The sequence below is a fragment of the Aurantimonas sp. genome (genome assembly GCF_964217435.1).
GTDB classification, from domain to species: Bacteria; Pseudomonadota; Alphaproteobacteria; order Rhizobiales; family Rhizobiaceae; genus Aurantimonas; species Aurantimonas coralicida.
On sequence record NZ_CAXPJM010000053.1, the window covers coordinates 1 to 55,464 of the forward strand.

Genomic DNA, 55,464 nt, shown 5'->3' on the forward strand with positions numbered 1-55,464 from the left:
CTGCAGGGCATGCAGGCCCTCGGCCGGCCGGCCATACTGGCGGGTGATGTAGCCGCCCTTGAAACGGCCGTTATGGACATGGCTGAAACGGTCCTGGCCGCCGAGGATGTCACAGGCCAGGGCCGCCAGGGCCGGCGCGCAGCTGCGGCCGTCGTTGCTGCCGAGGTTGAGGTCGGGCAGCCGGCCCTCGAAAAAGCGCGGCACTTCGGCAGCGATGCTGTGGCCGTCCAGCAGGATGGCAAAGCCGTGGCGGGCGCGGATCGCATCCAGTTCGGCAGCCAGCCGGGCATGGTAGGGACGCCAGTATTCGTCGACGCGGCGTGCCACCTCGGCCTCGTCCGGCTCCTGCCCGCTGCGGTACCGCGGCGCGGTATCAAAGCCGCGGGTCGGGCAGATCTCGGTATTGTCTGCCCCCGGATAGAGCGCACGGCCGGCCGGATCACGGTTCAGGTCGACCACATAACGCGAATGCATGGGCGGCGGACTTCGCCCAGACGACGAAGACGTCGGCGATGGGCGAATTGGAGATCCACATCTTGGCGCCCGACAGGCGGTAGCCGCCGTCGATCTTCTCGGCCCGCGTGGTCATGCCGCCGGGATCGGAGCCGGCATCGGGCTCGGTCAGGCCGAAGCAGCCGACATATTCGCCGGTGGCGAGCTTGGGCAGGTACTTGCGGCGCTGGGCCTCGTCGCCATAGGCGAAGATCGGATACATCACCAGCGAGGACTGGACGCTCATCATCGAGCGATAGCCCGAATCCACCGCCTCGACGGCGCGCGCCACGAGGCCGTAGGAAACATAGGACGCGCCGGCGCAGCCATAATCCTCGGGCAGCGTCAGGCCGAGCAGGCCGAGTTCGCCCATCTCGTTGAAGATGGAGCGGTCGGTGGTCTCGTTGCGATAGGCCTCGACGATGCGCGGCCGCAGCTTCTCCTCGGCATAGGACCGGGCGGTCTCGAAGATCAGCCGCTCGTCCTCGGAGAGCTGGTCCTCGAGCCGGAACGGATCGGCCCAGTCGAAACCGGCGGACGGAGACGCAGACGGCGAAGGCGCGGCGGCCGAAGCGTTGGACATGACGGGGTTCCTCTCGAACGGATGGCGGCCATGCCGGGCATCGGACGGCCGCTGAAAAGGGCGGCGCGCCGAATCCGGATCCCGGATGCGGCCCGCACTCGCGATCCGTTCTATCGCCCGGCGCCGCCGGGGAGCAATGGGATGGGGCGGGGCCAGCGACACTTCGCCGGCCCCGCGCACATCATGCGGCCATCGGCCTTGCGGTCACTTGCCGCCAAGGAGATCGGCGAAGCGGTCCCGCAGGATGTTCTTCTGCACCTTGCCCATGGTGTTGCGCGGCAGTTCGTCGACGAAGACGATGCGCTTGGGCTGCTTGAAGCGGGCCAGCCGTTCGGCCAGCGCACCCGTCAGCGCGGCCTCGTCCAGCGCCCGCTCGGCCACGACGACGCCGACGACGCCCTCGCCGAAATCGGGATGCGGCACGCCGATGACGGCACTTTCGACGACGCCCGGCAGTTCGTCGAGGGCCAGCTCGACTTCCTTGGGATAGATGTTGAAGCCGCCGGAGATGATCAGGTCCTTGCCGCGGCCGACGATCGTCACATAGCCCTGCGGATCGATCAGGCCGAGATCGCCGGTGATGAAGAAGCCGTCGGCGCGGAATTCGGCGGCGGTCTTCTCCGGCATCTGCCAGTAGCCGCAGAAGACATTCGGACCCTTGACCTCGATGACGCCGATCTCGCCGTCGGGCAGCGGCTTGGCGGTGTCCGCATCGACGATGCGGAGCTCGACGCCGGGAAGCGGGAAGCCGACGGTTCCGGCACGGCGCTCGCCGTCATAGGGATTGGAGGTCGACATGTTGGTCTCGGTCATGCCGTAGCGCTCGAGAATGCGCTGGCCGGTCCGCTCCTCGAAGGCGCGGTGGGTCTCGGCCAACAGCGGCGCGGAGCCCGAGGTGAACAGCCGCATATGGGAGGTGCGCTCGCGGTTCAGACGCTCGTCGGCGAGAAGACGGGTGTAGAAGGTCGGCACGCCCATCATCGCGGTCGCCTGGGGCAGGTACTTGAACACCTGCTCGACGTCGAATTTCGGCAGGAAGATCATCGTGCCGCCGGCGATCATCGCGGTGTTGGACGCGACGAACAGGCCGTGGGTGTGGAAGATCGGCAGGAGGTGCAGCAGCACGTCGTCGGCGGTGAATCGCCAGTAGTCGCGCAGCACTTCGGCGTTGGACAGGAGATTGTCCTGGGTGAGCATGGCGCCCTTGGAGCGGCCGGTCGTCCCCGAGGTGTAGAGGATCGCGGCAAGGTCGCTCGGCTGGCGCGCGACCGTGGCGAATTCGCCGGAAGCCGCATCGGCCTGCGCGTTGAGGCTTCCGGCATCCGCGGCGCGGGCGCCAAGCGTTTCGAGGCGCGCGCCTGCGCCCTCGGCCGTAGCAGCCAGCCCGTCGCGCTTGGCCGGGTCGCAGACGAAGACGCGCGGCTTGGCGTCGTTGAGGAAGTAGTCGATCTCGGTCGGCGTATAGGCGGTGTTGAGCGGCAGGAAGACGCCGCCGGCGCGCACCGTGCCCAGATAAAGCATCAGCGCTTCGATCGACTTGTCGGCCTGCACGGCCACCCGATCGCCCGGCTCGACGCCCAGCGCCACGAGGGCATTGGCAAAGCGCGCCGAGGCCGCATCGACGTCGGCATAGGTGAATTCGCGGCCGTCGGGCAGGATCGCGAAACACTTGTCCGGCGTCGTGCGTCCCGTGGCGAGGAGGCCGTCGAAGAGCGGGTTTGTCATGCTACGTCCTTCATGGAATCAACTTCGCCGCGCTTGGGGAGCAGCGACGTCACGGCCCGGCTGGCGGCGATGTCGCCATCCGCCGCATAGGCCTCGTGACGCTGCTCGACGCGCGGCAGGTCGTACAGGTAATTGACCATCAGCCCGTGGGCCTGGGCGAGGCCGCCCGGCGAGACGTCGCCCAGATGCATGATGCGGTTGAGCATCGCGCCATTGCCGAGATGGAAGCGGGCGACCGGATCGACCGGTCCGCCGCGGGGGCGCCGGGCACGCAGGAAATAGCGGGCGCCGAGCGACAGCAATCCGGGACGGGCAGCTTCGGCCTTGGCCGGATCGCCGGCCCAGCCGGGCTCGCCGACGATCTCGATCGCGCGTTTTTCCGGCGCTTCCAGCCGGTCGATCGTGGCGGGCGGCAGTGCTGCGAGCCAGCCGGCAAAGCCGGGAACCGGCGACAGCGTCACGAAGGTGCGCAGGTTCGGGACTGCGTCCTTCAGATCCTGCGCCACCTGCTTGATCAGGAAGGAGCCGAAGGACACGCCGGCCAGGCCCTTGTGGCAATTGGAGATCGAATAGAAAACCGCGGTCTGCGCGTCCTGCGGCGACAGGGCCGTGCGCTGCGGGTCGAGCACCGAGGCGATCGACGCCGGGATTTCCGCGGTCAGCGCCACCTCGACGAAGATCAGCGGATCGTCCGGGATCGAGGGGTGGAAGAAGGCGAAGCAGCGCCGGTCCGGCGGGGCGAGCCGCTGGCGCAGCTCATCCCAGTTGCCGATGGCGTGGACCGCCTCGTAGCGGATGATCTTTTCCAGGATGCTGGCCGGCGTGTTCCAGTCGATCGGCCGCAGCAGCAGGAAGCCGCGATTGAACCACGACTGGAACAGATGGCAGAGATCGGCATCAACCGGACCGTAGCGCTTGCGGTCGGCCTTGAGGAGCGGCAGCAGGCGCTCGCGCAGCGTGACCAGTTCGGCGGTGCCGCCCGGTGCAAGGTTCAGGCGGCGGAACAGCTCCTGGCGCGGGGCCTCGGCATGGTGCTGGAGCCGTGCCAGGGTCTCGGCGTCCGGCGTGTCGAGAAACGCGGCGGCCGCATCGGTGAGGGCCGCCTGGTCCGGCGTGAACTCATCCGCCAGCATCTGGAAGAAGCGCTCGGCGTCGGATTCGCTGAGGCCGCGGAAGCCGCGCAGGATTTCGGCCGCGAGGCGCACGCCGGAGGCTTCGCCGCGCGAGGAGACGAGTTCGTGGCAGAGCGCCGCCAGCTGGCCGACGCCGATCGTCCGGTTGGCGTTGTCGCCGAGAAACCAGGACCGGGCGCCGATCGAATCGAGAAGGTCGGACAGAAGGGAGACTCGGCTCATAGCTCAGGCCCCATGACGAGTTCGGGCAGGAGAAGGGCGATCTGCGGAAACAGGCACAGGGTGATGATGCCGAGGATCATGCAGACGACGTAGGGCAGGGACCCGCGCAGGATCTGGCCGAGCGTGATGTCGGGCGCGATGCCGTTGATGACATAGAGGTTCAGGCCGACCGGCGGCGTGATCAGACCGATCTCCATGTTGATCGTCAGGATCACGGCGAACCAGTAGGGGTCGAAGCCGGCACCGGTGATGATCGGCAGCAGGATCGGCGCCGTCATCAGGATGACCGCGACCGGCGGCAGGAAGAAGCCGGCGACCAGCAGGAAGAGGTTGACGACGCCCATCAGCACCCAGCGGTTCACGTCCATGTCGGCGATGAAGGCAGCGATCGACTGGGTGATGAACAGCGAGGACAGGGCAAAGGCGAAGAGCTCGGACGCGCCGATGATCAGCATGATCATCACGCTCTCCTTGAGCGTGTCGCGGAAGATCACCGTCATCTGCGAGAAGCGCCAGGTGCGCGAGATCATGCCGTAGATCACCGCGACGAGGATCAGGCAGAACAGCGCCCCGACACCGGCTGCCTCGGACGGCGTGGCGACGCCGCCATACAGGACGAAGAGCACAGCGACGATGATCGCCAGGAAGGGCAGCACCCGCGGCAGCGCGGCGAAGCGCTCGCGCATGGAGAAGCGCTGCGACAGTTCGGTGAGACCCAGACCCTGCCGCTTGCAGGCGTAGATGGTCCAGATCATGAAGAACACGGTCAGCATGATGCCGGGACCGACGCCGGCCAGGAACAGGCGGCCGATCGAGGTTTCGGTGGCGATGCCGTAGACGATCATCGTCACCGAGGGCGGGATCAGGATGCCGAGCGTGCCGCCGGCGGCGATGGAACCGGCCGCGATCTCCGGCGGATAGCCGCGCTGGCGCATTTCGGGAATGCCCATCTTGCCGATCGCCGCACAGGTGGCGGGCGAAGACCCGGACAGGGCCGCGAAGATCGAGCAGGCGCCGAGATTGGACAGGACGAGGCCGCCGGGCACCCGGTTGAGCCAGCGATCGAGCGCCTCGTAGAGGTCCTTGCCGGCGGGCGAGGAGGCGACGGCGGCGCCCATCAGGATGAACATCGGGATGGCAACGAGGCCGAAGGACGCCATGCCGCCGAAGAACTGCTCACCGAGCGTTTCGAGGAAGAACGGCCCGTAGACGACGAACAGCGCGCCCATGGAGACGAGGCCGAGGGCAAAGGCGATGGGCGTGCCGATGGCAAGCAGCACCAGCAGGACGCCCAGCATGGCGAAACCGGAGACGGTCGGGCTCATCGATCAGGCTTTCTTGACGGTATCGGAGAACAGGGTGTCCTGGTTGGCGAGGTGCGGATCGGCACCATCGAGCCACAGGCGCATCAGTTCGGCGATGTATTGAACGGCGAGCCAGACGGTGCCGACCAGCATGGGCAGGACCGGGATCCAGAGCGGGATGGCCCAGACCGATTCGGTCATCCAGCCATTCGTCCAGCTCTCGTGGAAATGGTACCAGGAGGCGTAGGCGATCAGCCCGACGAAGATGAGCGAGGCGAGACCCGACAGCGCCTGCAGGATGGCGCGGACCCGCGGCCCCGAGGCGATCTGCAGGATGTCGACATTCACATGGCCGCGCTCGATGAGCACCCAGGGCGCCCCGAGGAAGGTGGCCGCGACGATGGCGAAGATCGTGAACTCGGTCTGCCAGACGGTCGACTGCACGAGAACGTAGCGCACGAAGACCATGTGCGAGACGGCGAAGATCGCTGCGAGCAGCAACAGGGCACCGATGACGCCGAGAAGGCGCGAGACCGCCGAGACGGCGCGGATGAAGGACCGCATGTCAGATTCCGAGCTTGAGGCCTGGGAAACGGGAGCCGGCCAGGCCGGCCCCCGTTGTCGCATTGTCGGCGTTACGGGCTATTCGACGGCCAGTGCCGCGTCGATCAGCGCCTGACCGTTCGGGACCTTCTCGGCGAACTCCTTGTAGGAGGTCTCCTTGGCGATCGCGAGCCAGGCGTCGTAGTTCTCCTTCGTCATCTCGGTGACCTCGACGCCGTTCTTCTTGTAGACCTCGATCAGCTCGGCATCGAGCTTGGACGCTTCCTCTGCGAAATAGGCCTCGGCCTTCTCACCGGCGGCCATCAGCGCATCCTGCTGTTCCTTGTTCAGCTTCTCGAAGGAGCGCTTCGACATCAGGATCGGCTCGTACATGAACCACAGGGCGTTCTCGCCCGGCGCGGTCAGGCAGGTCGAGACCTCGTAGATGCGATAGGACACCAGCGAACCGGACGAGGTGTTGGCGCCCTGCAGGACGTTCTGCTGCATGCCGGTGTAGATTTCCGAGGACGGCATCGACGAGATCGACGCGCCCGCTCCGACCAGCATCTGCTCGAAGGCCGGTCCAGCGGCGCGCAGGGTCTGGCCCTTGGCGCTTTCCGGGCTGGTGATGCAGGTCTTGGACGACACGAAGCCGCCGGCGAGCCACGCATCCGACAGGACGAGGGCGCCGGCCTCGTCGATCGACTTCTTGATTTCGTCCATGAAGGGCGAATCGTTCAGCCGCTGGGCGCGGTCGTGGTTGCCGACCAGGCCGGGCATGAGCGTCGCGGAATACTCAGGATGACGGCCGGACGCGTAATCCAGCGGGAAGGCGGTGATGTCCACCTGGCCCTTGGTCACGGCGCCCCACTGGTCGCGCGGCTTGAACAGCGAACCGTTCGGGAAGACCTGGACCTTCAGCCCGACATTGGCGGCCTCGACCTCCTTGCCGATCATCTGGACCATCTCGTCGCGCACGTCGCCCTTGCCGCCCGGCCACTGGTGCGAGGCGCGCAAAGTCACGTCCTGCGCCAGGGCGGAAGCTGTCAGGGCAAGGCCACATACGGCCGTCAGCAACATCGTCTTCATGGAATTCTCCTCCCGTTGATTGTTCTGCCGCGCCTCCCGACGCGTTGGGGCAAGCCAATACTCTCTTGCATGCCTTGTCAATTGGATTGTATACGATCTGGATGAGCGTATCGGATGTTCCCGCAGCGACGATCATGCCTCCCGCCGGGGATGGCAAGTCCGCTGCCGTCTCGAAGGGCGGGCTCGCCTCGGCGCGGCCCAAGGCCAGCGAGATCCGCGACGCGCTCGAACAGGAAATCGTCACCAATGCCCGCACGGCGGGCGAGCGCCTCGACGAGCAGGCGATCGCCCGCCGCTTTGCGGTGTCGCGCACCCCGGTCCGGGAGGCGATCAACCAGCTGGCATCGGCCGGACTGATCGAACAGCTGCCCAATCGCGGCGCCTTCGTGCGGCAGGTCGGCCTCGGCGAACTGGTGGAGATGTTCGAGGTGATGGCCGAGCTTGAGGGCATGGCCGGACGCCTGGCCGCGCGCCGTGCGGCGCCGCAGGCCCTGGCGGCTTTGCAGGCGGCACTCGTCGCCTGCAGCGCAGCGGCAGCCCAGCAGGATACCGACGCCTATTATTACGAGAACGAGCGGTTCCACCACGCGATCTACGACGCCTGCGGCAATGCGTTCCTCGCGGCCGAGGCGAAACGGCTGCACATGCGGCTGAAGGCCTATCGCCGCCTGCAGCTGCGGGTGTCGCAGCGCATGAAGCAGTCGCTGCAGGAGCATGAGCGCATCGTCGCCGCGATCGCTGCCGGCGACGGCGAGACGGCCGAGCGGGAACTGCGGGCGCATATCGCCGTGCAGGGCGAACGCTTCGCCGATCTGGTGGCCAGCGTCGGCGCAGCGGCGCGATAGACGCTGCAGCGGCTCGGACGACAACCGACCGATCCGGCTCGTTGCGGCAGGCACGAAAAAGCCCGGCGCGCTGTCGCGGCCGGGCCTGATCGTCGATGAACGAGAAGCGTCGCGGGGACGGTCCTACGTGTTCATTTCCTTCAGCGTGTTGATGTAGTTCTCCGGGAACAGCATGTGGTTGGGCGCCTTGAGGCCCATATGTTCGGCGATGTCGCCGACGAAGGAACTGCAATTGTAGAGCACCGCGTGCCAGACCGGCGAAGAGTCCTGCAGACTGCGGATATAGCCGACGACGTCGCGATACTCTTCCTCGGTCAGGTCGATCCGGTAGTTCGCGGTCATGTAGGCGATCTCGGTGTCGCCGTCGCTGGGGCCGGTCTCGGACGGCACCGGCAGGAAGTGGCCGATCGTATAGGGCACGTTGCTGGTCGACGCCGGATGCAGGCCGGCAACCTCGGTCACGCCGGGAATCAGCACGCCCTTCGAGTCGGTCGGGACACGGCCGTTCTGGTCCAGCTTCCCGAAGACCACGAAGGTGTGGCCATAGCTCATTGCGTTGCGGGCGCGGAAGTCGATGAAATAGGGCTTGGAGAGCTGCTGCGCGGCGCCGGACTGTCCGGGAGGCGGAGCGAAGGCGGCCGGCGCGACGAGCGCGGCGCTGGAGTTCACAGGCGCACCGGCCGACATGGTATTGGCCGAGTTCGAGGTACAGCCCGTCACGAGGGCGCCGAGAGCCGCGGCGAACGCGATTCGCAGGAATTTCGAAGACATTGTCGGCCTTTCAAGTCGAAGACGGCCAGGGGCCATTCGACGGGGACAAGACATAGAAGCGCCCCCCGATGTCGAGCATCGCGGAACGCGTAGCGTGGACCAGTAGTTGGTCGGCGCTTGGAGGGAGCGCCGGAGCGACTCCCTCCAAGAAACCAAGGTCAGCCCTTGGTGACGTAGGTCTGCTCGACGACCATCGGCTCAGCAACCGGTGCCTTGCCCTTGCCCTTGCCGATGCCCTTGCCCATGCAGCCAGCGAAGGATGCGAGGGCGACGACCGCGACCGATGCGATGACGATTTTCTTCATTTTGAACTACCTATCAATGTGACGGTTGGTGCCGCAGCTTGAATATTCCGACGCCTTTTTGCGGCCGGTGCGACAAGAACCTGTTGCGTTTGGGTGGTACGGGCAAGTGCGGAAATGCCACACATCGCAGGCAACGTGACGGAATAGAAGCGTTTGGCTCCGACGTGTGACTGCGGATTATGAAGAACCCTTCATAAGCGCCTGAAACTCCGTGTTCGTCCCTCTGCTCTCTCAATCCGAAAACGGTCCCGTTTGCAAGGGCCGCCAAGGCTCAAGATTCGTTAAATCCTGCAACAGAGTGCTGCATTTACCGCACTGCACCGCGTTGCTCTTCAAGCCGCATGTCGCGACCCCTCAGTTTGCCGCGACATTGGTCGGCGGACCCTGGATCACCGCCCGCGATTCGCGGATTGCGGCGACGTTCTGATCGATGACGGTCGGGCGTTCGGCAGCCGTGAAGGCGAAGCCGTCGACCCCCGTCGCCGAGACGATTTCCTCCTGCAGGCGCTCCCGCGTGGTGCCGCAACTGGCATAGGCGATCTCGGCGAGGGACAGCTCGTCCTGCACCTCGATCGACGCCTTCACGGCCTCGTCGTAATTGCAGAAGGCGTCGGCCCGCAGCGCCTGGTCCAACCGCTCGTCGAGCATGCCGTATTGCTGCTGGATCGCGATTTTGCGGGCGTTGTAATTGTTCAGATAGGTCTTGCGCAGCGCCAGCCGGCACTGGGCATAGACCAGTTCGCCGGGGATGATCAGCAGGCTTCGGCAATGGGCGTCGTCCTGCGGGGCCGAGAGGTCGAGCGCGGCCATGTCCATGTCGTCTCCCACGCAGCCGGCGAGGAGTACGGCGAGAGCCGCGACAGGAGCGAGGGCGGGAATGCGCATGACCATCTTCGTCTTTCTACGGTTCCGTAGAACCCGGCTGTCTGTCGGATCGGCACCGCGACGTTGGCGCGGCACCATATGATCGCAAGGAAATTAAGGATCTGTTGCCCACGTCTGACGATCGTTTCGCAAGACTGCACGAACCCGGCTCGCACGCTGGACCGGACGGACCGTCGCAACCTGATCGAGCGCGAGACGCGCACGAACCGGGTCACGCCGCGGGCGAGAACGACAGAGGGTTCAATTCCGGCGAAGGTGTGACGCTGGTGGGGCTTTCCGGACGCAGTACGCATGAAAGCTGCCCCTCGGGAGCATAGCGTACAGCGACCGGTGATGGCGGCAGGCGTGGCCGCCTATTCCTGCGCGGTCCCGGCCTCGATTCCGCGGCGTACCTCGTCGCGCAGTTCCTCGGTCATTTCCTTCGCCGCGCAGGTCCGCGTCGGGCTGATGACCTCCTGCTGCGCAAGGTCCTCGCGTGAGATCGGGCAGACCTTGCCGGCGAGTTCCGGCGTTACCGAGATGGTCAGAGGCAGCTCGGAGACCTTGATGCCGAGATCCGTCGCCAGCGCCGTCTTCAGGTCCCAGTCGCCGAGCGAAACCTCGACGAATTCCGAACCGGGTTCGCCATCGAGCGCGGGCGCCTCGGTCTGCGCGGCGGCGGGATATTGCAGCGCGGCCGCCATCGCGCCTGCCAGAAGCAGGGCCAGGGGTGTCGACGCGATCCGGTGATACATTTCGTTGGCTCCAAGACTGCTGCAAGCGGTCGGGCCGCATGCCTGATTTCCCGCAATCATAGGGTCCGACCGTGACTTTGCCATGGCGGAGGCGTCGCGCTGGGCACGGGAGTTCGCCGCACGTGCCGCGATAGACATCGGCAATCGCCCGATTTGGGGAGGCGGTCCGACAATATTTCATGGCTGCCATGCCGTTGTGCGCTGCAGCAAAGACGCCTAGCTGTCGGGGCAGGGAGGTCCAATTCTTCTTCAGAGGGACCAAAGACATGAAGACTGCAATCGCAACCGCCGCCATCGCCCTGTTCGCATTCGGCGCCGCACAGGCCGAAGAACTGAAGCCGCTGGCTGGCAAGACCATCGATCTCGGCGGCGTCAAGGGCGCGGCCTATTACACGGTCGAGGGCGAAGATTTCCGCGTCGTGACCACGCTGCAGGCCGGCGAGACGGGCAGCCCGCTGCGTTTCGTCTCGACGCTGTCGGACGGTGAGACGCTGACCGTTCAGGTTCCGTCCCGCAATGGCGGCACCACCGAGGACCTGATGATCACCCGCACGGGCGACATACTCGATGTCTCGCCGAAGGCCGATCTGCGCGCCGCTGCCAGCCTTCGCTGACACCGCCAGACCGTACGACCGAGTTTCAGACGCAACGGCCATGCCGGGGAGATCCCGGCATGGCCGTTGCCGTTTGGGCTCACGGAATGTGGCTCCGGGTGCCGTTGCTGCGCCTGCGGACTTTCCTCGCGGCGAACGAACTGTCAGGTTCGGCTTATGGCGAATATCGATATCAAGCATGACGATGCGCTGATCATCGTCGACGTACAGAACGACTTCTGCCGGGGCGGCGCCCTGGCGGTGCTCGACGGCGACAGCGTCGTGGCGCCGATCAACGCGCTGGCACCGCATTTTCCCGTCGTCGTCCAGACCCAGGACTGGCACACGCCGGACCACGTCTCCTTTGCGTCCAGCCATCGGCGCAACGCCTTCGAGATGATCACCTTGCCCTATGGGCCGCAGGTGCTGTGGCCCGACCACTGCGTCATGGGCACGAGCGGCGCGGACTTCCATCCCGCCCTGCATGTCCCCGACGTTCAGATGATCGTCCGCAAGGGCTTCCATCCGTCCGTCGACAGCTATTCCGCCTTCGTCGAAGCCGACCACGCCACCCAAACGGGGCTAGCCGGATATCTGCGCGAGCGCGGCGTCAGCCGGGTCTTCGTGGCGGGCCTGGCAACGGATTTCTGCGTCGCCTGGACGGCGCTGGACGGGCGCCGAGCCGGCTTCGAGGTGGTCGTCGTGGAGGATGCCTGCCGGTCGATCGACCTCGACGGCTCGCTGGCGCGGGCCTGGCGGGACCTCGAAGCCGCAGGCGTCGGGCGCTGCCAGTCCGACGAGATTCGCCCGGGTTCGCCGGCGCGCGTGGGCGCCGATCGCGCTTCATCAGGCTGACTTGGCATTTGATCGCAACGCGACTTGCGGTATCGATGGCCACCGTCATCAGCAGGAAGCGTGTTCCGTGAGCCAAACCTCGACCAACGAAGTCTTTCGCAAGATCGCCACCGCGACGATCACCACGATCCTCCTGAAGAAGGGTCTGCGCAATGTCTGGCTGCGCGGCCCGATGCCGATGGAAGACGGCATGGAGCGGATCGTCGGCCGCGCCTTCACGCTGCGCTTCGTGCCGGCGCGCGAGGATCTGGCGACACCGGAATCCTGGTCGTCGCCCAATTCCACCCGCGGCGCGATCGAGGCGATGCCCGACGGCTGCATCGCCGTCGTCGACGCCATGAGCGTCGATGACGCCGGCATCTTCGGCGACATCCTGTGTGCCCGCATGGTCAAGAAGGGCGTCGCCGCCCTCGTCACCGACGGCGTCGTGCGCGATCTCGCCGGCGTGCGCGGCACCGGTCTGCCGGTCTGGTGCGCGGGCGTTGCCGCGCCGCCTTCGGTGGCCGGCCTGACCTTCGTCGGCTGGCAGGAGCCGATCGCCTGCGGCGGCGTCGCGGTGTTCCCGGACGATCTGATCGTGGCGGACGACGATGGCGCCGTGGTGATTCCCGCCGCGCTGGTCGACGAGGTGCGCGATGCCTGCGTCGAGCAGGAAGAACTGGAAGCCTGGATCATGACCGAGGTCGATCGCGGCGTTGCGCTGCCGGGCCTCTATCCGCCGAATGCGGAAACCCGCGAGCGCTACGAGAAGAGCCGCGGCCGCTAAGGCTCAGCGCGCCTCGTCAGAACGCAAAAGGGCGGCGCCGCAGCGCCGCCCTTTTTCATGTCGGATCTCCTGGTTGGCCTAGGTGTCGTCAGCCGTGCCATCGCCTTCGACCGCCTCGGCCGGGCGCCGCTCGATCTCGCCGCCCAGCCGGTCGACGCTGCCCGGGCGATCGAAGGCGTTGTCCTGCGAGGGCCGCGCCTTCGGCGCGTTCTGGCGGTAGCTGACGTCCTGGTCGCGATCCTGGGCGTCGGGATTGTTCTGCTGGTTGTCGAACCTGTCCGGTACATTGCTCATCTGACACTCCCGTGCGTTGCGGCGGCAGCGCCCCTATATGGGAGCCAGCCGATCCGTTCGGGGGGCAATCCGCTGCGGCGGGCTTCGTTCCCGACGGACCGGATCAGACACGGAAGGATACCGACATGGACGCCAAGACCTACCCCGTCACACGCACCGATGCCGAATGGCGCGCGATGCTGTCGCCGGAGCAGTATCAGGTGATGCGCGGCCACGGGACGGAGCGCCCGGGCAGCTGTGCCCTGCTGCACGAGAAGCGGCCGGGGACCTTCACCTGCGCCGGCTGCGGTCAGCCGCTGTTCATCGCCGGCCAGAAATTCGAGAGCGGCACCGGCTGGCCGTCCTTCGACACGCCGGTCGAGGGCGCCGTCGAAACCACCGAGGATCGCAGCCACGGCATGGTCCGCACCGAGTGCCATTGCAGCCAGTGCGGCAGCCATCTCGGCCATGTCTTCCCGGATGGTCCGCCGCCGACGGGGCTGCGCTACTGCATCAACGGCGTCGCCATGGATTTCGAGCCCGACGACGCCTGATCACGACCGCCACGCACCGGCGACCCCGGTGCGTGGCGTCACCTGTCGCCCGGCGGCGTGTCGTCGTCGGCGAGAATGCGCCATGCCGCGCCGTCGAGATCCTCGTACTGGCGGGTGCGGACGGTCCACAGGAATGCTCCGAGTCCGACCAGCCCGAGCAGCAGCGCGATCGGCACAAGGACCAGCAAGATATTCATGCCGTTGCCTCGGCAACTGGCTCGAACGCCTGTGACTGGCTTTCGGCGAACGGCTGCGCCGACGTTCCCGCCTTGCCGTCGAAACCGCCTCCCGACAGTCGCAGGCTGTTGGCCACCACGACGATCGAGGACGCCGACATGGCGATGGCCGCCACGAGCGGCGTGACCAGACCCGCCATGGCCAGCGGCACGGCGATGCAATTATAGGCGATCGCCAGTCCGAAATTCTGTCGCACCAGCCGCTTCGCGTGCAGCGCGATGTCATGGGCAAAGGGCACGCTGCGCAGGCTGTCGCGCGTGAAGACGAAGTCGGCGGCGAGCCGCCCGGCATCGCAGGCCGAGGCCGGCGCCATGGAGACATCGGCGGCGGCCAGGCTCGGCGCGTCGTTGAGGCCGTCACCCACCATCAGGACATGGGCACCGCCTGCCTGTAGCGCGCAGATCCGTTCGATCTTCGCCGCCGGCGACTGGCCGGCTGCCGCATGCCCGATCTCCAGTTCGCCGGCCACCCTGCGCACCGCCACCTCGCCGTCGCCCGACAGCAGCTCGGTGTTGAGCCCGGCCGATCGCAGGGCTTCGAGAGCCTCATGCGCGCCGGTCCGCAGCGATTCCCCGAGCGCGAAATTCGCCGTTGTCTGCCCCTCGATGGCGAAGCTGACACCCTCGGTCGCAGGCGCTGCCTGGCCCGCGATCTCGGCGACCCAGTCCGGGCGTCCGAGCCGCACGTGGCGGCCCTGCCAGACAGCGGCGATACCGCATCCCGGCCATTCCCGGATATCGTCGAGCTCCGCCACAGAACCGCTTCCCAGATAGTGGCGGATGGCGAGCGCGGCGGGGTGGTTCGAGCGGCCGGCGAGAGCGCGCGCCACGTCGCGGCCGGTTGCGAGCATGTTCGACGCCGTGACATGGGGCGTGCCGGTCGTCAGGGTCCCGGTCTTGTCGAACAGCACCGTGTCGATCTCGGCCAACCGCTCGAGCCCCGTGCCATCCTTCATCAGGATGCCGGCCTCGAAGAGGCGCGCGGCGCCGATGACATGGACCACCGGAACGGCAAGGCCGAGCGCGCAGGGGCAGGTGACGATCAGAACCGCAATCGCCGCATAGAGCGCCTGATACCAGTCGCCGCCCGTCGCGATCAGCCAGAGCAGGAACGTCGCCGCAGAGAGGAGATGGACCGCCGGCGCGTAGATCCGCGCCATACGGTCGGCGACGCGGACATAGCGCCCGCGACCGGTCTCGGCCGCTTCCATCATGCGGACGATCTCGGCGAGGAAGGAATCGTCCGCGCTCGTCAGCGCCTCGACCTCCAGGGCGCCAGACAGGTTGAGGGTGCCCGCCTCGACCCGGGCGCCCGGCGCCACGGCGAAGGGCGCGCTCTCGCCGGTGACGAGCGAGCGGTCGAGTTCGCTCCGGCCCGTGAGGACCATCGCATCGACCGGCATCCGCTCGCCGGCGGCGACGCGCAGGACCATGCCGGGCTGCACCTCGTCGAGGGGCACGTAGCGCGTCTCCCCATCGGCGAGCAGCGTCGCGCCGCGTGCGGCCAGTCGCGAGATGGCGACGACGGCGCTGCGGGCGCGCTCGCGCATGCGCTGGTCGAGATACCGGCCCACCAGCAGGAAGAAGATCAGCGTCACGGCCGCGTCGAAATAGGCTTCGGCGCCGCCGTTCAGGCTCTCGTAGAGACTCATGGCCAGGGCCAGGAGGACGGCCAGCGAGATCGGGACATCCATGTTCAGGCGCCCGACCCTGAGCGCCGAGACCGCCGAGCGGAAGAAGGGCTGGCCGGCGAAGGCCACGGTCGGCACCGCAATCAGGGCCGAGACGAGATGGAAGAGGTCCCGCGTCGCCGCATCGGCCCCGGACCAGACGGAGACCGACAGGAGCATGATGTTGGCCGCCCCGAAGCCGGCGATGGCCAGCGCCGTCAGCAGGCGTGTCGATTCGCGCCGGGCGCCCAGGGTTTCGAGGTCGCCGAGATCGACGGGCGTGCCGGGATAGCCGAGCGCGTCCAGTGCGCTGGTGATGACGCCCGGTGAGATTTCGGCGGAGCGTGTGACCACGGTCACCCGGCGCAGGGTGAGGTTGACCCGAACCGAGACGATGCCAGGCAGGGGCTTCAGGGCGGTTTCGATGGCCGACAGGCAGGCACCGCAGCGAATGCCGGGCACCGACAGGACATAGGTCACCGTGCCGTCCGGGGCCTGCCGCCCGGCATGGCGCAGTTCCTCGGTCCGTGCATCGACGGGACCGGCGACGTCGCTCAGGTCAGCGGGGAGCGTGAAGGCGGTGCCGCAGCAGCTCATGATCGTGCGCTCACTTGACCACGAAGCGGATGGCGCTTTGCCAGGGCTTTTCGCCGGTCGCCTCGACCCGGACCTGTGCCTCCCAGATCCCCGGCGCGAGATCGGTGGTCACGCCGTAGCCACCGGAGCGCAGCGGCGCGAGGCGCACGGTCCGGTCGTCGCGCTCGGTGGCGGGGCGTCCAATGGTGGCCGCCACCATCGCGCCCGGCAGGGGGCGGGACGCGGCATCGCGCAGATCGACCTGGAAGATACCCTCGGAATAAGCCGTCGTCGCCGTCCAGCCGCGCCCGGCCTGAGCGGTGCGCTCGGCCGTCAGCTCGTTGAAGTGCTGGCTGGCGATATAGCTGTTCTTGACGACAAGGCCGCTCCAACTCGTGCTGGCGAAGATGGCCAGGGTGAGATTGACCGAGATGATGGTGCCGAAGAACAGCGCCATGACGCCGATCATGTGCAGGCCGGTGAATTTGTCAGGACGAAACACGCGACGCAGCATGGGTCAGTTCCCCGTCTCGAAAGTTGCGGAATAGCTGTCGGTCTCGCCCACGACCGGATCGGTGACCACGAAGCGAAAGCTGGTCTCGCCCGCCTGCAGCGCGCTCGCCGGCTGGGCGACGAAGACTCGCAGGGCACGCAGCTGATCCGGCGCGACGGGAATGTCGAAGCTTCGCGCGGCCGGCGCATCGATGTCGGCGATGGTCATCGTCGCCTCCGGCAGGCCTTCGAGCGCCAGCCCGATGGTGCGCGGCTGCGGCAGCATGTTGAGCAGTTTCACGGTGTAGCCGTTGCGGATGGACCCGTCGGCGAGGGTGACGGCGACCGGGTTGCGGTCGTGCTGGACGTTGATCTCCAGACGGTCGCGGGCCAGCAGCGCGATGGTCAGCCCGACGCCGATCGCCGACCACATGGCCAGGTAGATCAAGGTGCGGGTGCGCAGGATGATGCGCCAGTCGAAATGCCTCAGCCCCGCGATGAAGCGGCCCGCATGGTCGCGCACGCGGGACGGGTCGATGGCGCCGGTCGCAGGATCCGTGGCGGCGGCCATGTTGGCGTTGTAGTCGCTGAGCGTCGCGTAGGAGATCAAGCCGCGCTCGCGGCCGAGCTTGTCCATGACGCCGTCGCAGGCGTCGATGCACAGGGCGCAGGTGATGCAGGCCATCTGCTGGCCGTCACGGATGTCGATGCCCATCGGGCAGACGGCGACACAGGCGTTGCAGTCGACGCAGTCGCCGGCCGGCACGCCCGCCGCCGCGGCCTTTTTGGCGCCGCGGGTCCGCGGCTCGCCGCGCCAGTCATTGTAGGTGACGGTGAGCGAATCCTCGTCGAGCATAGCCGCCTGGATGCGCGGCCAGGGACACATGTAGATGCAGACCTGCTCGCGCATCAGCCCGCCGAAAACGTAGGTGGTGGCGGTCAGGAGAGCGACGGTGGCATAGGCGATGAACGGCGCCTCGCCGGTGACGAAGCTCATCAGCAGGCTCGGGGCGTCGGCAAAGTAGAAGATCCAGGCGCCGCCGGTCGCCACGGCGACGACGATCCAGGTGGCGTGCTTTAGGACCCGCTTGCGCAGCTTGTCGACGCTCCAGGGCGCCTTGTCGAGCTTGATGCGGGCGTTGCGATCGCCCTCGAAAAAGCGCTCGATGACGAGGAAGAGGTCGGTCCAGACCGTCTGCGGGCAGGTGTAGCCGCACCAGGCCCGGCCGACGACGGAGGTGACTAGGAACAGGCCGACGCCGGCCATGACCAGAAGCCCGGCGACGAAGAAGAATTCCTGCGGCCAGATCTCGATGAAGAAGAAATAGAATCGCCGGTTGGCCATGTCGATCAGGACGGCCTGATCGGGCGCGTAGGGACCACGATCCCAGCGCAGCCACGGGGTCACGTAGTAGATGCCGAGGGTGATCGCCATGATCAGCCATTTCAGCTGGCGAAACTGCCCCTCGGTGCGCTTGGGGAAGATCTTCTCGCGCTTGGCGTAGAGCGGCTGGTCCTGGCGACTGGCGGCGTTGACGGCTTCGACGTCGAGGCGTTCGATGTCGGGCTGATGCAGCATGGTCTCTCTCGACGTTCGGCGGGCACCGCAGGGCGGCATCCGTGTCGATAGACCCGCCCCGGCGGACCGGCCTTGATCTGCATCAACGCCCGGCGGTGCGCGGGTGCGTCGCAGGAGCGCACCATTGTGAACGGGCCTTGCCGGCAAGACGAAGCCCCCGGCTGGCGGGCCGGGGGCTGTGGTCGCGACCTCCCTCGCGACCGGGCGACGGGATCCTATTCGCCGCCGCCGAGACTGTGGACATAGACCGCGAGTTCCTTGATCGCGGTGTCGCCGAGGCGCTCGCCCCAGGCCGGCATGACGCCATGGCGCGGGCGGCTGATCTGCGTCGCGATGGCGGTCGCGTCACGTCCGTAGAGCCAGATCGCGTCGTTGAGCGCGGGCGCGCCGACCTCCTTCATGCCTTCGCCCGACTCGCCATGGCAGAAGACGCAGTTCTGCGCGTAGATGTCGGCACCGCGCGTTGCGGCGTCGGGCCGGTCGTCGCGGCCGGTCAGCGACAGGACATATTGCGAGACGTCGGCGATCTGGTCGCGGTCGAGAATGCCGTCGCGACCGAAGGCCGGCATGTCGGCGACCCGGGTGTCGGGGTCCGGCGCATAGCGGATGCCGTGCTGCAGCGTGACGGCAATCTCCTCCAGCGAACCGCCCCAGATCCAGGCGTCGTCGTTGAGGTTCGGATAGCCCGGGCTGCCAGCGGCGCCGGAGCCATGGCACTGGACGCAATTGACCTTGTAGGACGCTTCGCCGGCGGCGATCGCGAAGGGACGCAGTTCCGGATCGGCGGCGATGGTCGCGACGTCCGACGTGCGGATGGCCGCGATCCGGTCGGCATTCGCCAACTCCAGCGCCGACATCTCGGTGCGCAGATCCGCTCGGCTCGACCAGCCGAGCAGGCCCGTCGTCGCCGAGTTGACCAGGGGCCAGGCCGGATAGAGCACCGTGTAGACCGCCGCGAAGGCGATGGAGGCGTAGAAGGTCCACAGCCACCAGCGCGGCAGCGGGTTGTTGAGCTCCTTGATGCCGTCCCAGGAATGGCCGGTCGTCTCGATGCCGCTGACGTCGTCGATGTCCTTGTGATCGCTCATCGGTCAGTCCTCCTTGAAGGGGATGCTGGCGGCATCGTCGGCGGCGCGCTTGGCGCCCGGCCGCAGGACCCAGGCGAGAACGCCGAGGAAGAACAGCGTCAGGGCGAGAAGCGCCCAGCTGTCTGCGAAGGCACGCATGCTGTGGTAGTCGAAATCCATCCGGAGGCTCCTAGCGGTCGTTGCGTTCCGGCTCGTAGACGGAGAAGTCCACGAGGGTGCCGAGCATCTGCAGGTAGGCGACCAGCGCATCCATCTCGGTGAGACGCTGGTTGTTGCCGTCGAAGGTTCCGACGATCGCCTTGGGGTAGCGGGCGAGAAGACCGGTCGTGTCGCCATTGGCGGTCGCCTGGACCATCAGGTCGGCCTTCGCGTTCTCGATCATCTCGTCGCTGTAGGGCACGCCGACCGCGCGATTGGCTCGCAGGTGCCCGGCCGGATCGCGCATGTCGAGATCGGTGGTCGCCAGGAAGCCGTAGGACGGCATCACCGATTCCGGCACGACCGAGCGCGGCTCGATCATGTGCTGGACGTGCCATTCGTCGCTGTAGCGACCGCCGACACGGGCGAGATCGGGGCCCGTGCGCTTCGACCCCCACTGGAACGGATGGTCGAACATGGATTCGGCCGCGAGGCTGTAATGGCCGTAGCGCTCGACCTCGTCCCGGAACGGCCGGATCATCTGGCTGTGGCAGGTGTAGCAGCCCTCGCGGATGTAGATGTTGCGCCCGGCGAGCTCGAGCGGCGAGTAGGGCCGCATGCCCTCCACCTTCTCGATGGTGTTCTCCAGGTAGAACAGCGGCGCGATCTCGACGATGCCGCCGACACTGACCACCAGCAGGGACAGGACGAGAAGCAGCGTGGCGTTGCGCTCGACCCGGCCATGCTTGGCGAGAATGCCCCGGGCGACCGGGTCGGCCTTCACTTCCGGCAGGGCGCCGTCGAGGGTGGGACGTTCGGTTTCCTTGCTCATGTCTGGCCCCTTACCCTGCCATCTGGATTGCGGGCGTCTGGCCGCCCATCGGTACTTCCGACCGGATCTCGCCGCGGATGGTCTTGTAGACGTTGAAGGCCATGATCAGCGCGCCGGCGAGGTACATCAGGCCGCCGAGCATGCGCAGCACGTAGTAGGGATGCATGGCCGCGACGGTTTCGGCGAAGGAGTAGACGAGGTAGCCGTCGGCTCCGTATTCGCGCCACATCAGGCCCTGCATGATGCCCGAGACCCACATCACCGCCGCGTAGACGACGATGCCGAGCGTCGCGAGCCAGAAGTGCCAGTTGACCAGGCGCAGGCTGTAGAGCCGCTCGCGGTGCCAGAGCTTGGGCACCAGATGGTAGACCGCGCCGAAGGAGATCATGCCGACCCAGCCGAGCGCGCCGGAATGGACGTGGCCGATGGTCCAGTCGGTATAGTGGCTCAGCGAGTTCACCGCCTTGATCGACATCACCGGACCCTCGAAGGTCGACATGCCGTAGAAGGCGACGGAGATGACCATCATGCGCAGGATCGGATCGGTGCGCAGCTTGTCCCAGGCACCCTGCAGCGTCATCAGGCCGTTGATCATGCCGCCCCAGGAGGGCATCCACAGCATGATCGAGAACACCATGCCGAGCGTCTGCGCCCAGTCGGGCAGGGCGGTGTAGTGGAGGTGGTGCGGACCGGCCCAGATGTAGAGGAAAATCAGCGACCAGAAGTGGATGATCGACAGGCGGTAGGAATAGACCGGCCGGTTGGCCTGCTTCGGGATGAAGTAGTACATCATGCCGAGGAAGCCGGCGGTGAGGAAGAAGCCGACGGCGTTGTGGCCGTACCACCACTGGGTCAGCGCATCCTGCACGCCGGAGAAGGCCGAATAGCTCTTGGCGCCCATGAAGGAGACGGGCATCGAGAGATTGTTGACCACATGCAGCATCGCGATGGTCACGATGAAGGCCAGGTAGAACCAGTTGGCGACGTAGATGTGGGGTTCCTTGCGGCGGATCAGCGTGCCGAGGAACACCGCCAGATAGGCGAGCCACACCACCGTCAGCCACAGATCGACATACCATTCCGGCTCGGCATATTCGCGGCTCTGGGTGATGCCGAGAAGGTAGCCGGTCGCCGCCAGGACGATGAAGAGCTGGTAGCCCCAGAACACGAACCAGGCGAGATTGCCGCCCCACAAGGTCGCCCGGCAGGTGCGCTGGACGACGTAGAAGGAGGTGGCGATCAGCGCGTTGCCGCCGAAGGCGAAGACTACCGCCGAGGTGTGCAGCGGACGCACGCGGCCGAAATTGAACCAGGGTTCGATGTTGAGATCGGGCCAGGCGAGCTGCGCGGCGGCGAGCACGCCGACGAGAAAGCCGACAATGCCCCAGGCGACCGTCGCTATGACGCCGTAGCGCACCACCTCGTCGGCATATTCGGTGCCGTTGGTCTTCAGCGGGATCTGCGCGGCATCGGCGAATTCGATGCGCCGCAGCAGCACCACCGTCGCGCCCGCCAGGATGAAGAACAGGACATAGGCATGCGCGGCGAACTGCGCATCCCTGGCAAAGCCGGCCCCGAGCAGCGCGACCAGCGCCGCGCCGCCGATGAACATCGCCTCGGTTTGGTATTTCACGTCAGGAACCCCCTCGGTCACATGCCCGCCGGACGCCGATTCGATCAGACGATCGCAATTGCGGGATGGGGGTGGTGTGGCAGCGGCGAGTGTCCGGCGCTTTGATGTCGATCAAGCGGGGTGGCGCGAGGCGGCGTTCTGCGCTGGCGGCGGGTGTTGCGGGCGCATGAGCCGCGTCGGTTGGGATGCGGCAGTTGCGCGGCCGGTTACCAAGCGAGAGGCGCAGCGTTTGCCGCGACGTGGCGGAGCCCATGCCCGCGAGGCGGTAGGCGGCTGCGAGGATTTGGCATGGGTCCTCGGGTCAAGCCCGAGGATGACGACCTTGTTCGGGAGCTTGGCGCGTAAGCGCACTGGACGGCGCGTGCTGGCCGATGCAGAGCGGCGACGATGACGACCACGACGATGGCGGTCGCGGCGGCGATAGCGAAGGCGGAAGCTGGAAGCTGGAAGCCAACGCTGAACAGAACGTGGTCAAAACGCAGAAACAGAAGCGACCGCAGAGGCGAACGATGGCTGGCCGCCAAATCCGCCGCGCGTCATCCTCGGGCTTGACCCGAGGACCCATGCCTCGACGGTGGCGGTATCAGAGGCGCTGCAGAACGGCCGTCACCGACGCGCCGTCGCCCGTCACGCCCCGCGCAGCGCCACGCCTCACTCGAACGCCTTGCCGTTCCACTTCACCGAGACCGACTGGCCGCCATGCCCGTACATGGAGATGGGCGGGCGGCGGCCCTGGCCGATCGTGACGCCGCCGCCGAGCACCTCGCCGACCTTCTTCAGGAGCCCGCCACGGCGCACATAGAAGATCACCGAGCAGACCTGCGCGCCGCAGAATATGCTGCGACCGAACCGGCCGTCGCTGCAGAAGATCGCATCGTGGGACAGGATGAGGTCCGACTTGCCGTCGCCGTCGAGGTCGCGCTCGATCACACCGACCGGATCGATCGTGCCCCGCCCGCCATCGCAGGCCTCGGCGATCTGTTCCTTGACCACCCAGGCGGCCGCCTCGGTCCGTGCCTCGACCGGCGACCACGCCAGGGCAATGGTCATGAACGTCAACAAAGTCCTCTTCATTTCGACACCTCCCATTGCGTCACCCGACCAAGCTGCCGGGAGAGCCGGCGCAAGGCAAGCGCGAGCGGGTGCCTCCGGGACGGGAGAGCGAACGTCCGTCGCAGGTCATGACGCCGCAGAGGGCCGTTCTGGCTCGTCGCGCCGTGCAGGGTTGCTGCCAATCAGTTTGCGGCGGCAGGCCGGCCCCGTAAGTGTCCCGTCGCGCGAAACGGGGGCGAGATCCGATGACGCTTCAGGTCAAAGTCTTTCCACCAAACGAAAAAGCCCCGGAAGCAGGGCTTCCGGGGCTCTTGACGGTCTTTGGGTCGGATCAGCTGCAGCCGCTGGTCGAGCCGCAGGTGTCGCATTTCAGGCAGGTGCCATTGCGGACCATCGAGTAGTTGCCGCATTCGGTGCAGCTGTCGCCGGTGTAGCCCTTCATCATGGCGATGGAGCGCCGTTCGGCGGTCGACGGTGCCGCCGCCACATTGGCGGTGTCCTTCGCGCTCGCCTCATAGGCCAGCGGCTGATCGAACAGGCCCTGGGCCGGCGTCGTGTCCGACGTCGGGGCCGGATCGGCAAGCGGCGCCTGCTCGTAATCGCGCTTGAAGGCGGCCGCCGGCGTGCCGAGCGCCGTCGGCGACAAAGCCGTGGCCGTGGCGGCCGCCGTTGCCGGACGGCCGGTGACGCGGGCAGGGGATCCGCCGGCGGTGTTGGCCGCCGTCCGCGCGGCCGTGGTCACCGGCTTGGTGCCGGCCGGGGCGTTGGCCGCGTTGCCCTGGGGCTCGGCCGAGGAGATCAGCCGGAACTTCGACGTCTGCCCGCGGACCATGCCGTGGGAGACCGGCAGCGGCTGCGGCTTGTCGCCCTCGACACCGCGACCGAGGGTCGAGGCGCCGAAATCTTCCGGCTGGACATGGGCGAGATCGTGCCGGTCCAGATAGGAGACCGCCAGCTCGCGGAAGACGTAGTCGAGGATCGACGTGGCGTTCTTGATCGCCTCGTTGCCCTGGACCATGCCCGCCGGCTCGAAGCGGGTGAAGGTGAAGGCCTCGACATATTCGTCCAGCGGCACGCCGAACTGCAGGCCCAGCGAGATGGCGATGGCGAAATTGTTCATCATCGCCCGGAAGGCCGCGCCTTCCTTGTGCATGTCGATGAAGATCTCGCCGATGCGGCCGTCATCGAACTCGCCGGTGCGCAGATACACCTTGTGGCCGCCCACAATGGCCTTCTGGGTGTAGCCCTTGCGCCGGTTCGGCAGCTTCTCGCGGTCGCGCACCACCTTCTCGACGATCCGCTCGACGATGCGCTCGGCGACTTCCGCGGCCTGGGCCGGCTTGGTCGCGGAGGCGAGCGCCGCGGTCGCCATCTCGACGGCGTCCTCGTCCTCGTCGTCCTCGTCGGCGATCAGCGAGGCGTTGAGCGGCTGCGACAGCTTGGAGCCGTCGCGGTAGAGGGCGTTCGCCTTCAGGGCCAGCTTCCACGAGAGCATGTAGGCCGCGTTGCAGTCCTCGACCGTCGCCTCGTTCGGCATGTTGATGGTCTTGGAGATGGCGCCCGAGATGAAGGGCTGCGCCGCCGCCATCATGCGGATGTGGGATTCCACCGACAGGTAGCGCTTGCCGATGCGCCCACAGGGGGTCGCGCAGTCGAACACCGCCAGGTGCTCGGGCTTGAGGTGCGGTGCGCCCTCAAGCGTCATGGCGCCGCAGACATGGACGTTGGCCGCGTCGATGTCCTTCTTCGAGAAGCCGAGGAAGGGCAGGAGCTCGAAGGCGAAGTCGGCCAGCTGCTCGTCGGAGACACCCAGCGTCTCCTTCATGAACGCCTCGCCGAGGGTCCACTTGTTGAAGACGAACTTGATGTCGAAGGCCGAGCCGAGCGCGGCGTTGAGCGCGGCGATGTGCTCGTCGGTGAAGCCCTTGGCCTTGAGCGAGCCCGGATTGATCGCCGGCGCCTGGTTCAGATTGCCGTGGCCGACCGCATAGGCCTCCATCTCGGCGATCTGGGCTTCGGTGTAGCCGAGCGAGCGCAGGGCCTCCGGCGCGGCGCGGTTGATGATCTTGAAGTAACCGCCGCCGGCGAGCTTCTTGAACTTCACCAGCGCGAAGTCGGGCTCGATGCCGGTGGTGTCGCAATCCATGACGAGGCCGATCGTGCCGGTGGGCGCGATCACCGAGACCTGGGCGTTACGGTAGCCGTTCTTCTTGCCGAGTTCGACGGCATCGGTCCAGGCGGTCTTGGCCCGGGCGGAGAGGCGCTTGTCGGGCAGCGAGGCATGGTCGAGCGGGACCGGGTCGACCGACAGGCCCTCATAGCCATTGGCGATGCCATGGGCGGCCCGGCCATGATTGCGCATGACGCGCAGCATGTGCTCGGAATTGCGCTCGTAGTCCGGGAAGGCGCCCAGATGCCCGGCCATCTCGGCCGAGGTCTTGTAGGCGACGCCGGTCATCAGCGCCGCGATGGCGCCGCAGATCGCCCGACCCTCGTCGGAATCATAGGGGATGCCGGCGGTCATCAGCAGGCCGCCGATATTGGCGAAGCCGAGGCCCAGCGTGCGGTAGTCGTAGGACAGCCGCGCGATCTCCTTGGACGGGAACTGCGCCATCATCACCGAGATCTCGAGGACGACGGTCCACAGGCGGGTGGCATGCTCGAAGGCGTCGGTGTCGAAGCGCTTGATGCCCTCCGGGCCGTCGAGGCCTTCCTCGCGGAACTGGATGAGGTTCAGCGACGCCAGGTTACAGGCCGTGTCGTCGAGGAACATGTATTCCGAGCACGGATTGGAGGCGCGGATCGGGCCGGCCGCCGGGCAGGTGTGCCAGTCGTTCATGGTGGTGTTGTAGTGCAGGCCGGGATCCGCCGAGGCCCAGGCGGCGTAGCCGATCTGGTCCCAGAGCTCGCGCGCCTTCAGGGTCTTGGCGACCTTGCCGTCGGTGCGACGGATCAGGTCCCAGGTGCCGTCCTCCTCGACCGCGCGCAGGAAGTCGTCCTTCAGCGAGACCGAATTGTTGGAGTTCTGGCCGGACACGGTGAGATAGGCTTCGGAATCCCAGTCGGTGTCGTAGACCGGGAATTCGATGTCGGTGTAGCCCTGCCGCGCGAACTGGATGACGCGCTTGACGTAGTTCTCCGGAACCTGGGCGCGCTTGGCGTCCTTGACCGCGCGCTTGAGCGCCGGGTTCTTCATCGGCTCGAAGCAGTCGCCGTCCGGGCCCTCGCAGTTCACGCAGGCCGACAGGATCGCCTTGAGGTGCTTCGACACGGTCTTGGAGCCGGTGACGAGCGCGGCGACCTTCTCTTCCTCGCGGACCTTCCACGAGATGTAGTTCTCGATATCGGGATGATCGATGTCGACGACGACCATCTTGGCGGCGCGGCGGGTGGTGCCGCCCGACTTGATGGCGCCCGCCGCGCGGTCGCCGATCTTCAGGAAGCTCATCAGGCCCGACGACTTGCCGCCGCCGGCAAGGGTTTCGCCTTCGCCGCGCAGATAGGAGAAGTTGGAGCCGGTGCCGGAGCCGTATTTGAACAGGCGCGCCTCGCGGACCCACAGATCCATGATGCCGCCGTCATTGACCAGATCGTCGGCGACGGACTGGATGAAGCAGGCATGCGGCTGCGGATGCTCGTAGGACGAGGTCGAGCGGGTCAGTTCGCCGGTGCGGTAGTCGACGTAATAATGGCCTTGGCCGGGGCCGTCGATGCCGTAGGCCCAGTGCAGGCCGGTGTTGAACCACTGCGGCGAGTTCGGCGCGACCTTCTGGGTGGCGAGCATGTAGGCGAGCTCGTCCTTGAAGGCGGCGGCGTCCTCTTCCGAGGCGAAATAGCCGCCCTTCCAGCCCCAGTAGGTCCAGGTGCCGGCGAGCCGGTCGAAGACCTGGCGTGCGTCCATCTCCGAGCCGGTGCGCTCGGCCTCGGGCAGCTTGGCCAGCGCCTCCTCGTCGGCGACCGAGCGCCAGAGGAAGGAGGGAACGTCGTTCTCCTCGACCTTCTTCAGCGCCTTCGGCACGCCCGCCTTGCGGAAATATTTCTGCGCCAGGATGTCGCTGGCGACCTGGCTGAACTGGGCCGGCACGTCGATGCCGGCGAGGCGGAAGACCACCGAACCGTCGGGGTTCTTGATCTCGCTCGTCGCCTTGCGGAACTCGACCGAATGGTAGGCGCTCTCGCCAGCCTTCGTGTACCGGCGTTCGATCTTCATGCCCATGACGGTCCTCGTCTATTCCGTGTTTGCCGCAACGAATCGCGCCAGCGGGCGAGGGAAACCCCTTCGCGCGGCGCGTTGTCCTCGAAAAATCACCGCCGGGCGCATGTGGTATGGGTCCCGGCTGGCGACACTAGATATAGTATATTCGGGGTGGTTAAGCGACTCTGAATCGGGCGTTCGGGACCGGAGGCAGCAGCTTATCCACCTATTCCCGATGGGCCTGTGGACAGCGGTTAACGCCTTGGCGCCACGCGGCCGGTTCCGCCCTGCCGGGCCGACGTTCCAGCCGGCGCCGGATCGCTCTCGGGCGGGCCTGCAGCTTGCGGCCAACCTCGCAGGGGGAGGCTGGCGAGCGCAAGTGTGGACAGCGGTTGAAAGCGGGGACAAGTCCGCGAAGGCGCCGGAGCACGGCTGTTTCGTCGGACGCTTGATGTCGCACCGGTGCGGTCGGGCAACGGTGCGAAGGCGGGCAGAGAACGCCCGGACCGGATCGGCCGGTCCCGGTAACCGAATCGGTGTCTGGCTACGAAGATCGACGCCCGAACGCGTCTCGTCCTTCAGCCGGACAGCGAACCGGGCCGGCGAGGGGGCTTATTGCCGAGTGGGTGTCAGCCGAGGGTGCTCTTGCTGATCGGCGCCTGGAAGGTCAGGCCGAGATCCCAGGGGAAGAAGATCCAGGTGTCCTGCGACACCTCGGTGATGAAGGTGTCGACCAGCGGCCGGCCCTTCGGCTTGGCGTAGACGGTGGCGAAATGCGCCTTGGGGAGCATGGTGCGCACCAGGCCGGCGGTCTTGCCGGTGTCGGTCAGGTCGTCGACGATCAGGATGCCGTCGCCCTCATCCTTCAGGAGTTCCGGCGAGATCTCCTTGAGAACCCTGAGCTCTCCCTGCTCGCTGTACTCGTGGTAGGACGCGATGCAGACCGTCTCGATCAGGCGCGTGCCGATCTCGCGGGCGATGATGGCCGCCGGCACGAGGCCGCCACGGGTGATGCAGACGATGGCGCGCCAGTCGTCGCGCTGGCTCGCCAGCCGCCAGGCCAGTGCCCGTGCATCGCGGTGAAACTGGTCCCAGGAGACGGGGAAGGATTTCTCGACCGTGGACATGACGCGCTTCCGGGCTGCTGGAGGGAGCGGTTGCGATAGATCGAATCATCCCGCCGATGCAAGCCGCGTGGCCCGCGGACGCGGGTTTCCACGCATAAAACAGCCGAGCGCCGCAGCACTGCGGCAAAACGGACACGTTGCCGGCGTCGGATCGGAAGGAGATCGCCGGTCCGCCGGGCTCGGTCCTACCCCTTGGTACGCGCCCGTCCAAGATCCTCGAGCATCGCCGTGACGGCGGCTGCGGCGCTCTTCAGGGCCGCATCGTCGCGCGAGCGCACGACGATCTCGGTGGAATAACGGTCCCCGTCGAACTTCGGATAGGAGCCTATCGTCACGGCCGGATGGGCCTTGGACAGGCTGCGCAGCGGATCGCCGATGTCGCCTTCGCCATACGGGCAGGGGATGGCGAGGCTGGCGATGGCCTGGCCGGCCGGCAGCGTCGACAGGACATTGCCCAGCATGGCCTGGAAGATCTGCGGGACACCGGCCATGACGAAGACATTGTCGATGCGAAAGCCCGGGGCCTTCGACACCGGATTGTCGATGAGCGTCGCGCCCTCCGGGGTGCGAGTCATGCGGCGGCGGGCGTCGGTGAACTCGAGGCCGCGGCCGGCATAATAGTCCGCCAGGAGTTCGACCGCCTCGGGATGCTCGCCGATGGGCAGTCCGAAGGCGGCGGCGACCGCATCGGCGGTCAGGTCGTCATGGGTGGGGCCGATCCCGCCCGAGGTGAAGACGTAGTCGTAGCTGCGCCTGAGGGTATTGAGCGTGTCCGCGATGAAATGCGGCTCGTCGCCGATGATGCGGACCTCCTTGAGATCGATGCCGGCGAGCGTCAGGAATTCGGCCAGATGGCCGATATTCTTGTCCTTGGTGCGCCCGGACAGGAGTTCGTCGCCGATGGCGAGCATCGCGGCGGTCGCGGCGGGTTGGGCACTCATGGCGAAGCTCCGGCACTGCGCTGGGACCACGGCACGGACTGCGTCCGCGACCCTCCACAGCTCGATCGATTCTCAGCGGCACCACCCGGTCCGGACGGCGCTGCAGCACCGCTAATGAGGGCGTTCGGCGGCGCAAGGCAAGGCCTAGCGCAAAATGGCAAGACGCCCGCTTCGCTTCGGCGGGGTGACGGTGCGTTGCAACATCACCCCCCTCTCGGATGCCGGCAAGCCGACTAGGTAAGGCCCCGAGCCCATGCGGCGTCCAGACTTCACGACATTTTCTGAAAGGAAGCGAACCGATGGCGAAAGTCCTCGTACTCTACTACTCCAGCTACGGACATATCGAGGCGATGGCGGAAGCCGTGGCCGAGGGCGCGACCAGCGCCGGCGCCACGGTAGACATCAAGCGCGTCCCCGAGACAGCCCCGCAGGAAGTTGTGGCGGCGGCACATTTCAAGACGGATTACGCCCATCCGGAATGCGACCCGATGGATCTGCCCAACTACGACGCCATCATCGTCGGCGTGCCGACCCGCTTCGGCAACATGGCCTCGCAGATGCAGGCGTTCTGGGATCGCACCGGCCCGCTTTGGGCGAAGGGCGCGCTCGTCGGCAAGGTCGGCGGTGCCTTCACCTCGTCCGCGTCCCAGCATGGCGGCAACGAGACGACGCTGATCTCGGTGATCAAGACGCTGCTGCATCACGGGCTGATGGCCGTCGGTCTGCCCTATGCCTTCGCCGGACAGATGGACATGGACGAGATCGTCGGCGGCACGCCCTATGGCGCTTCCACCATGGCCAGGGGTGACGGTTCGCGCATGCCGAGCCAGATCGAGCTCGACGGCGCCCGTTTCCAGGGTCGGCACATCGCCGAGATTGCCGCGAAGGTCGCGGCCTGAACCAGGCCGGATTTTTGGGGAAGGCGAGGGACACGAGATGCCCCTCGAGGGTGGTCGTCCGATATGGCTCGGGCGACCGCTACGCCGATAGACGGCGCAAAGACATGATTCCGATCGCCTGCGTCACGCATCGGGCGTGAGGGCCTGCAGGATCGGGGGCGCCGAAATGCGCTCGTCTCAGTTGTTCGGCGTCTCCTGAAGCGAGCCGTTGCCTTCGAAATTGAGCGCATCGAGCAGGCGCGTCAGGGCCGCGTTCTGCTTCTTCAACCGGACGAGGAAACCCTGCGCTTCGCGAGCATCGGTACTGGCGCTGTCGACACTCTCCACGCGGGCAATGCGCGCGGATCGGGTGGTGTCTCCGAAACGGCTGGAGTGCTCCGTCATGCGTCGGTCTCCCATGCTCGTGTGGTCCGGCTTCTGGCCCGCCGGTTACGCAACGTTACTCATTTTCGCCGCATTTCGCGATGGCTTTTTGTTTCAGTGTGACATTCGGTCCACGAATCTTGACACGGATACCCCGTTTGGTTGAGGTCGCGGCGGCGCGGGCGTGGCGGAATGGTAGACGCAAGGGACTTAAAATCCCTCGGGCTTCGTCCCGTGCGGGTTCGAGTCCCGCCGCCCGCACCAGCAGACAGAACGACTTAGTGCCGGTTCTTGCTGCAATTCGCGAACGATGGCTCCATCAGCGAGCCATCAGTGGCACTGATCACCACAATGTGTGACCGCCGATCACGGACTGGCAGCGGCGGCCGGGCTCTCTCCACGGGGACATTCCATGACCGATCTACCCCCCAGCGTGCCCCCGTTCGAGGCCGTGGCGCCGCAACTCGTCGATGTGGCGATGGGGCGGACTCCGGCTGATCTGGTCGTGCGCAACGCGCGCTGGGTCAATGTCCATTCCGGCGAGATCATTGCGCAGACCGACGTGGCGGTCGCTGCCGGGCGCTTTGCCTATTGCGGGCCCGACGCCGGCTACATGATCGGGCCGGATACCGAGGTGGTGGACGCTGCCGGGCGCTTCATCATGCCGGGGCTTTGCGACGCGCACATGCATGTCGAGAGCGGCATGGTGACCGTTACCGAGTTCTGCCGCGCGGTGATTCCGCACGGCACGACCTCGATGTTCATCGACCCGCACGAGATCGCCAATGTGCTGGGCCTGCCGGGCGTCCGGCTGATGCATGACGAGGCACTGGCCCAGCCGGTGAATGTCTGGGTGCAGATGCCGTCCTGCGTGCCGTCGGCGCCGGGCCTGGAGGAAGGCGGTGCGATCCTCGGCCCGCGGGATGTCGCCGAGGCGATGGGCTGGCCGGCGATCATCGGCCTCGGCGAGGTCATGAACTTTCCCGGCGTGGCGGCCAACGACCCGACGATGGTCGGCGAGATCGCGGCAACCCGGAAGGCCGGGCGGACGGTCGGCGGCCACTATGCCTCGCCCGATCTCGGTCGCGCCTTCCACGCCTATGTCGCCGGTGGTCCCGAGGACGACCACGAGGGCACCCGCATGGAGGATGCCGCCGCGCGGGTTCGCCAGGGCATGAAGGCGATGCTGCGGCTGGGCTCGGCCTGGTACGACGTCGCCGAACAGGTGCGGGCGATCACCGAGATGGGGCTCGATTCGCGGCACTTCATCCTGTGCACCGACGACTGCCATTCCGGCACGCTGGTCCGCGAGGGCCACATGGACCGCGTCGTGCGGCATGCCATCTCGCGCGGCCTAAAGCCAATGACCGCGATCCAGATGGCGACGATCAACACCGCCGAGCATTTCAAGCTGGAGCGCGAGATCGGCTCGGTCACGCCGGGGCGCCGCGCGGATTTCCTGATCGTCTCCGATCTGAGCGATCTGACCATCGACGCCGTCTATGGCCGCGGCGTGCGGTTGGCATCCGGCGGCAAGCTGGAAGCCGACATGCCGGCCCATGCCTATCCGGACAGCGCCATCGATACGGTGAAGCTCGGCCGGGCGCTGACGGCGGACGACTTCCGCGTCGCCGCGCCGAAGGGCGCGGGCGCGACGGTCGAGGCGCGGGTCATCGGGGTGGTCGAGAACCAGGCGCCGACCCGGGCGCTCACCGCGCGGGTGCCGGTGCAGGGCGGCATCGCCATGCCCGACCCGGACAACGACGTCTGCCGCATCGCGCTGGTCGAGCGCCACCGGGCGAGCGGCGACGTGGTCAACGGCTTCGTCTCGGGCTTCGGCTACACGGGACGCTGCGCCATGGCCTCCACCGTCGCCCATGACAGCCACCACATGATCGTCGTCGGCACGTCCGAGGACGACATGGCGCTGGCCGCCAACCGGCTGGGCGAGGTCGGCGGCGGCGTGGTCTTCTTCGCCGATGGCAAGGAGCAAGCGCTGGTCGAGATGCCGATCGCCGGCCTGATGTCGAGCGAGCGGGCCGAGATCGTCGCGGAAAAGGCCGACCGGCTGATCGCGGCGATGCAGGCGGCCGGCTGCACGCTCAACAACGCCTATATGCAGCATTCGCTGCTGGCGCTGGTGGTCATTCCCAGCCTGCGCATCTCCGACAAGGGCATCGTCGACGTGGAGCGCTTCGAACTGGTCGACCTCTTCGTCTGACGCATCGGACCGCCAAACGGCCCGGTCGCGCCTTTCCGATCAGGCGGCGACCGGGCTCCGGGCATCCGACATGATCTTCAGCCCGATCGCGACGAAGCAGGCGCCGGACGCGGCCGTCGCAAAGACGCTGGCGAACAGCACGATCGCCTTGGGATTGGTCAGGGTGACGACGAAGCCGAACAGGAGCGCACTGCGCTCGCGCGGCGCCTCGCCGGCGATCTCCACGCGATCGGGCCGCTTGATGATCAGCCGCAGGCCGAGGAAAACGAGATAGGCGCCGCCGAGGATGCGGACGAGCCAGATCAGCCATTGATACTGGGTCAGGATCGCCGAGAGGCCAATCAGGCTCAGGCCGGCATAGAAGCCGAGACCCAGCGAGACGCCCAGCGCCGTCGCCAGGCCGGCCCGCGAGCCCCGCGTCATGGCAGAGCGCACGACCGCAACGAAATCGGGCCCCGGCAGCATCAGCGCCGGGACGAATACCGCGAACACGCTGCCGACTGTCATGACGAGATCCATCGGGCATTCTCCCGCGCAGGCTTGAGAGGGGCGATTATCGCCGCAGCCTTCGGACCACGCAACGACAGCGACGCCGAGACGCGGATCGGCCGCGCGGCTTTACAAATTCGCGCGGATGGCCGATGGCTGGCGCAACGGCAATCGAGCAGAGAAAGGGGCGCGCGATGGCATGGAACATCACGATCGGCGGAGCCACGTCCCTGATTATCGGCGCCGGCCTGTCTGGCGCCCCTGCTGCACAGCAGCCTTCCGGTGCTCTGACATGTCCGGCACGCGGCGGCGTCGCCTAGACAGCTTCCGCCTATCCGGCCGCCGCATGTGACGGCCGTGCATTCCTCCGGAGCCGGAGCCGGTTCCACAAGAGCTAAGTCTGTGATTCATGTCCGATAACGAGTTTTCCCGCCGCGTCGCTGTCGCGGAAGAGGCCCTGCGTGCCCTGTTTCCGGCGACGCCCCTGCAGCTCAACGAGCATCTTTCCGCCAGATACGATGCGCGCATCTTCCTGAAGCGCGAAGATCTGACGCCGGTGCGCTCCTACAAGATCCGCGGCGCCTTCAATTTCATGCGCAAGCGGATCGCCAACGGTTCGGCGACCGGGCGGTTCTGCTGCGCCTCGGCCGGCAACCACGCCCAGGGCTTTGCCTTCGCCTGCCGGCATTTCGGTCTTGAGGGCCGGGTCTACATGCCGGTGACGACGCCGCAGCAGAAGATCGACAAGACCCGTGTCTTCGGTGGCGATGCCGTCGAGATCGAGCTGATCGGCGACTTCTTCGATGATTGCTACGCGGCGGCCAAGGCCTATTCCGCCGAGACCGGCGCGGCGATGGTGCCGCCCTTCGACCATGAAGACATCGTCGAAGGCCAGGCGACGGTTGGCCAGGAAATCGCCGCGCAGCTCGACGGCGAGCGCCCCGACATGCTGGTGCTGCCGGTCGGCGGCGGCGGACTGGCCTCGGGCCTTGCGCGCTACTACGCCGGCGAAGCCAGCCCCGACTTCCGCTTCGTCGAACCGCTCGGGGCGCCCAGCCTGCGCACCAGCCTGGAAAAGGGCGAGCGTACGCGTCTGCCGCAGCTCGACGGATTCGTCGACGGTGCAGCCGTCGCCGAGATCGGCGCGCTGCCCTACGAGACGCTGTCGCGCTTTTCGCCGGACAACGTGCTGCTGTCGCCGGAAGGACGGCTCTGCCAGACCATGCTGGAGATGCTCAACCTGGAGGGCATCGTCCTCGAACCGGCCGGCGCGCTGGCCATCGACGCGCTGCGCGACCTGAAGGACGAGATCCGCGGCAAGACCGTCGTGCTGGTGGTCTCAGGCGGCAATTTCGATTTCGAGCGCCTGCCGGACGTGAAGGAGCGGGCGCTGCGCTTCGAAGGCTTGAAGAAATACTTCATCCTGCGGCTGGCCCAGCGTCCCGGTGCGTTGAAGGACTTCCTCGACTATCTCGGCCCGGACGACGACATCGCCCGCTTCGAGTATCTGAAGAAATCAGCCCGCGACTTCGCCTCGATCCTGATCGGCATCGAGACCAAGGACCCGGCGAATTTCGAGGGGTTGCTGGCCCGCTTCGCCGAGAACGGCGTCAGCTACCAGGACATCACCGACAACAACATCCTCGCCGACCTCCTGATCTGATCCGCCGGCGATCCGCGTGATCACGACCGCCGCTGCTCCGGCCAGCGGCGGTCGCTTGCTCAGCCCTGCGGGACCGGCGCGTCGGCGCGCAGCAGGCCTTCGGACTTCAGGTCCGACCACAGGCCGGCCGGGATCGTCTGTCCGATCAGTTGCAGATTGCGCTGCAGATGGTTGCGGGCGGACATGCCGGGGATGACCGCGGCGACGCTCGGATGGGTGAGGGGAAAGCGCAGGGCGGCGGCGGCCAGCGGCACGTCATGGGCCTTGCAGACGCTCTCGATCCGCCGCACCCGATCCAGGATCGCGGCCGGCGCCGGCTCGTAATCGTAGGTGGCACCCGCCACGGGCCCCGTCGCCAGAATGCCGGAGTTGAACGGCCCGCCGATGACGATCGAGGCGTTCTCGCGCTGGCAACGCGGCAGGAAGCTGTCGAGTGCGGTCTGTTCGAGAAGCGTGTAGCGGCCGGCCAGAAGGAACACGTCCCAGCGTCCGTGGTCCATCGCCTCCTCGCAGACCTGCCACTCGTTGACGCCGAGCCCGATCGCCTTGACGTCGCCATTGCGGCGCAATTCGTCGAGCGCCCGGTAGCCCCCTTCCATGGCCTGCCGGAACAGCGCCGGATGCGCGGCGGCGCCGTGGGTCACCGGGCCGATGTCATGCAGGAAGAGGATGTCGACCCGGTCGACGCCCAGCCGCTGCAGGCTGTCCTCGTGGGAGCGCATGACGCCGTCATAGGAATAGTCGTAGTCGGAGCGGAATGGCGCCGCGTCGATGAATTTGTCCCGGTCCGGATTGGGCCCGCGATCCGGCCGGATCAGCCGTCCCACCTTTGTCGAGACGACCGCCTCCTGCCAGGGCAACCCGCGCAGGGCATCGCCGAAACGGCGCTCCGACAGGCCGAAACCGTAATAGGGGGCCGTGTCGAAATAGCGAAAGCCCGCCTCCCAGGCGTCGGTCAGGAGGCCGCGTGCCTCGTCCTCGGCGATCGGAGCGTAGAGATTGCCCAGCGGCGCACCGCCGAAGCCGTATTCGGTGACCTGGACGCCGGTGCGCCCGATCTCGCGTTTGCCGAACTGCATGGGTAATCCTCCCTGTTCGTTCAGGCGGAGCCTCGCTGCGGCCGCCAATCTAGTTTGTCGTCACCGGGCGCGAGCGCATCCTGGCGACGGTCTCGCGCTCGGCCCGCTTGGACAGAATCGGCGGCAGGCCGCGGTCCATCAGATCCATATCGTCCAGCACCATGTCGCCCATCCGCTTGAACGCGATATCGAGCGCGCCGGCGCGATGGGCCGAGCAGAGGAAGCCGTCGAGGGTGCGCACCGGATGATCCGGCGCCAGCGGCTCCTCGGGGAAGACGTCGCTGGCGGCCTGGATATGCTTGGCACGCACCGCCGACATCAGGGCGTCGAAATCGACGACGTCGGCACGGCTGAGGAGAATGAAGGACGCGCCCGCGCGCATGGCCGCAAACTGGGCGGCGCCAATGAAACCCTGGTTCTCGGAGGTGACCGCGGCGACGGTGAAGACCGTGTCGCTCTCGGCCATGACCTCCTCCAGCGTGGCGGGGACAACGCCGTGGCCGCGCAGGATCGCATCGGGAAGCCAAGGGTCGAAGACCCGGATGGTGACGCCGAGCCCCGTCAGCAGCCGGTGCAGCGCCCGGCCGAGATCGCCAAAGCCGATCAGGCCAATATCCGATCCGCCGATCAGGCGGGCGCCCTGATTGCCGTTGCCGCCCCAGGCTTCGCGCCCCTCGCGGAAGGCGCGCGCCGCGGTGCTGACGCCGCGGGCGAGATCGAGTGCCATGGCGAGGCCCAGTTCGGCGACCGGCTGGGCAAAGACGGCGCCGGTCGTCACCACGTGAATGCCGCGCTCGAACAGCGTCGTATAGGGCATGTTGTCGATGAGGTTGCTCTCGACATTGAAGACGCAGCGCAGCGATTGCAGCCGCTCCAGCGTGGCCGCGTCGATCGGGGGCTGGCCGATGATGTAGCGGGCCGCCGCCAGGACCGGATCGGGCAGGGCGGCCAGACCGTCCGGTTCGCATTCCACGACCTGATAGGTGTCGAAGAGCTGCCTGCGCCGCGCATCGGTCAGGATCAGCGCCAGCGAGCGCGGATGCGGCACGCTGATCACCAGCGGGCGGTCGTCGACAATTTCGGATGGGGCAGCCGGCAGGCTCACGCGACGTTCTCCATGTTCGTTTGCGAGCGCGGCGGCCTCGCCGATCCGCGGATCACCAGACGCGACGCCAGCCGCCTGTCCGACGGACGCTGGCTTGGATCGGCCAGCAGCTCCTGCATCATGTCGGCGGCCGCGTCGATCATCGCGGCGACCGGCTGATGGACCGTCGTCAGGTCGTAGGCCGCATGGGCGGCGACGCCGATGTCGTCGAAGCCGACGACCGCCAGATCGCCGGGAATCTGCAGGCCTAATTCGCTGCGCGCCACGTCGATCACCGCCAGCGCCATGACGTCGTTGGCGGCGAAGATCGCGTCGGGCCGCTCGGCTCCCGACAGCAGCCGCCGGCTGGCGGCAAGACCGTCTGCATAATTGAAATTCCCTGTCTCCTCGGCAAGCAGCGCGACGCCGCGGGCCGCGAGCCGGTCCCTGAAGCCGCGCCGCCGTTCGCCGCTCGTCGCTGCACAGGGCAACCCGGCAAGAAAGGCGGGGCGCCGGCAACCGGCATTCAGGAACAGGTCGGCGACGGCCGCCGAGATCTCCACATTGTCGACTGTAACCGCGCCCACCGGCACTTCGTCGGCGTGGTCGGAGATGCCCTCGATATCGGAGTTGAACACGACCACCAGCGGGATATCGAATTCGGTGTAGCGGGCGGCGGACTGGGGCGAGATGTCGTTGGACAGGAAGAAACAGCCGTCGACCCGGTATTCCAGCATGGACGGCATGGCGATCTGGAGGTCGCTTTCCGCGTCGCCGGAGAAGATCAGCGTCTTCAGGCCATCGTCCTGCAGACGCCGCGCCAGCCGCTCCAGCGCGACGGCGATGAAGGGATTGTCGAGCCGGCCGGTGACGATGCCGATGATGCCGGAGCGCCGGCTTACCATCCCGCGGACCAGGGCGTTGCGGTGATAGCCGAGTTCCTTGGCGGCTGCGAGTACCTTGCGGCGCGTCTCGTCCGAGACGCTGGCGCCCTCGGTGAGGGTGCGCGACACAGCCGAACGCGACACGCCGGCCAGTTCCGCGACGTCGAGCGCGGTCACGCGGCGTCGGGACGGGCGCGAGGGTCGCTTGGCTGACGTCATGCCGTTTCGAGCGCCCCCGTGATCAGGCCGGTCGCCTCTTCGGGAGAGCTGGCGGAGATGGGCTTGTCGGCGACCTTGCGGCCGCGGCGCAGCACCACCAGTCGCTCGGCGACCGCGAAGACGTCGGGCATGCGGTGGCTGATGAGGACGACGGTAACGCCGCTGTCGCGCAGCCGCTTGATGAGGTCCAGCACCTGCGCGACCTGACGCACGCTGATGGCCGCAGTCGGCTCGTCCATCAGGACGATCTTCGATTCCGCCAGGCGTGTCCGGGCGATTGCGACGGCCTGGCGCTGGCCGCCGGACATCATCCGCACCTTGTCGCCGGGGCGGGTCTCGGACTGGAGCTCGGCGAAGAGCTCGGCCGCGCGGCGCGACATGGCACGGTAGTCGAGCACCTGGAAAGGACCGATGCGGCGCTTGAGTTCGCGGCCGAGGAAGACGTTGTCCGCCGCTGTCAGGTTGTCGCAGAGCGCCAGGTCCTGATGCACGACCTCGATGCCGTGATTGCGCGCATCGGCACTGTCGGCGAAGCGCACCGGCCGTCCCTCCAGCGCGATCTCGCCCTCGGAGGGCTGGAAATTGCCGGCGATGATGCGCACCAGCGTCGACTTGCCGGCGCCGTTGTCGCCCATCAAGCCGACGACCTCGCCATGGCCGAGCGTCAGGTCGATGTCGTCGATCGCATGGATCGCGCCGAAGCGCTTGGAAACGTTGCGCAGTTCGAAGAGCGGTCCGGTCATTCGGCAAGCCTCCGCGTGGCGGCGAACTGGTCGAGGGCGACGGCGGCCACGAGAATCACGCCGATCAGGATCTGCTGGATGAAGGAGGAGACGTTAAGCAGCACCAGACCATTGGTGAGGACGCCGATCAGCAGTGCGCCGACGACGGTGCCGAAAATGCTGCCGACGCCGCCGAAGAGGCTGGTGCCGCCGATGACGACGGAGGCGATGACGGTGAGTTCTAGGCTCAGGCCGGCGACCGCCTCGGCCGAGTTCAGGCGGGCCGAGAGAAGGAAGGCGGCGAGGCCGCAGAAGAAGCCGCTGATGACATAGACCAGCATCACGATCCGGCGGATCGGCACGCCATTCAGCGCGGCAGCCCGGGCGTTGCCGCCGGTGGCGTAGACGTGCTTGCCGAAGGCGGTGTAGCGCAGCACCAGATGTGCAACGAGCGCCGCAAGGACGAAGATGATGACCGGGACGGGCACCATCGAGATGCGGCCTTGGCCCCACCAGGCGTAGTCGGCGGTGAAGCCGGAGATCGGCCCGCCACCGGAAAACAGCAGCGCCGCGCCGCGAAAGGCGGTGAGCCCGCCCAGCGTGACCACGAAGGGCGGCACCTTGAGGCGGGTGATCGCCAGCCCCTGGAGCGCGCCGCCGGCCATGCCGACGGCGAGCGCGGCGAGGACGGCGAAGATCACCGGGTTGCCCGCAGCGTCGCCGGCGGCGATGGCGAAGCGGTCGTCCAGGCCGCCCTTGGCGACATAGGCGCCGACGAGCCCGGCGAGCGCCAGGAGCGAGCCGACCGACAGGTCGATGCCGGCGGTCAGGATGACGAAGGTCATGCCGATGGCGATCAGCCCGGCGATGGAGACCTGCCGCAGGACGTTGAAGATGTTGAGCGGGTGCAGGAAACGCGGCTCGAGAATGGCGAAGATCGCGACGAGCAGCAGCAGGAACAGCGGGGCGGCATAGCGGGCCAGGAACTGGATCGCATCGAAGGGATGCGCTCGCGAGTGCGGCACCGCAGGCGGGGGCGCAGGGGTCATGGTCTCATCCGAAGACAGGGGCGGGAAAGAGCCGGCGGCGACGCCGGCTCTTCTGGCAGCGCGGTGACGCCCGGCGCTACTGGATCTCGCCGAGGCGCTCGGCCTTGTCGAGATTGTCCTTGGTGATCGCGATCGGGTTCAAGAGAACCAGCGGCTCGGGTGCCTTGCCGTCGCGCAGATGCGCGATCATCGCCTCCAGCGCCGTGGCGCTCTGGCCGCCGGGAAACTGCTCGATGGTCGCGGCGAGGCCGCCGTCGCGCACCGAGGCCAGGGCCTCGGGCAGGGCGTCGAAGCCGATGATCGGGATGTCGAGGCCGCGCTCCTGCGCCACCTGCAAGGCGCCGAGCGCCATGTCGTCATTGGCGGCGACGATGACATCCGGCGGGGTGGCGAGGCCGCCGAGGATCGCCTCGGTGACCGACGCGCCTTCCTCGCGGGCGAAATTCGCCGTCTGCTCGGCGACGAACTCGTATTTGTCTTTGCCGTCGAGGACGTTGTGCAGGCCCTTGTTGCGATCGATCGCCGGGCTCGCACCGGGCTGCCCCTGCAGATTGACGACGCGGGCGCCGTCCGGGAACAGTTCCATGATGAGGTTGCCCTGGGCCTCGCCGCCGACGACATTGTCGGCGCCGACATGGGACAGGATACCCTCGACACCGTCGACGCGGCGGTCGATCGTGATCACCGGGATCTCGGCATCGACGGCCTGCTTGAGCGCCGGGGCCATCGCGACCGCGTCGATCGGGCTGATGATGATGCCGTCGACGCCCTGGATGATCGCCGCTTCGACGTCACCGGTCTGCTTGGTCGTCTGGTTCTGGCCGTCGGTGGCGATCAGGCTGATGCCGCCGACCTCCTCGGCCTTCTTGGTCAGCGCGTCCTGCATGTGGACGAAGAACGGGAACTCCAGCGCCGGCATGGAGGTCGCCAGTGTGACGTCCTGGGCATGCCCCGGCACCATGGCGCCCAGCAGCGACGCGGCGACGACGCCCGGCGCCAGCAATTTCGAAAACGGCTTCATTCCATCCTCCCGAGATCCGGCGCGTTCGCGGCCTCCCAGCGTCGAACGCCCGTATTTATCGTTGCGGAATCAATTAGAAGCGCCAACCGCCCCAAGTAAAACCGCCCTTTGCACACGTGTGCAACGATGCTACGCTAGCTTCGGTGCTGCGATCGGTCAATGGGCGGGCTGCCGCCGGCGGATTTCAACTTTGCGCTGAATGTATAGCCATGTTGCGATGCGAAATCCGACAGTAAAGGGTTGATCTGCGTCGCCTTCGGGTGACACTCAAGGCGAGGGGCGACGGCATTCCTGCTGCAAACGCCCAGGACGAACTGCCGGCGGGAGGGCCGAATATGGGGGAAACAGGATCGGCTGTGGCCGTGGAGGATCCGCGCTTTGCGGCATTCTTCCCGCCAGACGCGAAGCTGGAGCGCATTGCGGAGGGGTTCATCTGGGCCGAGGGGCCGGTCTGGTTCGACGAGATCGGCGAATTGCGCTTCTCCGACATTCCCAACAACCGCATGATGGCGTGGACGCAGGAGGGCGGCCTGCGCGTCTTCCGCCAGCCGGCACAAAGCACCAACGGCCATACCCGCGACCGCGACGGGGCGATGATCTCCTGCGAGCATACCGGGCGCTGCGTCAGCCGGACCCGGATGGACGGCACCTACGAGGTGCTGGCGACCCACTGGCAGGGCAAGCGGCTGAACTCGCCCAACGACGTGGTGGTCAAATCCGACGGCTCGATCTGGTTCACCGATCCGCCCTACGGAATCATCTCGGACCATGAGGGCATCCGCGCCGAGAGCGAGATCGGGTCGAACAATGTCTACCGGATCGATCCCGACACCGGTGCGGTCGAGCTCGTCGCCGACGATTTCGACCGGCCCAACGGCCTGGCCTTCTCGGTCGACGAATCCGTTCTCTACGTGGCCGATTCCGGTCGTGCCCGCGGCCATGGGTTCGGCACCGACGACAGCCGGCCGCATCACGTGCGCGCGCTGACCGTGGTGGATGGCCGGCGGCTGGGGGCGAGCCGGGTCGTCTGCGAGGTCGACCGCGTGCCCGACGGCCTGCGGGTCGACACGGAGGACCTGCTCTGGATCTCGGCGGCCGACGGCGTCCATTGCTTCACGCCGGCCGGCGAACGGCTCGGCCGCGTGCGGGTGCCGGAGGTCGTGGCCAATCTCACCTTCGGCGGGCCGGACCGCTCGCGGCTCTTCATCTGCGGAACGAGCTCGATCTACGCCATCGACACCACGCGCTGCGGGGCGCAGCGGCCGTGATCGTCACCGTCCGCAGCCTCCTCACGAACACACGGCTCCGGAACGGGGCCGACCACCAGAAGGACCATCGCCCATGCTGAAGGGGATCGACCCGCTCCTGAACGCCGAATTGCTGGGCGTCCTCGCCGCCATGGGGCATGGCGACGAGATCGTCATCACCGACGCGAACTTCCCGTCCGAATCCGTGGCGCGCGACACGGTGCACGGCACCGCGCTGCGCATGGACTGCTCGGCCCCGCGCGCGGTCGCGGCGATCCTGTCGCTGCTGCCGGTCGACGATTTCGAGCCGGACGCCGTGCGCTTCATGAATGTCGTCGGTGATCCCAAGGCCCGGCCGGAGGTGATCCAGGAAGGCGAGGCGTTGTTTCGGGCCGAAGGCGCGGATCTCACCGGCGTCGACCGGTTCGATTTCTACGATCAGGCGCGCGAGGCCTATGCGATCGTCCAGACGACAGAGCGGCGGTTCTACGGCAATTTCATCATCCGCAAGGGCGTGATCCCGCCGGGTTCCAGCAGCTGAGGCGAGCGATGTCGGAGCGGATCGACGCCCATTGCCATTTCTGGCAGCTGTCGCGAGGCGACTATCACTGGCTGCAGGACAATGATGATCCGGCGCTGGCCCCGATCCGGCGCGATTTCGGCCCCGCCGATCTGCGCCCGCACTCGGCTGCGGCCGGGATCGGGCAGGTGGTGCTGGTGCAGGCGGCCGAAAGCGACGCCGAGACCGATTTCATGCTGGCGCTTGCCCGGCAGAACGCGGACATCGCCGGCGTCGTCGGCTGGGTCGATCTGGCCTCGGCCGGGGCCGCGGACCGGATCGCAGCGCTTGCGGCGGAGCCGGCGCTGAAATCGCTGCGGCCGATGCTGCAGGACATTGCCGATCCCGACTGGCTGCTGACGGCGCCGACACCCGCGGCACTCGCCGCTCTGGACCGCTCGGGCCTGCGCTTCGATGCGCTGGTGCTGCCGGTGCATCTGTCGCGGCTCGCGAGCTTCTGTGCAGCCCATCCCGATCTGCCGGTCATCATCGACCACGCCGCCAAGCCGGCGCTCGGCGCGCCGGCGGACGATCCGAGCCATGCCCTGTGGGCCGAGGGGATGGCCCGGCTGGCCAGCGAGACGGCCTGCGCCTGCAAGCTGTCCGGCCTCCTGACCGAGATGCGTCCCGACCAGCGCGACACGTCGGCGGCGGCGCTGGCCGTCCTGCAGCCGGTGTTCGAGCAGCTGCTGGGCTGGTTCGGGCCCGAGCGCCTCGTCTGGGGCTCGGACTGGCCGGTGCTGACCCTGGCGGCATCTCACGCCCGCTGGGTCGAGATCACCGACGCCTTGCTTGCCCCTCTGTCGGCAAGCGAGCGCGCGGCGATCCTCGGCGGCAATGCCCGCAGGTTCTACGGGCTGGCGGAGGCGAATAACGGATTGGGCTCAGCCAAGCTGACCGGCACCTGAACGCGCTTTCTCGCTTCCTTGCGCGAGTAATATGTCCCGGTACAACGTGGACGCGCTCCCCTTCCGTTGCGAAACGTGCCAGCTTGGTCAAAGTGCAATGCAGCATCGGGGCTTGATCATGATCTCGCATGGTGTTCCTTCGCATTTCGGAACCGCGGATATCTGTGTGGCGGGAGCGGGCCCGGTTGGTCTCGCAGTTGCACTGCAATGCGCCCAGGCCGGCCTCAAGGTGATCCTCCTGGAGTCCGGTACGCAGCGCGCAAGCAAGACGCACCAGCTGCTGTCGAATTTCACCAGCGACGACGACATCATTCATGCTCCGGCGCATCTGACCGTGCGCAGGGTTCTGGGTGGCACATCAACCATGTGGGGCGGGCGCTGCGTCGAGTACGACGATATCGACTTTGTCCGGCGCGACCATGTGGGAGGGTCGGGCTGGCCTATCGCCCATCATACGCTGAGACCGTACTACGACGCCGCGCGCCGTTTCCTCAGCAGCGATTTCGGCGCAATTGACCCGGTGCCGGAGCAGAGTGTCTTCCAGACCACGTCGCTGGAAAGCTGGACCCGCGACAGAAACACGGCGCATTACCACCGCGAGGTCCTGAAATCGTCGAAAAGCATACTCGTCTGCACCGACAGCACATTGGTCGACGTGCGGATGCGCAATGGGGGCGGCGCCGTCGAAGCGTTCGTCATCCGGTCTCGCGGGCAGGAGGTTGTCGTCCGGGGCTGCGCCTTCGTTCTCGCCTGTGGGGGGCGCGAGAACGCCCGTTTGCTCCTCAACCTGCAGAGGCGGTTCTCCGCAATGTTCGGCGGGGAAGGGGGCCCACTGGGGCGCCGTTACATGGGCCATCTGGCCGGCGAAATCGCCTGTATCGAATTCGCGGACCCGAGCCTGGCCGAAGCGTTCTTCTTTCGGCGGGCCGGGCAGCGGACCTTCATACGGCACCGGTTTCGACCGACCGACGAGACCCAGCGTCGCCACGAGCTTCTTAATATCGCCTTCTGGCCAAAGAGTCCGCCGCCGGAGGATGCGTCCCATCGCGACGGCGTTGCTTCGGCGCTGCACATAATGAGCCGGCTGCGTGTACGAGCGCGACATCGACCGGGGCGCCCAGCCGACCCGACAGTCGCCAGCGCGCACATCCTCAATATTCTCCGCAAACCGGGTGCTGCGATGATCGGGGCAGCCAGCTATGCCTATCGGCAAGCGACGCCGCGCAGCCGATATCCGCATTATTTTCTTCGGACACCCGATAATATCTATCTACTCCACTATCACTCCGAACACGCGCCGAACGACGCTAGCCGGATCGCGCTTTCGTCCAACAAGGACGATTTCGGGCTTCACCGACTATCGGTGAGCTTCCGCTATGGCCACCAGGATTTCCAGTCCGTCGTACGCGCCCATGAACTGCTGGATGAGTGGCTGAGGTCTCAAGGATATGGCCGATTGCGATATCTCTACGATAGCGGGGATCGCCTTGAGGGCATCCGCCGCCATGCCCGGGACGGCTACCACCAAATCGGCCTGACCCGCATGTCGGATAGGCAGGGAGATGGGGTCGTCGACACAAACTGCACCGTACACGGGGTCGCCAACCTCTCCATCGCCGGAAGCTCGGTTTTCCCGACCTCCGGACAAGCCAACCCGACCCTCGCCGCAGTCGCGCTTGCGCAGAGACTTGGCGATCACCTCACCCGAAGGCTCTCGACGCGCGGCTCGCCCAGCCCGGCTCCGCACGACCCGCCAGCACGTTCGTCCTCCACCAGACTGAGGGGCGTTTCCTCCGAGGACGAACGGACGGGGCAGAAGCGTGAACCGATACTCGGTCATTGACGCGAACCGCACTGCACCCCGGGACGATAGGAATTCGCGATACCAAGTGATCGATAGCTGGGTTGGCGGATGGGGTGGGATTCGAACCCACGGTACGGTCTCCCGCACGCCGGTTTTCAAGACCGGTGCCTTCAACCGCTCGGCCACCCATCCGACAGCGTCCGATTAAAGCCGACGGCGGTCCGGCGCAAGCGGGCGTGGTGTCTTTGCCGGGATCGTGGGCGTGGCCTTCCTGTCGATGCCGGCCGCGTGGTTCGCGCAGTCGGTGACCCGCGGCAGGGTCGGGAGAGGCCGTTGTAATAATTCGTGAACGGGCGTGATCCGCATGCCGGCCGATGTAGCAACCGTGGCGGCAATGTGGCGCCCGGCGTTGGTCCGCGGGGCCGCGCAGCTTTCGGCATGCCGGCGCATCGTGCTGTGTTCGCGTGGGAGAGCCTGTTCGGACTCAACGCGTTATCGCCGGGCGCGGCAGGGGCCGCGCCGCGTTTGGGGGGCGTGGCAACGCGGAGCCGGGCGGTTGTGAAGAGCGTGTCGGCTGCGCGCGGCCGGCGGCCAAGTCAAGCGCCGAAAGGGCCGGCGGATCGGGCGCGTTGCGGCCAAAGGTTTGCCCGGCGGGTTCAGTCTTTGGTAAGCTCCAGCCTGCATGGGGGCGCAGGTGCCGGAAGTGCCGTTCGCGGATCTTCCGGCTGTGTATTGAGTGATGGAAGGGGCGCAGCATGGGCATTGCCGCTGCGAGACGGAAGCGACACGGGCTGATGACCGGCCTGATCGTTTCGTCCGGAATGTTTCTGGCCGGCTGCACGGGGGCGCAGTCCCCGGTCGAGGAACTGGCCGACATCAGCACTACCGTGAAATTCGACTCCCGGACCTTCGGCGTTCCGGCCAGTCCGCGCATCACCACTGCCAAGCGCGTGCCCAAGGGCGGCGGCCGTTCGCAGGTCGGCAAGCCCTACAAGGTGCGCGGCAAGTGGTACTATCCCAAGGACGATCCGGGCTATTCCAAGTCCGGCACGGCCTCGTGGTACGGCCCGAACTTCCACGGCCGCCTGACCGCGAATGGCGAAGTCTACGACATGCATGGCTTGTCGGCGGCCCATAAGACGTTTCCGCTGCCCTCCTATGCGATGGTCACCAATCTCGAGAATGGCAGCCGCGTCATGGTGCGGGTCAACGACCGCGGGCCCTTCGCCCATGGCCGCGAGATCGACCTCTCGGCCGTGGCGGCGAAGCTGCTCGACTTCCAGCATGCCGGCACTGCCGAGGTGCAGGTCGACTATATCGGCCGGGCGCCGCTGGAAGGCGACGACACGCAGATGCTGATGGCGAGCTACGTGCCGGCCCAGGGCGCCGATCCGTATGGCGACGCCGTCATGGTGGCCTCGGCCGACGATCGGCCGATCCCGCAGCGCGGCGTCCAGCCGAGCGCCATCGCTTATGGCGAGACCCGCGAATTGCCGGGTGTGCGTCCGGACGCCGTCCGGGCGGGTGAGGGCAGGGGCGCCGGATCGGGTGAAGGCTTCGATCTGCGCCGCTTGCTGCCGCTGGACGGGATCGCCGCTTTTGCCAGCTCCTACGCGCCGGAACACAGCACTGGCGGTGCAGGCGATGCACTGTCGGCGGCGGTCGCCGCGGAGCCGGAACGGATTGCCATCGGCACGATCGCCGGCGATCTGGCAGAGCGGGTGCGCAGCGTCGCATTCGGTCATGGCGAACTGGTCGAGGACGCAGTTCCCCGCGAGAATGGCCTCGTCGCGACGCTGGTGGTCGCCCCCGGTGCCGACACCGATGCCGTGCTGCGCCGGCTCTGGCAGGTCGGCGCCGAAGACGCCTTCGTCATTCGCGACTGATCGGTTGCGCGACAGGCCCGGCACGGCGGCTGCCGAGCCGGCCCACGGGCTTGTTCAGCCTCTCAGCGCATCCTCTCCCGAGAGAGCGGAAACCAGTCCGACGGAAAGTGACGACGGGCATGTTGCAGCGGCGTCCGGCAGCGGCCTAAAGTCCGCTCATCTTCCAGTGCCGCGGCTTCCAGCCGCCGGCACGTGCACGCGGATACCGATGACAAACGCATTTCCGTTCAAGGCCTTCCTCGTCACCGCCTCTCTCCTGCTGCCGCTGGCAGGGCCCGCCGGCCCCGTCCTGGCCCAGGAGGAGGACGTGCCGCGGATCGAGACGACGGCCCGCGAAGCGTTGCTCGTCGATGGCGAAACCGGAACGGTCCTGTTTGCCAAGAATGCCGACGCACCGTTTCCACCGGCGTCGCTCGCCAAGATGATGACGATGGAAATCGTCTTCGCGGCGATCAAGGAGGGGACGCTCACCCTCGACACGGAATTTCCCGTCAGCGAGCATGCCTGGCGCACCGGCGGCGCCCCGTCGCGGACGTCGACGATGTTCGCCGAGCTGAAGTCGCAGGTGCCGGTCTCGGCGCTGATCCGTGGGGCGATCATCCAGTCGGCCAACGACGCGGCGATCGTCATCGCCGAGGGCATGGAAGGCTCCGAGGCGGCCTTCGCCGAGCGCATGAACGCCCGGGCCCGCGAACTCGGCATGATCAATTCGCGCTTCGCCAATCCGACCGGCCTGCCGGCGGACGACCAGTATGTCACCGCCCGCGACCTGATCACGCTGGCGCGTCACCTGCGGTCCACCTATCCCGAGCTCTACGCGATCTATGCCGAGCCAGCCTTCGAGTGGAACAGGATCTTCCAGCGCAATCGAAATCCGCTGCTGTCGATGGAGATCGGCGCGGACGGGATCGAGACCGGCTATACCGAGGCCTCGGGGTTCAGCCTGGTCGGCGCCACCTCGCATGGTGGCCGCGATACGCTTCTGGCGGTGAGCGGGCTCGAAACCCCCCGCGACCGTGCCAGCGAAGCCCGCAAGCTGCTCCTGTGGGCGCGGGAATCGTTCGAATTGGAGACGCTGTTTCCGGCCGGCCAGATCGTCGGGTCGGCCAATGTCTTCGGCGGCGAATCCGGCAGTGTCGGGTTGGCCGCGACGGAGCCCGTCGAGGCACTCGTCCCCGCCGATGCGCCGGAGCTCGTCAGCCTGCAGATCCGCTATCTGGAACCCCTGATCGCGCCGATCGCCGAAGGCCAGACCGTTGCCTCGCTGGATATTCTGGTAGAAGGAGAGCCGGTGCTTTCGCGCGACCTCCACGCTGCCAGCGCGGTGGCTGCCGGAAGCTTCACCGATCGCGCGCTCGGCGCGGTCAGGGAGCTCGCCGTCGGCTGGCTCCGGACGCTCTGATCATCCACGCGGACGCGAATTGACCCGATTTTTCATGACATTCGAGGGCGGCGAGGGGAGTGGCAAGACGACCCAGATCGCCCGCCTCGCCGACCATCTGCGCAGCGAAGGCCACGACGTCGTCACCACCCGCGAGCCGGGCGGCTCGCCCGGCGCCGACGCGCTGCGGCACGTCATCCTGTCCGGCGCTGCCGAGGGGCTGGGCGTCGAGGTCGAGGCGATGCTCTTCGCTGCCGCCCGCGCCGACCATGTGGACACGCTGATCCGGCCGGCACTGGATGCCGGCAAGATCGTCCTGTGCGACCGGTTCCACGATTCCACCCGGGTCTATCAATTCCTCGATTCCGATCTCGACCAGGATTATCGCGACGCGATGGAGCGGGCCGCGCTCGGCGATCTCCTGCCGAACCTGACCATCATCCTCGACGTGCCGGCGAGCGTCGGGGTCGAGCGGGCGCGGCAGCGCCGGGCCGACCATTCGCCCGACCGTTTCGAGAAGGAGGACGAAGCGCTGCACGAACGCCGGCGGCAGGCCTTCCGCAAGCTCGCCGAGGACGAACCGGAGCGCTGCGTGATCGTCGACGGCACGCAGGCCGAGGACAAGGTCGCGGCGGAGATCCGGGACATCGTCGACGACCGCCTCGGGGCGGCCCGGTTCGAGGCGATCGGCCAGTCGCTGGGGGCAGGGCAGGCCGCCCGATGAGCGACGCGGCGCTGGACATCCCGGCGAGCCACGACGATCTCGACGGCGTGCCGCCGCCCGCGGCAACGCCCACGCTCTTCGGGCACCGGAGCGAATTCGCCGAGCTGGCGTCGGCCGAAGCGGCCGGGCGGCTGCACCATGCCTGGCTGTTTCAGGGCCCGCGCGGGGTCGGCAAGGCGACGACCGCCTTCGCTTTCGCGCGGCACCTGCTCTCGCCCGGCCATGCCAGGGGCACCGAGCCGCCGGTGTTCGATCCGGCCGACCCGGCCATGCGCCAGATCGCGCTCGGCACCTATCCCGGCCTCGTCCATGTAACCCGGCCGCCGGTCGAGAAGGGCACGGGCTTTCGCACCCAGATCACCGTCGAGGGCGTGCGCAAGCTGAACCGCTTCTTCCAGGCCACCGGTTCGCGCACGAGCTGGCGGATCGCGATCATCGATCCGGCCGACGACATGAACCGCAGCGCCGCCAACGCGCTTCTGAAGATCCTCGAAGAGCCGCCGGCGCGCTCGGTCTTCCTGATCATGAACCACACGCCGGGCCGGCTGTTGCCGACCATCCGGTCGCGCTGCCGCACGCTGCGCTTCGAGCCGCTGGGCGACGATGACCTCGCAGCGGCGACCGCCGCCGCGCTGCCGAGCGCCGGCCAGGACGAGATTGCCGCCGCCGTGCCGCTTAGCGAAGGCAGCGCACGGCAGGCGATCTCACTGATCGCTTATGGCGGGATCGAGATCCGGCAGTCGCTGCAGACGCTCATTGCAGCAGACCGGCCCGACTGGAACAGCATCCATTCCATGGCCGACGCCCTGACCCAGAAGGGGCGCGAGCAGGCCTACGAGTTTCTGATCACCGCGCTTCTGTCGGCAACAGCCGAGGCGAGCGAAGCGTGCCTGTCGCGCGGCGACAGTGCCGGGGCCGCGTCGCTCGCGGCGCTCTGGCAGGACGAGACCGCGAGGCTGCGCGAGGCCGCAGCCTATAATCTCGATCGCAAGCAGGCGCTGCTGACGCTTTTCGACCGGTTCTACCGCTGCCGCGGGGCCGCAGGCGCCGCCTGAACGCCATTGCGGCAGGTTTCGGACGCCGATCGATTGAGCCGCCTGCGCCAATGCACTATGTCGCAGGGATCACGTCGCTATCGTACCGGAGTTTGACGACAGCCCCATGGCCGAACGCTTCTACCTGACCACCGCGATCTCCTATCCGAACGGTCGTCCGCATATCGGCCACGCCTACGAGTTCATCGCGACCGACGCGCTGGCGCGCTTCAAGCGGCTGGACGGCTACGACGTGTTCTTCCTGACGGGCACCGACGAGCACGGCATCAAGATGCTGCAGAGCGCGCGCGAGCAGGGCATCAGCCCGGCCGAGCTCGCCCGGCGGAACTCGGCCGAGTTCGAGGCGATGGCGGCCCTTCTGGGCGGCACCAACGACGATTTCATCCGCACCAGCGAAGACCGGCACGTGGCCGCCAGCCAGGCGATCTGGACCAAGATGGCCGCCGCCGGAGACGTCTACAAGGACGCCTATTCGGGCTGGTACTCGGTCCGCGACGAAGCCTATTACGGCGAGGACGAGACCGAGCTGCGCGAGGACGGCAAGCGCTACGGCCCGCAGGGCTCGCCCGTCGAATGGGTGGCCGAGGAAAGCTATTTCTTCAAACTGTCGGAGTTCCAGGACCGGCTCCTGGCGCTCTACGAGGACAATCCGGACTTCATCGGCCCGGCCGAGCGGCGCAACGAGGTGATGTCCTTCGTGCGCTCGGGCCTGCGCGACCTGTCGATCTCGCGGACCACCTTCGACTGGGGCATTCCCGTGCCCGGCGACGAGAAGCACGTCATGTATGTGTGGGTCGACGCGCTCACCAACTACCTGACCGCCACCGGCTTTCCGGAGGAGGGCGAGCGCTCGGCCTACTGGCCCGCCGACCTGCATGTCATCGGCAAGGACATCGTGCGCTTCCATACGGTCTACTGGCCGGCCTTCCTGATGTCCGCCGGCCTGCCGCTGCCGCGCCGCGTCTATGCTCACGGCTTCCTGTTCAACCGCGGGGAGAAGATGTCGAAGTCGGTCGGCAACGTCATCGACCCGGCTGCCCTGGTCGAGGTCTATGGCCTTGATCGGCTGCGCTATTTCCTGCTTCGCGAGGTGCCGTTCGGCCAGGATGGCAATTATTCCCACGAGGCGATCGTCAACCGGACCAATTCCGAGCTCGCCAACGATCTCGGCAATCTGGCGCAGCGGTCGCTGTCGATGGTCGGCAAGCATTGCGGCGCCAAGGTGCCGACGCCTGGCGCCTTCACCGAGGCCGACACGGCGATCCTGACGGCGGCGAACGACCTGTTGCCCAAGGTCCGCACGATGATCGACCGGCAGGAACTGCACGGCGTTCTCGCCGCGATCATCGCCGTGGTCAGCGAGGCCAATCGTTATTTCGCTGGCCAGGAGCCATGGGCGCTGCGCAAGAGCGATCCGGCGCGCATGGAGACGGTGCTGTTCGTTACCGCCGAAATCCTGCGCCGGGTGGCGATCCTGCTGCAGCCCTTCGTGCCGGAGAGCGCCGGCAAGCTGCTCGACATTCTCGGGGTCGGCCCGGACGCCCGGACGTTCAATGAACTGACACCCGATGTCCGCCTGGTGCCGGGGGCCGACCTGCCGGCGCCGCAGCCGATCTTCCCGCGCTTCGTCGAGGCGGAAGACGCCGCATCATGATGCCGTTCCTCGTCGACAGCCATTGCCATCTGGACTTCCCGGACTTCGCCGAGGATCGCGCGGACCTGATCGTCCGCGCCAAGGCCGAAGGCGTTGGCCTGTTCGTGACGATCTCCACCTTCGTCTCGAAGATCGAGAACTTGAAGGCGATCACGCGGGACCACCCGGAGGTCTATGCCTCGGTCGGCACCCATCCGCACAACGCCGCCGCCGAGCCCGATGTCAGCACCGAAGATCTCGTCCGTCTGTCGCAGGACCAGAGGATCGTCGCCATCGGCGAAGCCGGGCTCGACTATTTCTACGACAAGGCGCCGCGCGACATCCAGGAGACGGTGTTTCGCCGGCATATCGCGGCGGCGCGCGAGACCGGGCTGCCGCTGGTGATCCATTCCCGCGACGCCGACGACGACATGATCCGGATCCTCGAGGACGAAAGCGGGAAGGGGACCTTCCCCTTCATCCTGCACTGCTTCTCCGCCGGACCGCGGCTCGCCGAGGTCGGCGTGGCGCTTGGCGGCCATGTGTCGTTCTCCGGCATCCTGGCCTTCAAGAAGTCCGAGGAGATCCGCGCCATCGCCGCCGACGTGCCGATGGAGCGCCTGCTGGTGGAGACCGACGCGCCGTATCTTGCGCCACCGCCATATCGCGGCAAGCGCAATGAGCCGGCTTACGTTCGCCATACCGCCGAGGTGCTTGCAGAAACGAAGGGAGTCGATCTGGCGACCATCGCGCGCCAGACCTCGGACAATTTCTTCGCGCTGTTCTCGAAAGTTCCCGATCCGAGAACGGCTTAGGCGGAGACGCTGAGGGTGAGCGACACGCTACGGCTGACCATTCTGGGCTGCGCTTCGTCGCCGGGCGTTCCGCGCATCAACGGCGACTGGGGCGCCTGCGACCCCACGAACCCGAAGAACCGGCGTCTGCGGTCTTCGGCGCTGGTCGAGCGGATCGGACCGAACGGCCGGACGGTCGTCGCCATCGATTGCGGCCCGGATTTTCGCGAGCAGATGCTGATGGCCCGGGTCGCACATCTCGACGCCGTGGTGCTGACCCATCCGCATGCCGACCACATTCACGGCATGGACGATCTGCGCGGCTACATGCTGACCCAGAAGTCCCGCATTCCGGTGCATTCGGACCATTCGACCCATGCCCGGGTGCTGGAAGCCTTCCGCTATTGCTTCGAGACCCCGGCGGGCAGTGCCTATCCGCCGGTGGCGCGGCATGTCGAGATCAGCGCCGGCGAGACATTCTCGGTAGACGGCGCCGGCGGCAAGCTGAGCTTCGCGCCGTTTCGCCAGGAGCACGGCTCGATCCATTCGCTGGGCTACCGGATCGGGCCGCTGTCCTATTGCAGCGATGTCAGCGACTTTCCAGACGCCGCCATCGCGGCCATCGCCGGCGCACAGCATATCGTCATCGACGCGCTCCAGTACCGGACGCATCCCAGCCATCTGTCGGTCGAACAGGCGCTCGACTGGATCGCGCGTCTCGGCGTGCCCGAAGCGACGCTGACCCACATGCATATACCGCTGGACTACGACACGCTGTGCCGCGAACTGCCGGGCCATGTGCGTCCGGGCTTCGATGGCCTGACGCTGGAATGGCCGCTCGACGCCTGAGCCGAAGCCGAGGCCGGGGGCGACCGGATCGCAGGGCCGACCGAAGGTGGACAGCGGCTAGGACACCGCCGCCCACCAGCCCCTGTGCGCTTGGTTCCATAATCTATCTTATGCAACTTAGCTGTGTGGGTTGATGGATACGGGCTCGGCTGTGGGCCGTGCGAGATGCCGCGATACGTGTCGGCAATTGGCTGGCCCTTCCCCTTGGGTCCGCTCGTCGCTATGCGGGATCGATCCGCAGGACTGTTCCGGAGTTTCGCCATGACGCCATCCAAGGACGTTGCACGCCTCGTCGAGATCATGGCGGCGCTGCGCGATCCGGTGTCCGGCTGTCCCTGGGATGTCGAGCAGGATTTCGCGACGATCGCGCCCTACACGATCGAGGAAGCCTACGAGGTCGCCGATGCCATCGAACGCAACGACGCGGTCGACCTGCGCGAGGAACTGGGCGACCTCCTGCTGCAGGTCGTCTATCACGCGCAGCTGGCAACCGAGGCCGGCCTGTTCGATTTCGGCGACGTGGTGGATGGCATCACCCGCAAGATGATCCGCCGGCATCCGCATGTCTTCGGCGATGCAGACGCGCGTTCGGCGGGCTCGGCCAAGGGCCAGTGGGAGCGTATCAAGGCCGAGGAAAAGGCCGAGCGCGCGGCTCTGCGCGAAACCGTCGCCACAGTCGCGCTGACGGCCGAGACGCGCGTCCCGGAGGCAGCAGACCAGGCCGGGTCCGGGTTTCTCGATGGGGTTCCGTCAGGCTTTCCGGCGCTGACGCTGGCGCTGAAAATACAGCAGAAAGCCGCGAAAGTCGGCTTCGACTGGGTCCGGCCGGAGCCGATCGTCGGCAAGATCGTCGAGGAGATCGACGAAGTGGCCGAGGCCGCGGAGAGCGGCGATCGCGACGCGCTGGAGGGCGAGATCGGCGATCTTCTATTCAGCGCGGTCAATCTCGCGCGCTATCACGAGATCGATCCCGAAGCCGCATTGCGGCGTTGCGTGCGCAAGTTCCGCGGCCGGTTTCGCCATATCGAACAGGAGCTTGCTGCGACGGGCCGCGCGCTGGAAACGGCCAGCCTCGATGAAATGGAAGCGCTCTGGGTCGCGGCCAAGACACGCAAGCAGCCGGCGGCCTCCTGACGGAGCCGAGCGGATCCTGAGGGTCTGTTCGGATACCGCAGTTCAAGGCTACCGCGCTCAGGCGTCCGGGCCTCGGGTGCCGGATCTCAACCGTTTCGGCTCGCCTTTTGGCTTTGCGGCGCCCTTTGTCCGGGCCGCGCGCCGGGAGGCTCCATCGGCTAGCGCGATCCAGCGCTTCGCTTCGTCCGGGTCGTCGAAGGCGGCATCCGGCATCCGGTAATAGGGCATCCGCACGGGGCTTCGGCGGGTGCGGGCGTAATGCCAGTTTCGCAGACCTTCGGCCTCGTAGATGGCATCGGTCTTGGCATCGCTCTTGAGATAGAGTTCGCCATCGACGACCAGAGCGAGGATGCGATCTCCCCTGCCCGCCGAACATCCGGCGAATGCGAAATCCGGAAACCGAAGCGAAGAGCTCGCGGAGAAAGTCCTCGTCCATCGGACCGCTCAGGCGCGATGGCAGGCGGTCATCCCGGCTGGCCGGCGAGCGCCGCCAGATCGGCCTGCTTCAGCTCGACGGATTCGCCGCAGCCGCAGGCCGAGGTCTGGTTGGGATTGCGGAAGGTGA

General features: G+C 67.0%; 52 protein-coding genes, 2 tRNA genes and 2 pseudogenes (1 of these 56 only partly in view). 21 read left to right on the forward strand and 35 right to left on the reverse strand.

Annotated features, from left to right (window positions below; all coding sequences use genetic code 11):
• The 7 genes and pseudogenes from ACEQX1_RS17425 to dctP all read right to left on the reverse strand — a co-directional run.
• A partial coding sequence (locus ACEQX1_RS17425; RefSeq protein ID WP_372521751.1) for an N-formylglutamate amidohydrolase occupies window positions 1-474 on the reverse strand: 474 nt, incomplete at its 3' end.
• Window positions 473-1,075: pseudogene (locus tag ACEQX1_RS17430) on the reverse strand (acyl-CoA dehydrogenase family protein); the annotation flags it as partial. The pseudogene ACEQX1_RS17430 and the gene ACEQX1_RS17425, both read right to left, overlap by 2 nt.
• 204 nt (window positions 1,076-1,279) lie before the next feature.
• A complete protein-coding gene (locus ACEQX1_RS17435; RefSeq protein ID WP_370195848.1) occupies window positions 1,280-2,800 on the reverse strand; it encodes a malonyl-CoA synthase in 1,521 nt (506 codons plus the stop codon).
• The gene (locus ACEQX1_RS17440; RefSeq protein WP_370195849.1) at window positions 2,797-4,155 is read right to left on the reverse strand and encodes a malonyl-CoA decarboxylase; all 1,359 of its coding nucleotides are present in this window, start codon (window positions 4,153-4,155) and stop codon (window positions 2,797-2,799) included. The genes ACEQX1_RS17435 and ACEQX1_RS17440 overlap by 4 nt, the downstream gene beginning before the upstream one ends.
• Window positions 4,152-5,480, reverse strand: coding sequence for a TRAP transporter large permease (locus ACEQX1_RS17445; protein ID WP_009209583.1), 1,329 nt, complete (start codon window positions 5,478-5,480; stop codon window positions 4,152-4,154). The genes ACEQX1_RS17440 and ACEQX1_RS17445 overlap by 4 nt, the downstream gene beginning before the upstream one ends.
• Window positions 5,481-5,483: 3 nt before the next feature.
• Window positions 5,484-6,023 carry a TRAP transporter small permease subunit gene (locus tag ACEQX1_RS17450; protein ID WP_370195851.1) on the reverse strand — a complete coding sequence of 180 codons (540 nt, stop codon included), beginning with the start codon at window positions 6,021-6,023 and terminating at the stop codon, window positions 5,484-5,486.
• Window positions 6,024-6,101: 78 nt separating this feature from the next.
• Window positions 6,102-7,091, reverse strand: coding sequence for a TRAP transporter substrate-binding protein DctP (dctP, locus tag ACEQX1_RS17455; protein WP_024352289.1), 990 nt, complete (start codon window positions 7,089-7,091; stop codon window positions 6,102-6,104).
• A gap of 101 nt (window positions 7,092-7,192) precedes the next feature.
• On the opposite strand from dctP, the gene ACEQX1_RS17460 reads away from it, so the two are divergent.
• Entirely contained in the window at window positions 7,193-7,936 is a 744-nt protein-coding gene (locus tag ACEQX1_RS17460) for a GntR family transcriptional regulator (RefSeq protein ID WP_024352290.1), read from the forward strand.
• A gap of 123 nt (window positions 7,937-8,059) precedes the next feature.
• Here ACEQX1_RS17460 and ACEQX1_RS17465 read toward each other — a convergent pair whose 3' ends face one another.
• The 4 genes from ACEQX1_RS17465 to ACEQX1_RS17480 form a co-directional block, all read right to left on the reverse strand.
• Entirely contained in the window at window positions 8,060-8,707 is a 648-nt protein-coding gene (locus ACEQX1_RS17465) for a hypothetical protein (RefSeq protein ID WP_228240967.1), read from the reverse strand.
• 158 nt (window positions 8,708-8,865) lie between these two features.
• Window positions 8,866-9,012: an ABC transporter gene (locus ACEQX1_RS17470; protein ID WP_085931392.1), complete on the reverse strand. Its 147-nt coding sequence runs from the start codon at window positions 9,010-9,012 to the stop codon at window positions 8,866-8,868.
• A 354-nt stretch (window positions 9,013-9,366) separates the two neighbouring features.
• Window positions 9,367-9,897: a hypothetical protein gene (locus tag ACEQX1_RS17475; RefSeq protein WP_230785264.1), complete on the reverse strand. Its 531-nt coding sequence runs from the start codon at window positions 9,895-9,897 to the stop codon at window positions 9,367-9,369.
• Window positions 9,898-10,250: 353 nt separating this feature from the next.
• On the reverse strand, window positions 10,251-10,631 hold the full coding sequence (locus ACEQX1_RS17480) for a hypothetical protein (RefSeq protein WP_370195853.1): 381 nt from the start codon (window positions 10,629-10,631) through the stop codon (window positions 10,251-10,253).
• Between the two features lie 266 nt (window positions 10,632-10,897).
• Between ACEQX1_RS17480 and ACEQX1_RS17485 the strand changes: the two genes are divergently transcribed.
• The 3 genes from ACEQX1_RS17485 (at window position 10,898) to ACEQX1_RS17495 (ending at window position 12,845) form a co-directional block, all read left to right on the forward strand.
• Complete coding sequence (locus ACEQX1_RS17485; protein ID WP_370195854.1) at window positions 10,898-11,245, forward strand: hypothetical protein; 348 nt, start codon at window positions 10,898-10,900, stop codon at window positions 11,243-11,245.
• Between the two features lie 156 nt (window positions 11,246-11,401).
• On the forward strand, window positions 11,402-12,079 hold the full coding sequence (gene pncA / locus ACEQX1_RS17490; protein ID WP_370195855.1) for a bifunctional nicotinamidase/pyrazinamidase: 678 nt from the start codon (window positions 11,402-11,404) through the stop codon (window positions 12,077-12,079).
• 67 nt (window positions 12,080-12,146) lie between these two features.
• Complete coding sequence (locus tag ACEQX1_RS17495; RefSeq protein ID WP_009209591.1) at window positions 12,147-12,845, forward strand: ribonuclease activity regulator RraA; 699 nt, start codon at window positions 12,147-12,149, stop codon at window positions 12,843-12,845.
• Window positions 12,846-12,923: 78 nt separating this feature from the next.
• Here the strand turns inward: ACEQX1_RS17495 and ACEQX1_RS17500 are convergent, their stop codons facing one another.
• Window positions 12,924-13,139, reverse strand: coding sequence for a hypothetical protein (locus ACEQX1_RS17500; protein ID WP_370195671.1), 216 nt, complete (start codon window positions 13,137-13,139; stop codon window positions 12,924-12,926).
• A gap of 125 nt (window positions 13,140-13,264) precedes the next feature.
• Here ACEQX1_RS17500 and msrB point away from each other — a divergent pair, with 125 nt between their 5' ends.
• Window positions 13,265-13,672 carry a peptide-methionine (R)-S-oxide reductase MsrB gene (msrB, locus tag ACEQX1_RS17505; protein WP_024352298.1) on the forward strand — a complete coding sequence of 136 codons (408 nt, stop codon included), beginning with the start codon at window positions 13,265-13,267 and terminating at the stop codon, window positions 13,670-13,672.
• A 38-nt stretch (window positions 13,673-13,710) separates the two neighbouring features.
• Here the strand turns inward: msrB and ccoS are convergent, their stop codons facing one another.
• From ccoS to ACEQX1_RS17565, 12 genes are all read right to left on the reverse strand, one after another.
• Window positions 13,711-13,869 carry a cbb3-type cytochrome oxidase assembly protein CcoS gene (gene ccoS, locus ACEQX1_RS17510; RefSeq protein WP_277026932.1) on the reverse strand — a complete coding sequence of 53 codons (159 nt, stop codon included), beginning with the start codon at window positions 13,867-13,869 and terminating at the stop codon, window positions 13,711-13,713.
• Window positions 13,866-16,175 (reverse strand): heavy metal translocating P-type ATPase, encoded by a 2,310-nt coding sequence (locus ACEQX1_RS17515; RefSeq protein WP_370197239.1) that lies wholly within the window; start codon window positions 16,173-16,175, stop codon window positions 13,866-13,868. The genes ccoS and ACEQX1_RS17515 overlap by 4 nt, the downstream gene beginning before the upstream one ends.
• Before the next feature lie 10 nt (window positions 16,176-16,185).
• A complete protein-coding gene (locus ACEQX1_RS17520; RefSeq protein WP_187389674.1) occupies window positions 16,186-16,668 on the reverse strand; it encodes a FixH family protein in 483 nt (160 codons plus the stop codon).
• Between the two features lie 3 nt (window positions 16,669-16,671).
• Window positions 16,672-18,225, reverse strand: coding sequence for a cytochrome c oxidase accessory protein CcoG (gene ccoG / locus ACEQX1_RS17525; protein WP_187389673.1), 1,554 nt, complete (start codon window positions 18,223-18,225; stop codon window positions 16,672-16,674).
• A 215-nt stretch (window positions 18,226-18,440) separates the two neighbouring features.
• Window positions 18,441-19,313 (reverse strand): cytochrome-c oxidase, cbb3-type subunit III, encoded by an 873-nt coding sequence (gene ccoP / locus ACEQX1_RS17530; RefSeq protein ID WP_370195673.1) that lies wholly within the window; start codon window positions 19,311-19,313, stop codon window positions 18,441-18,443.
• 3 nt (window positions 19,314-19,316) lie between these two features.
• Window positions 19,317-19,472: a CcoQ/FixQ family Cbb3-type cytochrome c oxidase assembly chaperone gene (locus ACEQX1_RS17535; protein ID WP_024352303.1), complete on the reverse strand. Its 156-nt coding sequence runs from the start codon at window positions 19,470-19,472 to the stop codon at window positions 19,317-19,319.
• Between the two features lie 10 nt (window positions 19,473-19,482).
• Window positions 19,483-20,283 carry a cytochrome-c oxidase, cbb3-type subunit II gene (gene ccoO / locus ACEQX1_RS17540; protein ID WP_370195674.1) on the reverse strand — a complete coding sequence of 267 codons (801 nt, stop codon included), beginning with the start codon at window positions 20,281-20,283 and terminating at the stop codon, window positions 19,483-19,485.
• A gap of 10 nt (window positions 20,284-20,293) precedes the next feature.
• Window positions 20,294-21,895: a cytochrome-c oxidase, cbb3-type subunit I gene (gene ccoN, locus ACEQX1_RS17545; RefSeq protein WP_210310355.1), complete on the reverse strand. Its 1,602-nt coding sequence runs from the start codon at window positions 21,893-21,895 to the stop codon at window positions 20,294-20,296.
• A gap of 672 nt (window positions 21,896-22,567) precedes the next feature.
• On the reverse strand, window positions 22,568-22,966 hold the full coding sequence (locus ACEQX1_RS17550; RefSeq protein WP_370195864.1) for a hypothetical protein: 399 nt from the start codon (window positions 22,964-22,966) through the stop codon (window positions 22,568-22,570).
• A gap of 334 nt (window positions 22,967-23,300) precedes the next feature.
• On the reverse strand, window positions 23,301-27,179 hold the full coding sequence (locus tag ACEQX1_RS17555; RefSeq protein ID WP_188077929.1) for a vitamin B12-dependent ribonucleotide reductase: 3,879 nt from the start codon (window positions 27,177-27,179) through the stop codon (window positions 23,301-23,303).
• Between the two features lie 614 nt (window positions 27,180-27,793).
• The gene (gpt, locus tag ACEQX1_RS17560; RefSeq protein WP_009209626.1) at window positions 27,794-28,291 is read right to left on the reverse strand and encodes a xanthine phosphoribosyltransferase; all 498 of its coding nucleotides are present in this window, start codon (window positions 28,289-28,291) and stop codon (window positions 27,794-27,796) included.
• A gap of 185 nt (window positions 28,292-28,476) precedes the next feature.
• A complete protein-coding gene (locus ACEQX1_RS17565; protein WP_370192725.1) occupies window positions 28,477-29,232 on the reverse strand; it encodes a competence/damage-inducible protein A in 756 nt (251 codons plus the stop codon).
• 299 nt (window positions 29,233-29,531) lie between these two features.
• Here ACEQX1_RS17565 and wrbA point away from each other — a divergent pair, with 299 nt between their 5' ends.
• Window positions 29,532-30,131: an NAD(P)H:quinone oxidoreductase gene (gene wrbA / locus ACEQX1_RS17570; RefSeq protein ID WP_228240981.1), complete on the forward strand. Its 600-nt coding sequence runs from the start codon at window positions 29,532-29,534 to the stop codon at window positions 30,129-30,131.
• Between the two features lie 177 nt (window positions 30,132-30,308).
• On the opposite strand, the gene ACEQX1_RS17575 is transcribed toward wrbA, so the two are convergent.
• The gene (locus ACEQX1_RS17575; RefSeq protein WP_228240982.1) at window positions 30,309-30,515 is read right to left on the reverse strand and encodes a hypothetical protein; all 207 of its coding nucleotides are present in this window, start codon (window positions 30,513-30,515) and stop codon (window positions 30,309-30,311) included.
• Window positions 30,516-30,672: 157 nt separating this feature from the next.
• Between ACEQX1_RS17575 and ACEQX1_RS17580 the strand changes: the two genes are divergently transcribed.
• Both ACEQX1_RS17580 and ade read left to right on the forward strand, forming a co-directional pair.
• A tRNA-Leu gene (locus tag ACEQX1_RS17580) sits at window positions 30,673-30,758 on the forward strand.
• Window positions 30,759-30,906: 148 nt separating this feature from the next.
• Window positions 30,907-32,715 (forward strand): adenine deaminase, encoded by a 1,809-nt coding sequence (gene ade / locus ACEQX1_RS17585; RefSeq protein ID WP_370192722.1) that lies wholly within the window; start codon window positions 30,907-30,909, stop codon window positions 32,713-32,715.
• Window positions 32,716-32,754: 39 nt separating this feature from the next.
• On the opposite strand, the gene ACEQX1_RS17590 is transcribed toward ade, so the two are convergent.
• The gene (locus tag ACEQX1_RS17590; protein ID WP_370197241.1) at window positions 32,755-33,222 is read right to left on the reverse strand and encodes a LysE family translocator; all 468 of its coding nucleotides are present in this window, start codon (window positions 33,220-33,222) and stop codon (window positions 32,755-32,757) included.
• A gap of 391 nt (window positions 33,223-33,613) precedes the next feature.
• On the opposite strand from ACEQX1_RS17590, the gene ilvA reads away from it, so the two are divergent.
• Window positions 33,614-34,867 (forward strand): threonine ammonia-lyase IlvA, encoded by a 1,254-nt coding sequence (gene ilvA / locus ACEQX1_RS17595; RefSeq protein WP_188077935.1) that lies wholly within the window; start codon window positions 33,614-33,616, stop codon window positions 34,865-34,867.
• A 59-nt stretch (window positions 34,868-34,926) separates the two neighbouring features.
• Here the strand turns inward: ilvA and ACEQX1_RS17600 are convergent, their stop codons facing one another.
• From ACEQX1_RS17600 to ACEQX1_RS17625, 6 genes are all read right to left on the reverse strand, one after another.
• Window positions 34,927-35,946: an aldo/keto reductase gene (locus tag ACEQX1_RS17600; RefSeq protein WP_370192717.1), complete on the reverse strand. Its 1,020-nt coding sequence runs from the start codon at window positions 35,944-35,946 to the stop codon at window positions 34,927-34,929.
• 49 nt (window positions 35,947-35,995) lie between these two features.
• A complete protein-coding gene (locus ACEQX1_RS17605) occupies window positions 35,996-37,051 on the reverse strand; it encodes a hydroxyacid dehydrogenase (protein WP_370197244.1) in 1,056 nt (351 codons plus the stop codon).
• A complete protein-coding gene (locus ACEQX1_RS17610) occupies window positions 37,048-38,091 on the reverse strand; it encodes a LacI family DNA-binding transcriptional regulator (protein WP_370192713.1) in 1,044 nt (347 codons plus the stop codon). Before ACEQX1_RS17610 ends, ACEQX1_RS17605 begins: the two co-directional genes overlap by 4 nt.
• Window positions 38,092-38,129: 38 nt before the next feature.
• Window positions 38,130-38,876 carry an ATP-binding cassette domain-containing protein gene (locus tag ACEQX1_RS17615; protein WP_370192712.1) on the reverse strand — a complete coding sequence of 249 codons (747 nt, stop codon included), beginning with the start codon at window positions 38,874-38,876 and terminating at the stop codon, window positions 38,130-38,132.
• On the reverse strand, window positions 38,873-39,904 hold the full coding sequence (locus ACEQX1_RS17620; RefSeq protein ID WP_370197247.1) for an ABC transporter permease: 1,032 nt from the start codon (window positions 39,902-39,904) through the stop codon (window positions 38,873-38,875). Before ACEQX1_RS17620 ends, ACEQX1_RS17615 begins: the two co-directional genes overlap by 4 nt.
• A 76-nt stretch (window positions 39,905-39,980) precedes the next feature.
• The gene (locus ACEQX1_RS17625) at window positions 39,981-40,925 is read right to left on the reverse strand and encodes a substrate-binding domain-containing protein (RefSeq protein ID WP_370197250.1); all 945 of its coding nucleotides are present in this window, start codon (window positions 40,923-40,925) and stop codon (window positions 39,981-39,983) included.
• A 335-nt stretch (window positions 40,926-41,260) separates the two neighbouring features.
• On the opposite strand from ACEQX1_RS17625, the gene ACEQX1_RS17630 reads away from it, so the two are divergent.
• From ACEQX1_RS17630 to ACEQX1_RS17645, 4 genes are all read left to right on the forward strand, one after another.
• Window positions 41,261-42,193 (forward strand): SMP-30/gluconolactonase/LRE family protein, encoded by a 933-nt coding sequence (locus ACEQX1_RS17630; protein ID WP_370192709.1) that lies wholly within the window; start codon window positions 41,261-41,263, stop codon window positions 42,191-42,193.
• Between the two features lie 73 nt (window positions 42,194-42,266).
• Window positions 42,267-42,713 carry an RbsD/FucU family protein gene (locus ACEQX1_RS17635; protein WP_370192708.1) on the forward strand — a complete coding sequence of 149 codons (447 nt, stop codon included), beginning with the start codon at window positions 42,267-42,269 and terminating at the stop codon, window positions 42,711-42,713.
• A gap of 8 nt (window positions 42,714-42,721) precedes the next feature.
• The gene (locus ACEQX1_RS17640) at window positions 42,722-43,639 is read left to right on the forward strand and encodes an amidohydrolase (RefSeq protein ID WP_370197252.1); all 918 of its coding nucleotides are present in this window, start codon (window positions 42,722-42,724) and stop codon (window positions 43,637-43,639) included.
• 118 nt (window positions 43,640-43,757) lie between these two features.
• Window positions 43,758-45,482, forward strand: a complete 1,725-nt coding sequence (locus ACEQX1_RS17645) for a GMC oxidoreductase (protein ID WP_370195442.1) — start codon at window positions 43,758-43,760, stop codon at window positions 45,480-45,482.
• Window positions 45,483-45,545: 63 nt separating this feature from the next.
• On the opposite strand, the gene ACEQX1_RS17650 is transcribed toward ACEQX1_RS17645, so the two are convergent.
• Window positions 45,546-45,635: transfer RNA gene (locus ACEQX1_RS17650), tRNA-Ser, on the reverse strand.
• A 602-nt stretch (window positions 45,636-46,237) separates the two neighbouring features.
• On the opposite strand from ACEQX1_RS17650, the gene ACEQX1_RS17655 reads away from it, so the two are divergent.
• From ACEQX1_RS17655 to mazG, 8 genes are all read left to right on the forward strand, one after another.
• Entirely contained in the window at window positions 46,238-47,329 is a 1,092-nt protein-coding gene (locus ACEQX1_RS17655; RefSeq protein WP_370195440.1) for a septal ring lytic transglycosylase RlpA family protein, read from the forward strand.
• 208 nt (window positions 47,330-47,537) lie between these two features.
• A complete protein-coding gene (locus tag ACEQX1_RS17660) occupies window positions 47,538-48,731 on the forward strand; it encodes a D-alanyl-D-alanine carboxypeptidase family protein (RefSeq protein ID WP_370195439.1) in 1,194 nt (397 codons plus the stop codon).
• Between the two features lie 34 nt (window positions 48,732-48,765).
• The gene (gene tmk / locus ACEQX1_RS17665) at window positions 48,766-49,434 is read left to right on the forward strand and encodes a dTMP kinase (RefSeq protein WP_187389787.1); all 669 of its coding nucleotides are present in this window, start codon (window positions 48,766-48,768) and stop codon (window positions 49,432-49,434) included.
• Window positions 49,431-50,489 carry a DNA polymerase III subunit delta' gene (locus ACEQX1_RS17670; RefSeq protein ID WP_370195438.1) on the forward strand — a complete coding sequence of 353 codons (1,059 nt, stop codon included), beginning with the start codon at window positions 49,431-49,433 and terminating at the stop codon, window positions 50,487-50,489. Before tmk ends, ACEQX1_RS17670 begins: the two co-directional genes overlap by 4 nt.
• A 106-nt stretch (window positions 50,490-50,595) precedes the next feature.
• Complete coding sequence (gene metG, locus ACEQX1_RS17675; RefSeq protein ID WP_370197254.1) at window positions 50,596-52,143, forward strand: methionine--tRNA ligase; 1,548 nt, start codon at window positions 50,596-50,598, stop codon at window positions 52,141-52,143.
• Complete coding sequence (locus ACEQX1_RS17680) at window positions 52,143-52,937, forward strand: TatD family hydrolase (protein WP_370195441.1); 795 nt, start codon at window positions 52,143-52,145, stop codon at window positions 52,935-52,937. The genes metG and ACEQX1_RS17680 overlap by 1 nt, the downstream gene beginning before the upstream one ends.
• Before the next feature lie 15 nt (window positions 52,938-52,952).
• Window positions 52,953-53,765, forward strand: a complete 813-nt coding sequence (locus ACEQX1_RS17685; protein ID WP_370195436.1) for an MBL fold metallo-hydrolase — start codon at window positions 52,953-52,955, stop codon at window positions 53,763-53,765.
• A gap of 261 nt (window positions 53,766-54,026) precedes the next feature.
• A complete protein-coding gene (gene mazG, locus ACEQX1_RS17690) occupies window positions 54,027-54,899 on the forward strand; it encodes a nucleoside triphosphate pyrophosphohydrolase (protein ID WP_370197256.1) in 873 nt (290 codons plus the stop codon).
• Between the two features lie 57 nt (window positions 54,900-54,956).
• On the opposite strand, the pseudogene ACEQX1_RS17695 reads toward mazG, so the two are convergent.
• Together ACEQX1_RS17695 and sufA are read right to left on the reverse strand one after the other, a co-directional pair.
• Window positions 54,957-55,271 (reverse strand): annotated as a pseudogene (locus tag ACEQX1_RS17695) (TfoX/Sxy family protein); the annotation flags it as partial.
• A gap of 92 nt (window positions 55,272-55,363) precedes the next feature.
• Window positions 55,364-55,464, reverse strand: partial view of a Fe-S cluster assembly scaffold SufA gene (gene sufA / locus ACEQX1_RS17700; protein WP_370194925.1) — the end only. It continues 277 nt past the right edge of the window; 101 of the gene's 378 nt are visible here — the last part of the coding sequence; its start codon lies beyond the right edge, outside the window — the gene reads right to left on this strand; its stop codon occupies window positions 55,364-55,366.

Coding starts and splice junctions, on each gene's coding strand:
- ACEQX1_RS17435 (WP_370195848.1), bottom strand. CDS start 2,800: ATGACAAACCCGCTCTTCGACGGCCTCCTCGCCACGGGACGCACGACG.
- ACEQX1_RS17440 (WP_370195849.1), bottom strand. CDS start 4,155: ATGAGCCGAGTCTCCCTTCTGTCCGACCTTCTCGATTCGATCGGCGCC.
- ACEQX1_RS17445 (WP_009209583.1), bottom strand. CDS start 5,480: ATGAGCCCGACCGTCTCCGGTTTCGCCATGCTGGGCGTCCTGCTGGTG.
- ACEQX1_RS17450 (WP_370195851.1), bottom strand. CDS start 6,023: ATGCGGTCCTTCATCCGCGCCGTCTCGGCGGTCTCGCGCCTTCTCGGC.
- dctP (WP_024352289.1), bottom strand. CDS start 7,091: ATGAAGACGATGTTGCTGACGGCCGTATGTGGCCTTGCCCTGACAGCT.
- ACEQX1_RS17460 (WP_024352290.1), top strand. CDS start 7,193: ATGAGCGTATCGGATGTTCCCGCAGCGACGATCATGCCTCCCGCCGGG.
- ACEQX1_RS17465 (WP_228240967.1), bottom strand. CDS start 8,707: ATGTCTTCGAAATTCCTGCGAATCGCGTTCGCCGCGGCTCTCGGCGCC.
- ACEQX1_RS17470 (WP_085931392.1), bottom strand. CDS start 9,012: ATGAAGAAAATCGTCATCGCATCGGTCGCGGTCGTCGCCCTCGCATCC.
- ACEQX1_RS17475 (WP_230785264.1), bottom strand. CDS start 9,897: ATGCGCATTCCCGCCCTCGCTCCTGTCGCGGCTCTCGCCGTACTCCTC.
- ACEQX1_RS17480 (WP_370195853.1), bottom strand. CDS start 10,631: ATGTATCACCGGATCGCGTCGACACCCCTGGCCCTGCTTCTGGCAGGC.
- ACEQX1_RS17485 (WP_370195854.1), top strand. CDS start 10,898: ATGAAGACTGCAATCGCAACCGCCGCCATCGCCCTGTTCGCATTCGGC.
- pncA (WP_370195855.1), top strand. CDS start 11,402: ATGGCGAATATCGATATCAAGCATGACGATGCGCTGATCATCGTCGAC.
- ACEQX1_RS17500 (WP_370195671.1), bottom strand. CDS start 13,139: ATGAGCAATGTACCGGACAGGTTCGACAACCAGCAGAACAATCCCGAC.
- msrB (WP_024352298.1), top strand. CDS start 13,265: ATGGACGCCAAGACCTACCCCGTCACACGCACCGATGCCGAATGGCGC.
- ccoS (WP_277026932.1), bottom strand. CDS start 13,869: ATGAATATCTTGCTGGTCCTTGTGCCGATCGCGCTGCTGCTCGGGCTG.
- ACEQX1_RS17515 (WP_370197239.1), bottom strand. CDS start 16,175: ATGAGCTGCTGCGGCACCGCCTTCACGCTCCCCGCTGACCTGAGCGAC.
- ACEQX1_RS17520 (WP_187389674.1), bottom strand. CDS start 16,668: ATGCTGCGTCGCGTGTTTCGTCCTGACAAATTCACCGGCCTGCACATG.
- ccoG (WP_187389673.1), bottom strand. CDS start 18,225: ATGCTGCATCAGCCCGACATCGAACGCCTCGACGTCGAAGCCGTCAAC.
- ccoP (WP_370195673.1), bottom strand. CDS start 19,313: ATGAGCGATCACAAGGACATCGACGACGTCAGCGGCATCGAGACGACC.
- ACEQX1_RS17535 (WP_024352303.1), bottom strand. CDS start 19,472: ATGGATTTCGACTACCACAGCATGCGTGCCTTCGCAGACAGCTGGGCG.
- ccoO (WP_370195674.1), bottom strand. CDS start 20,283: ATGAGCAAGGAAACCGAACGTCCCACCCTCGACGGCGCCCTGCCGGAA.
- ccoN (WP_210310355.1), bottom strand. CDS start 21,895: ATGTTCATCGGCGGCGCGGCGCTGGTCGCGCTGCTCGGGGCCGGCTTT.
- ACEQX1_RS17550 (WP_370195864.1), bottom strand. CDS start 22,966: ATGACCATTGCCCTGGCGTGGTCGCCGGTCGAGGCACGGACCGAGGCG.
- ACEQX1_RS17555 (WP_188077929.1), bottom strand. CDS start 27,179: ATGAAGATCGAACGCCGGTACACGAAGGCTGGCGAGAGCGCCTACCAT.
- gpt (WP_009209626.1), bottom strand. CDS start 28,291: ATGTCCACGGTCGAGAAATCCTTCCCCGTCTCCTGGGACCAGTTTCAC.
- ACEQX1_RS17565 (WP_370192725.1), bottom strand. CDS start 29,232: ATGAGTGCCCAACCCGCCGCGACCGCCGCGATGCTCGCCATCGGCGAC.
- wrbA (WP_228240981.1), top strand. CDS start 29,532: ATGGCGAAAGTCCTCGTACTCTACTACTCCAGCTACGGACATATCGAG.
- ACEQX1_RS17575 (WP_228240982.1), bottom strand. CDS start 30,515: ATGACGGAGCACTCCAGCCGTTTCGGAGACACCACCCGATCCGCGCGC.
- ade (WP_370192722.1), top strand. CDS start 30,907: ATGACCGATCTACCCCCCAGCGTGCCCCCGTTCGAGGCCGTGGCGCCG.
- ACEQX1_RS17590 (WP_370197241.1), bottom strand. CDS start 33,222: ATGACAGTCGGCAGCGTGTTCGCGGTATTCGTCCCGGCGCTGATGCTG.
- ilvA (WP_188077935.1), top strand. CDS start 33,614: ATGTCCGATAACGAGTTTTCCCGCCGCGTCGCTGTCGCGGAAGAGGCC.
- ACEQX1_RS17600 (WP_370192717.1), bottom strand. CDS start 35,946: ATGCAGTTCGGCAAACGCGAGATCGGGCGCACCGGCGTCCAGGTCACC.
- ACEQX1_RS17615 (WP_370192712.1), bottom strand. CDS start 38,876: ATGACCGGACCGCTCTTCGAACTGCGCAACGTTTCCAAGCGCTTCGGC.
- ACEQX1_RS17620 (WP_370197247.1), bottom strand. CDS start 39,904: ATGACCCCTGCGCCCCCGCCTGCGGTGCCGCACTCGCGAGCGCATCCC.
- ACEQX1_RS17625 (WP_370197250.1), bottom strand. CDS start 40,925: ATGAAGCCGTTTTCGAAATTGCTGGCGCCGGGCGTCGTCGCCGCGTCG.
- ACEQX1_RS17630 (WP_370192709.1), top strand. CDS start 41,261: ATGGGGGAAACAGGATCGGCTGTGGCCGTGGAGGATCCGCGCTTTGCG.
- ACEQX1_RS17635 (WP_370192708.1), top strand. CDS start 42,267: ATGCTGAAGGGGATCGACCCGCTCCTGAACGCCGAATTGCTGGGCGTC.
- ACEQX1_RS17640 (WP_370197252.1), top strand. CDS start 42,722: ATGTCGGAGCGGATCGACGCCCATTGCCATTTCTGGCAGCTGTCGCGA.
- ACEQX1_RS17645 (WP_370195442.1), top strand. CDS start 43,758: ATGATCTCGCATGGTGTTCCTTCGCATTTCGGAACCGCGGATATCTGT.
- ACEQX1_RS17655 (WP_370195440.1), top strand. CDS start 46,238: ATGACCGGCCTGATCGTTTCGTCCGGAATGTTTCTGGCCGGCTGCACG.
- ACEQX1_RS17660 (WP_370195439.1), top strand. CDS start 47,538: ATGACAAACGCATTTCCGTTCAAGGCCTTCCTCGTCACCGCCTCTCTC.
- tmk (WP_187389787.1), top strand. CDS start 48,766: ATGACATTCGAGGGCGGCGAGGGGAGTGGCAAGACGACCCAGATCGCC.
- ACEQX1_RS17670 (WP_370195438.1), top strand. CDS start 49,431: ATGAGCGACGCGGCGCTGGACATCCCGGCGAGCCACGACGATCTCGAC.
- metG (WP_370197254.1), top strand. CDS start 50,596: ATGGCCGAACGCTTCTACCTGACCACCGCGATCTCCTATCCGAACGGT.
- ACEQX1_RS17680 (WP_370195441.1), top strand. CDS start 52,143: ATGCCGTTCCTCGTCGACAGCCATTGCCATCTGGACTTCCCGGACTTC.
- mazG (WP_370197256.1), top strand. CDS start 54,027: ATGACGCCATCCAAGGACGTTGCACGCCTCGTCGAGATCATGGCGGCG.